Here is a 41,928-nt window from a genome sequence, read left to right on the forward strand (position 1 = left end):
GCCGTGAGCCTGCGGGTCACCCGGCTGCGCGACGTCAACGGCACGGTCTGGTACGTCCGCAACGGCGAGATCCTGCGCGTCGGCAACCAGAGCCAGAACTGGGCACGGACGGTGCTCGACGTGACGGTCTCGTACGACGCCGACCTCGACCAGGTGCAGCGCATCCTGCAGGACGTCGCCACCACGACGTACGAGAACGAGCAGTTCCACGACGTCATCATCGAGGCCCCCGAGGTGTGGGGCGTCGAGCGCTTCGACAAGGATGGTGTCGTCGTTCGGGTCGTCCTCAAGACCGCGCCGGCCCAGCAGTGGCTCGTCGCCCGGGCGATGCGTCAACGCATCAAGGCCGAGTTCGACCGGGCCGGCATCAAGATGCCGACGACCTTCCCCGTCGCCACGATCCACCAGGAGCAGGGATGACCGAGCAGCCGGCGGCCGAGCAGACCTTCTACGAGGCGATCGGCGGGCACGACACGATCAAGTTGATCGTCGACACGTTCTACGACGGCGTCGCGACCGACGAGCTGCTCCGGCCGATGTATCCCGAGGAGGACCTCGGCCCGGCCAACGAGCGGTTCCGGATGTTCCTCGAGCAGTACTGGGGCGGTCCGACGACGTACTCAGAGCAGCGCGGTCATCCCCGGCTGCGCATGCGGCACGCCCCGTTCGAGGTCACGGCGGAGGCCCGCGACCGCTGGCTCGCGCACTTCCGCGACGGCCTCGACCGCGCCGCCCTCACCCCCGAGCACGACGCCCAGTTCTGGGCCTACGCCCAGCACGCCGCCACCTTCATGGTGAACACGGCGTCCTGAGCGGAGCGAAGCCGTGTTCGGCCATGAAGCAACAGGCCAGCATGGTGAACACGGCGTCCTGAGCGGAGCGAAGCCGTGTTCGGCCATGAAGCAACAGGCCAGCATGGTGAACACGGCGTCCTGAGCGGTCAGCTCGGGACGAGCGCCTCGAGCTGGGCGCGCTCGGCCTCGCCGAGAGGCCTGGACGACTGGGTGTGCGGATCGAAGCCGACCATCGCCGTCGAGGAGTCGGCGAGCAGCGTGGCACCGTCCGAGATCTGGCAGTGCAGGTCGAACGATCCGCGACCGACCCGGCTCACCCAGACAGTCGCCTCGTACGGCTCGGCACGCCAGGTGATCGGACGCACGTGGGTGACGCTGGCCGTGCCGACGACGACGCTCCCGGCTGCGATGGTGTCGAGCCGTCTCGAGATGTTGAGCACCCGCACCTCCTGCAACAGCTCGAACAGCTTGGCGGGCCGCACGGCACCAGCCGCATCGAGGTCGCTGCGGCGGACGCGGACGGGGAGCACCGGCAGCTCGCCGCCCGGCACGACGCGGCTCGGCAGATCGGCGTCGACGTACTCGACCGTCACGACGGCGAAGACGGGCGCCACGCCGTCGGCGGTGATCTGCTGCGTCAGGACACCATCGGTCAGCTCCGAGCGCACGACGACGTCCCTGCTGCCCAGCAGCAGGGGCCTGACGAACCGGATCGAGACGGTCGAGATCGTGTCGTCAGCGGCGATCACCCCGTCGTCCACCAGGATCGCCCGCGCCTCGGCGGCGTAGTCGAGGTAGACGACGTTGTTGACGTGGTTGAGCGAGTCGAGGTCGGCCCAGCGCATCGGGAACGCATGTTCGTGCATCCCGCCGATGATGCCAGAGGCTCGGCAACACCCGGCTGCCGGCGGTGTCAGGCGCTGGCGGTCTCGTCGATCTCGATGACGGGGTCGCCCTCCTGGACGATCTGGCCGAGGGAGACGAGCACCTTGCTGACGTGTCCGCCCACCTGCGCGACCAGCGGGATCTCCATCTTCATCGACTCCAGGACGGCGAGGACGTCGCCGACCCCCACCTGGTCGCCCTCGCGGACGACGATCTTCCAGACGTTCGAGACGATCTCTGCGCGCGCGAGGTGCATCAGGACCCCTGTCCGTGGGTCAGCATGCGGAGCGCGGCGATCATGCGGTCGCGGGTCTCCTCGGGCAGGATCACGTCGTCGACGATGCCAGCCTCGGCGGCGAGGTACGGCCGGGCGACCTCCTCGCGGTAGACAGCCGCGAGCTCGTCGCGCAGGACCGTCGGCTCCTCGGCCTCCTTGAGCGCGCGACGGTGCAGCAGCGCGACGGCGCCGCCGGGACCCATCACGGCGATCTCGGAGTTGGCCCACGCCCAGTTGGCGTGCGCACCGAGCGAGGCCGAGCCCATCGCGATGTAGGCACCGCCGTACGACTTGCGGACGACGACCGTGAGCTTGGGGCTCTTGGTGTCGACGTACGCCTTGAGGAGCTTGGCGCCATGCGTGATGACGCCTCGCCCCTCCTCGACGGTCCCGGGCAGGAAGCCGGGCACGTCGACGAACGTGAGGACGGGCAGGTCGAACCGCCCGCAGAACTCGACGAAGCGGGCGGCCTTGACCGATGCCTTCGAGTCGAGGATGCCGCCGCGTGCGTTGGGCTGGTTGGCCAGGACGCCGACGGCGTGGCCGTCGATGCGGGCGAAGAGGGTCAGGATGCTGGGGGCGTGCTCGGGCATCAGCTCGAGACGTGCGCCGTTGTCGAGCACGCCGTCCAGCAGCTTGTTCATGTCGAACACGATGCTCGACTTCTCGGGGACGAGGCCCGGCAGCGCCGCGACCGAGTGCGGGTTGGCCGGCACCGCGTCGTGGCGCTTCTGCGTGCCACCCTTGTGCGTCGGCAGGAACGACAGCAGCAAGCGGGTCGCGTGGAACGCCTCCTCCTCGCTGTCGACCTCGAGGTGCGCGACGCCGCTGACCTTGGTGTGCAGCGCCGAGCCACCGATGTCCTCGGCGGAGGCGTCCTCGCCGGTCGCGGCCTTGACGATGTCGGGGCCGGTCAGGAACATCTGTCCCTGCTCCTTGACCATGATCGTCCAGTCGGTGAGCGCCGGCGAGTACGCGGCGGCACCGGCGCAGGGGCCGAGGATCAGCGAGATCTGCGGGATACGGCTCTGCGCCTCGATGTTGAGCGCGAAGATGCCGCCGCAGCCGTGCAGCGCGAAGATGCCGTCGTGGATGCGGGCACCGCCCGAGTCGTTGATGTAGACGATCGGGTAGCCCTTGTCGATCGCGAAGCGCTGGGCCTTCTGGATGGCCTCGGCCATCACGGCACCGATGGCACCGGAGGCGACGGCCGCGTCGTGCGACACGACCACGACCGAGTGACCGTCGGTCGTCCCCCAGCCGGAGACGACGCCGCTGCCCGCGCCGGGCGACGCCGAGCGCATCGGCGTCATCTCGACGAACGAGCCCTCGTCGACCAGCATCTCGGCACGTTCACGAGCGGTGTAGACGCGCTTGCCCTTGGGCTCGACACGGGCGAATCGGCTGGTGCGGCGCTCGGCCAGCACGACGCGCTGGTCGGGCGGTCCCGCCTGGTCGGCCGACGTGGCATCTGCGACCACCGAACGATCGAGCTCTGACACATCGACTCCTAAACATGAGGTTTCCCTCAACTATACACAAAGATGAGGAACCCCTCATCTTTCGATCCGTGTCGACATCGCCCTCTCGCGCAGCCGGCACCACGTGCGCTACCGTGCTGGAGTCGTGACTAAGCAAGCGCTTAGCACCCTGGCCCCTGAGGAGAACACCGTGACCGAAATCCGCACCGCGATCGTCACCGGAGCAGCCCGTGGCATCGGCTCGGCCGTCGCCCAGCGCCTCGCCGCCGACGGCTTCCAGGTCGCCGTCGTCGACCTCGACGAGTCCGCCTGCGCCACGACCGTCGACGCCATCACCACTGCCGGCGGCAAGGCCCTCGCGGTCGGCGCCGACGTCAGCAACGAGGAGCAGGTCAAGGCCGCGATCGACCGCATCGCCGCCGAGCTCGGCGCACCCACCGTGCTGGTCAACAACGCCGGCGTCCTGCGCGACAACCTGCTGTTCAAGATGACCTCCGACGACTGGGACATCGTCATGAACGTGCACCTGCGCGGCTCGTTCCTCATGACGAAGTACAGCCAGAAGCACATGACCGAGGCCGGCTACGGACGCATCGTCAACCTCTCCAGCACGTCCGCCCTGGGCAACCGCGGGCAGGCCAACTACTCCGCCGCCAAGGCCGGCCTGCAGGGCTTCACCAAGACCCTCGCGATCGAGCTCGGCAAGTTCGGCGTCACCGCCAACGCGATCGCGCCGGGCTTCATCCAGACCGACATGACGGCAGCGACCGCCGAGCGCATGAAGGTGCCCTTCGACGACTTCATCAAGTACAGCGCCGAGCAGATCCCCGTGCAGCGCGTCGGCCAGCCCGAGGACATCGCCCACACGGCGTCGTTCCTCGTGAGCGAGGGCGCAGGCTTCGTCTCCGGCCAGGTCATCTACGTCGCCGGCGGACCGAAGGACTGACCTGTCATGAGCACTGACCCCCAGGGGCTGGACACCGCCGCCGTCGCCGGCTGGCTCGCCGAGCAGGTTCCGGGCAGCGTCGCCGGTCCGTTCGAGGCCTCGCTCATCACGGGCGGCAAGTCGAACCTCACGTACCTCGTCACCGACGGGGTGCACGAGTACGTCGTGCGACGTCCTCCCCTGGGTCACGTGCTCGCGACGGCGCACGACATGGCGCGCGAGCACCGCGTCATGGCGGCGCTGACCTCCACGACCGTGCCCGTGCCTCGCATGGTCGCCCTGTGCGAGGACGTCGACGTCATCGGCGCCCCGTTCTACGTCATGGACAAGGTCGAGGGGACGGCTTACAGCCGGGCGTCCCAGCTCGCCCCGCTCGGGGCCGGGCGGACGCGACTCATCAGCGAGCGCCTCGTCGACGCCCTCGTCGACCTCCATGCCGTCGACTACCGCGCCGTCGGGCTGGGCGAGTTCGGTCGCCCCGACGGCTACCTGGCACGCCAGGTCTCGCGGTGGAAGAAGCAGCTCGTCGCGTCCACCAGCCGCGACCTGCCGGGCATGGACGAGCTGGTCCGCCGGCTCGACTCCGCGATCCCCGAGGGCGGCGAGGGGACGATCGTCCACGGCGACTACCGCCTCGACAACGCGTTGGTGCAGGACGACCGCATCACGGCGGTCCTCGACTGGGAGATGAGCACGCTCGGCGACCCCCTGACCGATGTCGCGCTGATGCTCGCCTACCAGGCGCTCGCCGACATCACGCCCTCGTCGGGCGCCCTCGTCACGGATGCCTCGAACGCGCCGGGATACCTCGACCGCCAGGCCGTCCTCGATCGATACGCCGCCGGCTCGGGCCGCGACGTCAGCGACATCGGCTGGCACGTGTCGCTCGCGTTCTTCAAGCTCGCGGTGATCCTCGAGGGCATCCATTTCAGGCACTCGCAGGGCCAGACCGTCGGAGCCGGCTTCGACGGCATCGGCGACGCGATCGGTCCGCTGATCGAGGCAGGTCTCGCCGCTTCACGCTAGGGTGGCGCGCGTGACGGCCGAGATCCTCGAACCCCGGCGCCGCCCGACGCAGGAGCGGAGCCACAAGAAGTTCGACCACCTGCTGCTGGTGTCCCGCCAGCTGCTGCTCGACGTCGGCTTCGAGTCGTTCACGTGCGAAGAGGTCGCCAGCCGTGCCGGGCTGCCGATCGGGACGCTCTACCAGTTCTTCCAGAACAAGTACGTCATCGTGTGCGAGCTCGATCGCGTCGACGCCGTCGCCGTCCGCCTCGAGCTGCGGTCGTTCGCCGACGCCATCCCGACGCTCGACTGGCTCAAGTTCCTCGACCGCCTCGTCGACCACATGGCTGCCCTCTGGGCCGGCGATCCGTCGCGGCGCGCCGTGTGGCTCGCGGTGCAGTCGACGCCCGCGACCCGGGCCACGGCCGCCGTGACCGAGCGCGAGCTCGCCGCCGAGGTCGCCCGGGCGCTGGCCCCCCTGACCCCCGGCACGCCCCGCGAGCGCCGCACCATCATGGCCGAGGTGCTCGTGCACGTCGTCTACTCGATGCTCAACTTCTCGATCCGCGACAGCCAGGAGCACAGCGAGTCGATCATCGAGCTCAAGCGACTGCTGGCGTCGTACCTGCTCAGTGCGGAGCACGGCTGAGGGTGGGCCTCGGTGCTGCGGGGATGCCTTGCTGGAGCTGCGGGGATCCCTTGCTGGAGCTGCGGGGATCCCTTGCGGGACGACGGCCGGTGGCGGCTTCGCCGCGGGGGGCCGTCGTGTTGACGGGGCCCGACTCAATTCACGGAGCCTTCGATGAATGAGGAATGCCCCGTTCCGACCCAAGAACGGGGTCGGTACGGGGCATTCCTCATTCGTGGAGCTTGCGGAAACCTATTCGAAGCAGGCACACCTAACTTCCGCCTGGGCGAAGGTCCTTGCGTACGAGCTACCCACCGAGCCCCGGCAGTCGGGGCGCGCCAGACCGCGCAACCTGGCGCGACGCATGTCCCCCGGCCAGATACGAGCGATCATCGAGGGATACCAGGCGGGCCAGGACTCCCGCCAACTTGCGGCCCAGTTCGACATCTCGGCACCCAGTATTCTCCGGCTACTACACCAAGGTGGCGTCCAGGTTCGAGGGCACTAGCTCAAAGAGCACATGTTCGGACCAACTCCGCTAGTCCTGAGTTCAGCCAATCCGAACAATCTTCCGGCGCTCGGCTCCCCCGCCCGCCGGGATCCCAGCAAAGCGAAACCTCGGGCCGGTCGGCGGCGAATCACCGAGAAGGACCGACGGAGGATCGTCGAGCTGTACGAACGTGGGGTGAGCAGCCGCGCAGTGGCATCAGAGGTCGGACTATCCAAAGCGACCGTGCTGAACGTCCTCAAGTCGGAGCATGTGGTGCGCAGGCCACCCGGACAGTCCTGTTGTGCCAACTGACGATGCGACAGGTCTCGGACGATGCACGCGCCTACTTCGCCTTTCGACGCAAGGTTTGTGCGCAAACTCCAACAAGTTCTGTGAGCGGTCCAGTCAGCGACCACCTATCACGAGCACGGTGAGCGACCTCTCCGACTAGGCCTGATGCGCGCGAGACATCGCCCGCGTCAATCAACCGACGAGCCTTTGATACGACGTCAACCGCCCATCTCAAGTCATCATCGCCAGCTTCGGAACTGCGCGACTGTGCGGGCTGCGCAAGCTCCGCTCGAAGTTCCGCCTCTAGCGCGTCAAGCGATGCATCTCGTGTCACTGTCGGCTCAAATCTGCGAGGTTTGGCACGAAGTACTGTGTTCCCCCACCTGGCTGGCCGAAGTTTGGTCCCACCCGTCCTGAGAAGTACGTCGCGCCTTCCTGGATCCGGAATTGAGCAATTGAACCCATTGAATTGCCTGGCGGTAGTGCCAGTGAACTACGTCCGGCCGGAAATGTCGGAGTTAGATATCGACCCACTGCTCCTGAGCCGTCCCCAAAGTATCTCAACCCGTAGGTGTCGGTGCCTGCCTTCTGCACGCTGATGGTTCCGCGTTCGAACGAATCGACAACCTCTTTTCGGACGCTTCGCGGGACACCTGCATCGCGCATGTACTGCGACGCTTCTCGCACTCCAGCAAAGCTATCCGGCCTCGACACCTCTGCCACAGGCTTCGTCACGCGGGCCTTGGACCCGCTACTGCCTGCGGTCTCCACAGACTTCAGCGGGCGCGACGACCCAGACGTCACCCTTCGTCCGATTGACGCGGCAGTCTCGGCAGAGTCCCGCGCAGCACTCCCGTACCGCCCAAACTTCAATGTCGACAACGACCTCAAACCCAGGCTTGAACCCTCGGCTGGCGCAGTGAGAAGCCCTCCCAGGAGCGAAACTGCCTCGCCCCTCTGGTAGTTCAGCGTGCCGCGCTCCGCCCCCGTTGCCCAGTCAGTGAAGTCCTGAACCAGTGTGGACGATGTCCGGTCCAACCCGACCTGACGTGCCAAGAAACGCTGAGGTGACAGCATCGAGAGAGCGTCGACCGTCCCTGAAATCGAGGAAAGGAATCCGCCCAGCGCGTCTCGAGCACGACCAGTCTTGACTAGGTCGGACCGGCGCACCCCGTAGACCTTCCCCTGGCCAGTAACCTTCGTCGTTGTGTAGTACCTGTTGAAACCATCGGTCGCGTAGTAGCCGCTGGGAGACGACTGTCCATCGTCAGAAGCCGTTGCGAAGTGACCGGTCGGGTCGAACGCATTGACGGGATTGCCATTGACGTAGGTGTAGGTGTTTTGAGTCAGTGGGTCGACACCAACGCTCAGGTCCGTACCGGCGTCGGAGACCCGGTAGTTATCCGGTCCGGTGAAGGAAGCCAGGGCCGGGCTGTAGGTGCGGGCACCGAGCTGGTAGTTGCCGGTGCCGCCGTCGCGAGTCTGGTCGCGATACCAAGCCGCGTTGCCTGTAGTGGCGGCCTGGCTGCCGCCTGCGGCACACATCTTCTTCGATGTCGCGGTTGGGTAACCGGGGTTGCCGAACGGGTCATACGACGCCTCACATGCGGTGTTGCCGCCGGTGGTGATCTGGGTCGAGATGTTTCCCTGGCCGTCATCGATCAAGTACGACGTTGCTGCGTCGCTGACCGTTTGTTTCATCGCAACGTGCGAGCCGTCAGGCCCAAGCTGATAGAGCACATTCGGCGAGGTCGTTCCGTTGGTGGCCGCATTTATCTGGCCGACCATGGTGTTGCTCAAGCCATCAAATACCGTCTTGGTCGCCGAGTTCGATACCTCGGTCGAACCGTCAACATTGGCCGTGCGTTGACGGTCCAATCCATCGTAGGTGTAGTCGGTGGTGAACGAGTCCCCCCCGCAATCAGTGCTTCCTGACGTTGCCACATGCGAGCTGCGGTCGAAATCGTCGTAGGTGAACGTGTTGCAGCCGTCACTGGTCAGCAGGCCGGCGTTGCTGTAGTTGAAATCTCGGGTTGACCGGCTCGTCGTTACCTGCCTAGCGATTGAGTTATCGACCCGATAGGTCCATGTGCTCGTCGACGCCGGAGCAGGGCCTTGCGCGTCAGTTGCCGCCGTCAACCTGTTGGCGTTGCGGTCCCACGTGTACGCCACGTGTGCCGGGCTGGTGCCCGAACGCGTGTAGTCGGTGATGTTGTTGGCCGGGTTGTATGAGTAGGTGTTGGCGTAGTTCGGGACGCTGCCGGTGACAGCCTGGTTCTTGATGTTGCCGTTGTTGTCGTACTTATATTCGAACTTGGCGACTGTGCTGCCCGAGACTTTCGTTTCGGTCGCGCCGAGAGTGTTGTCCGGCTGGGGATCGTACGTGGTGGTTTGACCACTCCCCCCGTTGTCGGTCTTCTGCAGCAGACGTCCGGCCGAGTCGTACGACATGGACGTGGTGTTGCCGGAGTTGACGCCGCTGGTCATCTTCGTGGGAAGCCCTGCGTCGTTATAGCCGTAGGAGGTTCGTTGAACCGCGCCACCGGTAACCCCATTCGAGGGCGTTTCGTCGGATCGAGCGCTGACTTGGCCTCGAGCATCGTAGGCGTAGGTATTCGAGTTCTTGTTGTCGCCAACGGTCCGCAGCAGTCCGTCGAGGTAGTAGTTCGCACTGATCGTGATGTCTGACGTTGGGTCGGTGATCTTCTTGACTCTGCCGGCCTGGTCGTACTCCTTCGTGATCGATTTGTTGTCCTTGCCGATCTGATCGACGTTCAGACCGTTCGGCGCATACGTATAGCGTGTTGTGCCCCCGGAGTGCCATGCAGCGTTCGACGGCGTGCAGTCACTGAGGTTGGCGCTGTCGCACCTAGCGATCTCGGCGGAAGACTTCTGACCCGAAGGGGTGTAGCTGTAACGGGTTGTCCTGTACGAGCCTGTGCCAGAGCCAAATTCGATCGGGTTGGCGGTAGTGGCAATCATGTTGTCCCACGTGAACGTGTTGACAGCCGCTTTTCCTGATGTCCCCGCAGCGACCTGCTCCGGCGACTTGACGGTTAGCGGGTTCCCTACAAGGTCGTAGGTGTAGTTGGTCGTGTTGAACGATCCAGCGGATGTCCCAGGTGCACTAACCGCGGCGGTCAGCCCATCGGATGAGTAGGTGGTGGTCGTGGTGAAATTGGCTGGCGACGTCGAGCCGTTCGGGGCGATGCTCGTCGTCTGCTGACCGTTGGCGTCGTAGCCCATCTGTGTCAGATGGGTGACCGTCGTGCTGCCGATGGTGTAGCCCTGGGCATTGGTCGACGAAACAAGACCGTCTGCGGTGTAGGTCGTGACGGTTGAGTGGTCCTGTGCGTCAGTGGTCTTGATCGGCCGGCCCACACCGTCGTACAAGGTTTTGGAGATTGTGACGCGGCCAGAGCCGGAGGGGTCAGGACCGGTGACCGACAAGGGGAGGTTGTCGTCGCTGTAGGTGTACTCGGTCCGCCTGTTGTCGTCGCCACTGCTGGTCGGCATGTACGCCACGGCGACATTGCCGTTCGCGTCAAAGACTGTGCGGGTGACGCAGACTCCTACGTCGCTGGCATAGCTTCCCAGGCCTTCTACCGTCTGGGGCTTGGCACCTGTTGGGCACTGAACGGCCTGTTGGTTCACCCCGGTGCCGCCGTCGTTGCCGGTCCCCTTGTCATCGACGGTGGAGTTGTACCTCGGGTCGTACGTTGCAACGGCTCGGCCGTTGAGGTCGAAGTCAGTTCGTCCCGCTGTGTCGGTCTTTGGGTTGTTGAGCGAAGCCGCGTCGGTGAACGCTTGTGGTGGGAGCACCGAGACGACACGCCCGTCGGGGTCGTAGACGTTGCGGGTTCGCGTGTTGAACAGTCCCTGAGCGTCTGGGACGGCGCGCGAGCTGGCGTCCACCGTTGGGTCGGCGCTAAGGGTCTGAGCGCCCAACAACGTGTCAACGACTCGGTTGTTTGCGTCGTAGGAGTACGACGTGATGTTGGCTGCGCGGGTGCGGTTCGCTCCGGCTGGTGGGTTGCTGACCGTGTCGGCGTCGATGCGAACATACCCGCTGGCACCGCTACCACCATTGAGATTGTTAGTGGTCGTACCGCCTGCGCCACCGGACACGTTCAGCACATTGGGCGACCCCAGGGTGATCTCGGGTGCAGCCAGCCAGATGCCTCCGCCTGCGCCACCGCCGCCTGCTCCACTGTTGCCAGAACTGGTGATACCGGCTTTTCCGCTGGCATCGATCTGTCCAGCGACCGTCACAGTACTGGCAGTGATCCGGACGTATCCGCCGCCGTTTCCGCCAGAGCCTCCGGCCGGGGCCAGGAGCGCCTGACCTCCTCCACCGCCACCACCACCTGACCCGACCAGGTAGTCGGTGCCGACGTCGGAGAAGTCTTCTGTTCCCGAGGCGAGGCCAGCTGCGCCACCGGGGGTCGGAGGGGTCGGAAGGCCCGCAGTTCCTGCTGTCTTGTGTCCGCCGCCGCCACCACCGCCGGCGCTCAGGGTCTGGTTATAGCCGAAGTGGCCGCCGTTGCCGTTGTTGCCGTCGGAGTTCGGGTTTTGCGCGTTGAGTCCGTTGGCGCTGCCGAGGCCGCCGTTGTTCCCGCCCGCACCGCCCTTGTAACCGGTTCCGGACTGATCCACGCCGCACGTGGCACAGATGGTGACATCCTCGGTCGCGCTGAACATCAGACCGACGGGCGAGGCAGACTTGATCCAGCCACCGCCAGTCAGTCGCACCGATCGATACTGTGCACCGTCTGGGATCAAGAACGGATTGGCCCGATTGTGAACGATGCCGTCGGACGAGTTGGCTGCAGTCGTGCCGTCGACAGTGATCCGACCGTCTCGACCCGATCCGATGTTCAACGAGCCGGGTGCCTGGATGGACGTGACGTTTCCCGCCGCGTCGTAATTCCACTTAGTGGAGTATCGCTTCGTATCTGATCGCGGGGCGGATTGTGTGAGCCGCCGGCCGAGCAGGTCGTAGGTGAAGGTGGTGTCGTGTCCGTTGGCGTCGACCGAAATGATGGGGTTGCCGTCGGCATCGAAGGTTGTCGAGGAGATCAGCGCTGTCGCAGTAGTCGCACTCGTGACTCGGTAGGACGTCTGCGTGGCGGCGCGACCCGCCCTGTCGTAGCTCGTGTGGCTGGAGTAGGCACCAGTACTGGTGCACCCGGTTGTGGTGTTGGCTTCGTGTGCCGAGTCGAATTGTCGGGGCGGGCAAACATCGGTGACATTGCCGTCGCGGTCGTAGTTCCAGATCGTCGACAGGTTTGTGTACGCCCCGGAGTTGCGTGGCGATGTCTGACGGACCTTCCGGCCAACCCCGTCGTATGTGGTCTTCGAAGTCTGAGAATTCTGGTCAGTCGTAGTGATCGTGTGATCAGCGCCATCGTAGGTGGAGGAGAGGACGCAAACCTTGTGGCCGACCTGCGCGGAAGCCCACGGGTCGCTTGCCGAGGCATTAGCTACGCACACAGAGGCAGGCGAATTGGCAGCATCAGCCCGAGTGGTGCGGATTGCGTTGGCTCGGTTGACGATGTCGTAGCTTGTCAGGGTCGCATTACCACGAGGATCGGTGCTGCGGGTAGCGTTGCCAAAGGGGTCGAAAGTTGTGGTGGACCTCTTGGTGCCTTCTCGTTCCATCGGCGTCATCGCAGAGACGCGGTTGCCATTGGCATCAAACGTCGCTGTTACGTCGAAGGCGCTGGTGGTGATCGCGTTGCCGCGCGCAGGTCGGGTGACACGCTGTTCGCCTGAGCTATTGGTGACCTGAGTGGCCAGGTTTCCTACGGGATCGCGGGAGGCGCGCGAGTACTTCCACGGGACGTCGTAGGGCGAAATCGTGTGTCCAGTCACGCTGGGGGCCGAGGTCGCCGGGCTGGTCCCGTCACCGCGCTGATTCGAGCCTGTGTCTCCCCAGATGGTGGTCGCACCAGCTCGGTTCGCGGTGAGGTAGGTGGCCCAACCGCCAGAGATTGCCGCTTGGTCGGACACGCCCGGAATAAGTACGGGAGAGGCCGCGCTAGCGTCAGTGGTCGCGCCACCAAGCTGCCCGCCGTTGTTGAGACCCCACGCGCGAACCCGTCCATCGGTCATGAGCGCAGCTGCGCCATACGCCGTTCCCGCGATTTCGCGTACGAGTCCCGCAGCCGTCCCCTCCCCGAGCGAGGTGATTCGCTTGGGAGTCGAGGAGGATGCATCGGTCGAGCCAATTCCGAGCGCTCCGGAGGTGTTGTCGCCGAATGACCATACTGATCCGTCCCGCTTGATGACGTAGGAGCTTGCGACTCCCCCGCTGATGGCCGCGGCACGGCTGAACGACGGGATCTTCGTCGGACTGTTGTGAGTGCTTGTGTCACCGGTGCCGAGCTGGCCGTAGTTGTTGGCTCCCCAAGTCCAAACGGAACCGTCTGTCTTCACCGCAAGGCTGTGGATCGTTCCCGATCCGATGGATGCCACTCCGGACAGCACCTGGACGGGCGTGGACACTGACCCGCCTGCGGATCCGTTGCCGATCTGACCTGCGCTGTTGGATCCCCATCCCCACACGTTGCCGTCGCCATCTAGTGCGAGGAGACCGCAACCGCCGGGCGCGATCGAGCTGATATCGCTCAGGCCGGCGATCCTAGTTGGCGTGCTTGTTCCCGCTCCCATGGTGAACACTTCGCCTGCACCCGTGAGCGCGAAGGTGATCTTGCAGCCGGAGAACGCGCCGTTGCCGGTTTGGCCGACCTGCACGACGTTGCTCAAGACCTTCGCCGCGACGGGCGTGCTTTGGCTTGCCGTAGATCCTGTCCCAAGTTCGCCCGTAGCGTTGGTGCCGGAGCCAGACACCGTGCCATCTGGTCGCACGACGACTGTTCCCGAGTACGACGCCGACAACGCTGCGGAGGTGACTGGCGTTGCGAAGTTCTTCTCCGCGTACTTCATCGATGGCGGATTGGCAGCATTTGTCCAGTCGGCATCCAGCGACTTGCCGTTGGTGGCGTTGCGATCCCATGTGCGGGCCACGTTGCCTGCCCGGTCGTAGGCGTAGACGACCGATTTGCCGTTCGGGTCTGTGACAGCTTTGAGCCACCCGCCTGCAGAGATTGACCTGGTGAGATCACAGCTGCGAGCCTTCGGCGCTTCTCCACTGGTGTCGCAGGTGGGGACGTCCTTGTAGTACGTGTAGGTGGTCTTGTCGCTCGAGCCCGTCTCATGGGCCTTGGGCGACCTCATTGCGGTGCGTTGGCCCTGCTCGTCGTAGGTGTACGTCGTGCACGTGTAGCTGTATCCGCTGCTGACGGGTGCCGTCGGGCTGCCGGGCGCTAGATTCGAGCTCGGTGACGTGCAATCACCGGAGCTGACCCCTGCAGATGCAGGGGTGCTCGTCTCACACACGAGGCCGGTGTTGCCCGTAGGCGAACTTCCACATACTGAGCTTCCGCTGGTCTTGTTCGCGCTCGCGAGCTCTCCGTCGGCCGGGACATCGAGGCGCATCGTGGTCAGGTAGTCGCCCCATGAAGCGCCCGGCGCGTTTCCCCGAGGAGGGAGGATCTGGGTTTGGTCGGTCACGCCGTAGAGGGTTCCGGCCTGGATGCGAGTGGTGCCGTACGCGGCACGTCGGTGGGCGTTGATCCTGGCGGGCGAAAGGACCTTCGAGTACAGGGCGACCTCGTCCAGGTACGACAGGTCAGTGCCGTGATAGCCCAATGACAGCGGTGATCCAGCTGCTGCGAACGCGCCATCGAGGGTGTCGTTGTAGATCGTTGTGCCGCTGGCCTGGCCGTCGACGTACATCTTGACGCCACTGGCTTGACCGGAGCCGTCGTAGCTGATGACGACGTGGTGCCACTGCCCGTCGGTTACCGGCGTGGTGCCGACGACGTTGATGAGCTTGCCGTTAGCCGCGTCAGACTGCATGTAGACCCACGGGAGTCCACCGGAGTAGCGGCCTGTCACGAGTTGCTGGTTGCCCGAAAGGCCGTAGCTCACTTGATAGTCCGTCGCAGTGCTTGTCGACTTCACCCATGACTCGACCGTGAAGTCCGAGTCAGCTGCACTGGTACCTGATGCGAACCCGGCGAGAGAGCTCACGCCACCTGTCCACGCGTTGGGTGCCAGCCCGACTGCCGTGTTCCCCGGAACTGCCCCCGGCTGGCCGAGCTGTGTGGTCGTCGCGTATACACCGGAGTTGCCGCCTGCACTGGCATCGGCCATCGTGGTGCCGGTCTTCTCGCCCAACCTGTAGTACGCGATCGGGCTGTCCGTCTTCACCGATGGTGCGTAGTTCGCTGAGCCTGCGGTGGACTGGACATTGCCTGAACCGGTGACGCTGTTGTCGAAGGACCGCTGTCGGCCGTCAGCATCGAAGTATTGGTCATGTGTGCCGTAAGTGGTGATGTTGGCATTGGTGTTGCTCCAGCCACCAGCGGGGTTCGCGATTTCAACCTTGCGCAGCAGCTGCCCCATGTCGCCGTACTGGAACCCAACCCCCTGATCGGCGACGCTGACTCCGTCGATTGTTCCCGTCTGCACGTCGTTCAGAACGAATGGTGCCGAGCGTGGGACAGCTCGAGTGATGACCTGGCACAAGTTGTTGTCGACGAGATTGTCTGGTTGGCGGCAAGTTCCTGGCGCGCCGCCGGTGCCCCAGGGGTTCCCGTCCCAGAAGTAGCCGGCTTGTTTCACGTATTGGTCGTTGGCGCTGCCCCGATCGATCTCACCGATGCGGCCACGCTCATCGATGCTGCGGTAGCGATTGCGCTGGCAAGCAGCATTCGCGTTGCAACCCGTGGCCGGGACGCTGTCCCCGAAGGTCACAGGCGCGGCCATGTCGGCCGTCACATAATCCTCGACAGCCGTGCTGGTGGAGAACGTGTAGCCGTACTGGGTGCGAAGACCCTTGGTCGAGCCGCCTGTGTCGTTGCCCCGACGGTCGGTGACCGAGAGGACGCGGTCTGCGCCGATAGGCGCACCGTCGATGAATGAAGGCGTGTAAGTGAAGGTTGTCTTCTTGCCCTTGGCATCAGTGACCGAGCACATCGCGCCGATCGTCGTAGTGTTCGGGGCCGAGCCTTGGCAGTTCTGGGTCGGCGTCTTATAGGTGTAGCTAGCTGACGGGCGCGTTCCAGCATCTGTGGAGATGGGGTTGCCCGGGTCCCACACCTGGAGAAGCTGCGGAATCGGATCCTTGGTCACGACGTACGAGGTGACACGTCCGGCCGGGTCAGTGACCTTGACGTGGCGATTGTCGCCAGCGGCTGCTCCTCCGGCGTCGTAGTTGATGGTGTAGCGGGGGCAGGCAGCGCCGTCCTGGGGCGTGCACTTCCTGGCGTAGATCTGCGTGGGTCCGTACTGGATCGAGGCCTCGTAGACCATCACATTTCCGGCCGCGTCCGTAACGCGGATCAGCTTGCCCGCCACGTTGAAGTCGTAGCGGACCCGGTCTGGCCTGACGAGCGACCAGCCGATGTTCAGCGCTTGAGGATCGGCTGCGTTGCTGCAACCAGACGATCCGACACCCACATATCGGAAGAGGTACATGTCGGTGCCGGCCGCCGCTTGATACGCCTGGTCGATGCACAGACCCGAGTAGGGGAGGTTATCCTCTTCCTTCGGCTTGGCGTTGAAAGGGAGCGTTGCCGGATTCAAGAGGTTGAGGATCGACTCCCCAATCGAGCCTGCACCACCGCTCAGATCAATCGGCAAAGAGACGTCACCCACGGTCGCGGCCAATGATCTCAGAGCGAACACGTGTCGCGTGCCGTCGCGGTCGACGTAGGTCATCGACAGCGGCTGCGAAACAGTCTGAAGGCTAGGCACCTTGAGACCTGCGATTCCGAATCCTGAACCGGCGCTTTCGCCTGTCTCCCCGATGTCGAACTGCCAACCGGCACCGAGCGGGCCTCCACCGTTCATGTTCTCCTGGGAGTTGTAGACCCGACCGAGGGAGAACGCGAGGTCGCCGTGATTCTGGATGGGCGTCGAGTCAGCTTGCTTGACGACCAAGTTGCCATTGGCGACGTTCACACTGGCTGATCCGCCGTTGCCGATGTCGGTGGAGTCATACGTCCACCAATCCTCAGTACCAAGTCCGCCACCGCAGACCGTCATTGGCTTGGTGACTGTCGCTGACGCACCCAAGATCGAGGAGGCCGTCGCTGGGACGTTGACGATCGAGCACCCACGGGTCGAGCCAAGTACCGTAGCGACGTAGTTGCCCACGCTGGTGTTGGTGACCCCGGCTGGGATGGTGATGTTGGCGACCGAAACTGCCAGCGATTCGACAAGACCACATAGGGAAGTTCCGCCCGGAGCACATGCGCTTAGCTGATTTCCGGCCCATGTCAGCAAAGAACCGCCGGCGAGCAACGTCCCGTCGAGCGCTGACACGACGCTGGCACGACTGTTGCCGTCGATCGGGTTGACGCCGGTGTTGGTTGCCGTGATCTTCACCGTTGCGGCGTCCCCAGTATAGAAAACTGGGGCGGCTGTCGTGCCCCCGGACGCACCCGTCAAGTCGATGCTGAGGACTGGCAGGTTGGTGTCGTATGTCCAGGTCTGACCGGTCGTCGTTCCGAACCGCCCGTACATGACGACTTGCCCGTTGTCAGTTGCCGCCATGGCTGCACCATTTGTCGACGGCGGCGACGCAATGCCGGTCGCCTTCAACCAGTCGACGCCGTTCCATGCCCAGGTGTCGTTGTAGATCGTGGCCGTTGTCGCGTCGGAGATGAACCCGCCATAGAGCACCGGACCGCCGATGCCGGGGTCGTAGGCGATTGCCGCGTCAGCACGGGCAGACGGTGTGTGAGCTGGTGTCTGTTGCGTCCACGCCCCGTTGTCATAGACCCACGTATCGCCGCGATATGCGCAGCCAACGTTGGGGCATAGTCCATTGGAGCTGGTGCCGGCGAGCCCGCCGAACAGCACGATATGGCCGTTGGCCTCGGAGTACGACATTGCAGCCGTACTCCGTACCGGCGGCGCACCCGCAGCACCGTTGGCGACCAGCTGCGACCAGACGTTGTTCTTCAGCAGCCACATGTCGTTGCGGAGCACAAGGAATCTTTGGCCACCGAACATGACGAGACCTTGAAGATCCTGGCTCCAAACCATTGAAGCCGCGGCACGCTCGGGTGGCAACGTTCCGGTAGGAGTCAATTGGACCCAGTCAGTGCCGGTCCACTTCCAGGTGTCGTTGAAGATTGTGCTGGTGCCGTTGAGCCATCGCTGGCCACCTGTCATCACAACGGCGTTGTGCTCAGGGCTCCAAGCCATTGCTTGGTGGAAGCGCGCCGGTGGTTTGGTCGCCGGGTTGAGCTTCGTCCAAGTGCCTGATGCCCAGATCCAAGTGTCGCCGTTCGTATTGTCTTGGATGTTGGAGGGCGCGCCACCGAAAAGCACGATCTGTTGACGCGCTTTGTCATACGCAGATGCAGCCTTGTACGGCGTCGAAGGCGACGTGGGAGTGGTCGCTTGGACCCAGTTCGGCGAGAAGTACTCACCGGAGGCACCCGACTGCGGCGCCTGGACGAAATTGGCTTGTGTTATCGCGCCGCTGCTGTCCCCCCGAGACGACGACGGTACCGAAGCTCCGTCACGCGGCGCGTCTGTCGTGGCCGTACCCGTAGGTGCGGGAGCGGTTGGAGTTGCCTCCGAGGTCTGAGGCTCCGAGGGTGTGGGATCCGACGGCGTCGGCTCGGCTTCTTCGGGCTCGGCTGGGACCTCACTCGGCGGCACCGTCGGGGTCGGTGCGACGGGTGCCGGCGTCTCAGCCGGCTCCTCGGGCTCCGGCAACGGATTGGCCTTGGATCCCGCGGCTGGCTCGAACAAGGGGGCATCCCCAGGCACCGCTGTTTGAGCTACCTCCGAGTATGTGCAAATCTTCTCGAGACTGTCGGTGGGGAAGAACGTGTTCTCTTCCGTTGGTTCAGAGCACGTCTTGACAGACTTCTTCGGCACATCAGGCGACAGCGAAGTACCGTCTGGCTGTGTTGGCGCTGCCAGCGACTTACCCGCATCCCCGCCCGGCAGGAGACGCTTCAAAGTGGTTGCCAAAGCCGCATCAGGTGCTGCGAGTTCAACCGCTTGAGACTTCGGCCGGTCGCCCGGCTTCATCATGGGTACATCCATCGATACCGGCGTCGCGCCGTTATCGCTACCCAATCTCGGAAGATCCGCGCCGGTCATCAAGGTCGCAATCATCGCGAGCGCGACGACTGGAGCAAGCAGCCAACCCAGCGAAACACGGCGCTTTGACCGTCGACGCCCTCCGGCCGTCGCGCGCTTCGTCCGAGAATCCGAACCTGAACGGCGGTGTTGGGTTTGCATGCTGCCCCCTGCGTGCAATTGATGTCGTGCCGGATTGGTACAGCACCACCACTGTCGTGACTCAACAGGTTGCAGGCGACACCGAGATATTGGCAGAGTCGGCGACTACTTGTCTGCATCTTTCTGAGAATTTCCTTAACCGAGTCCCGACAGGCACAACGCTGTTACCTTCTGAAGGTCACGACGTCGTGGTGCGCCCAGTTCGGCGCGCTCAATCAGGGGGCGACATGAAAATTCGGCTTTGCGCCGCCGGGCTCGCTCTCCTGGGCTCGGTCGGAGCCTGTAGCGGCGGAGTCAGCCCCGACCGCCCAACCCAGGCCGAAGTATCGAGGGCCATGAGCGGCAACAGCAGCTCGTTCGGAGCCGCCATCCCAGATGCCGCTATCCCGTGCATAGCCAAAGTCCTCGTTGAGTCCGACGTCTCAGACAAGACCCTGAAAGCAATCGTCAAAGGCAAAAATGCCTTCAGTGGCAATGAAGATGACCAGATGGCATTGCAAGAACTAACGCCAGACTTTAGTGAATGCGTGACCGATAGCGACTAGACGAGTCGAGCACAGCTGATTTGCTGTCGGCAGGAGCAAACCCGCCACCCTGCGGGGCAGCAATCTAACTCGCGTATTTCACCCGTGGGCATCAAATGCCTCATGCACACTGTGGCATGCCCCTCTTCTTTCCCAGTTCTCGAACGTTCCAAGCGCAACTGACTCGGCTCTACGACTTCGTCAACCCGACAGCTGCTGCGATGTGGAACTTGCGCTGGCAGGTCGCTGGGTATGTCTCGGAGCGACCAGGAGCGCGCAATGACGAGCTCGAGCGACGATTCGTTGCCGGCAGTGACATCGGCAGCGCCAACCTCCGCCGCCACTGCCTGGATACGACGTGGCAAAGCCAATTGAATGAGCTGGGTGTGCTCACTCTCTTCCAGGCAATCGGGCTGTACGAGGGGTGGGTCGCCGGATTCGAGATCGGAAACAAGACACAGCGCGAACGGCTGATGTTCCCGTCCCAGAGCTGGACCGGCAAGAAAGAAGGCGGGCCAGACTTCCTCGCGTCCTTGTCACCATCTGACGGCCTCACCCGCGCGTACTCGCTGCCGCTGTCAGAATCGTCTCGGTGCTTACCGGCTCGTCTAGACGATCTACTTGTGACGTTTCGGAGCTTCAAGGAAGTCCGCAACTCGTGCGCTCATGGGGGTCGTCTCGCAAGTGACCTAGCAGTCAGCACGACCGCGGAAGCCAAGGATTGCTCGGCCGGTTTTGGGCTTCGCGACCTGCCTCTGCGGCTCGCAGACGTCAGGCTGAACGAGCCGATCGAGTTTGGACTACTTGAAGCGAAAGCGGCATGCGCCTTGCTGCTCAAACTCGTCACCACGCTGGATCACGGATTCGCATGCACCGACGACGCTGAACGTATCTTCGCCGCCGAATGGAAGACCAAGATCGGGACTCAAATGCTGTCGGCAAACGCTCAGAAACGCGAAGCTCGCCTCAGCCTACTCAGCAAGAGGGCAGGCTTCCCGGTCCCCGATGACGCGACTGGCGTGTACGACGTCCTCCGTCAGCGGTACTTGGTCATCTAGCTCGAACCTACGCCAGTCGCCGGCGACGCCGACTAGTGTCGTCTGGTGCCTGAGCCTTTCGCATCAATCGAACTTCCAGAGTGGGTATGGGACGGCGACCCCGCAGGGCTGCTCCGTGCGGCACGACTACATAGCCAGCAGACCGGCCCGAACGCTTGGCGGATCGCGGCTGACGAGCGGCACCCTCTACGTAAGCATGCCAACCTGTTCGATCTACTCACCATTAGCCGTCCCGACCTTCCCAACCTACGCGACCGATGGAACCGCCTGTCGGAGATACAAGAAATCGTCCCGATAGCCCTGAACTCTGAGGCGACGGCAGCGCTCGCAAACCTCGGGCAAAAACTCGAGGGTTCATCGCAACTGATCGACATGGTCAACCATGCGCGCGCGGTAGCTTCTGTCGTTCAAGCCGAACACCTAGGCGATCAGACCAGGCTGATTGCCGAGGGGCTGCGTCGAGTCGATGGCCCAGACGGATGGCCCGAGGTGTTCGCGAATGCGAGCGTACATCTGGTCCTTCGACAGCCTGAGTTGCTGACCAGACTCACTCTGCCCTCGCTAATATTGGGCGTGGAGGCGGGCATTACACGCCGAGAGCTAGCGGCGGCTGTGAGCGCCGATTCTGGCATCATCTTCGCGGCCGGGCACGGGCTCAAGACGGGCCTCTACACCTCCGAAGCGTATGTGCGGCCGCTGCTCGGGTCACTGAGCCCGGCTGTTTGGGGGTTCGCTGCAACGCGCAGCAAGGGGGTGATTATTTTTGGGCTCGGCCGGGCCATCAACGGAGCGCCGGGCGACTCATCGGAACTCCTTCAACTACTCACGTCCACCGAGCAACAGCGCCGCCCCTCCCTTCCGCAGATCGATGCTGCTGCGATCGCTGAAGCACTCAAGTGGTGGGTGGACCGGCTCGACCAACTGATGTCGTACGTGTCCGACCCAGCCGTGCACGTCGATGGGACTGGCAAGTACTCGGCCATCCGGCAGCTCGAAGCGACCCTGACCGTCGAACAGTTGTTTATTTCGATGGCTTCGCTTCAGGGTGCCTACCGCGACGCGAATGCCGCGCGCACCTTGGCGTTTACAGTGCTTGACAGTCTCTACCCATTCCTGGGCCGTTCTATGGAGCAAATGACAGACGCACGAAACGCGAGGGCGGTACTAGAGCGCGTACGGGGCACGATGAATAGGGATGCCGCCAAGCTCCTTCTACCAAACGCCGAGCGAGGTGTCGCTGCTTTAGACGATGTGGCCAGCGGTTTCTACGTCCGCCGGCGGACGGGTACCCCCGAAGTGGAATTGAGTTCGCCCGGCTACCGAGAGAGCATCTCGCCGGGCACTGCCGCAGCCCACTACGTGAAGGCAATCCGCAATTCCACCATGCACGGGCACCTAGGCAGGTCCGGCAAGAATAGGAGTCGAATCCAAGCCCTGCTCAGCCATCACGACGGGACGATCCCGGCCGATCTGGCACACATCGCCTGGCTGCACTTCCTCGACTTCATCGCGGATCCTGACCAAGTGCGGCTTCGCCTACTCAACAGCGGACGATTCTTCAAAAGCTGACTGCCCATGTCACGTTCGCTCTGCTGCGCCATAGATTTCGCGAAGTTCGGCCGTGTCGACGCTAGCTCCCGTGCGGAGGATTGACCGCCATACCTTGGCGAGTTCCTGGCGACGAATCACCCTCGGGCTGTAGGGCGCGTGGCCTGTGCCCTGGTGCAATCGAACGAAGCTGGCACAGGCAAGCCACTCCATTGACCGGTGAACTGCATCAAAGCGGGCCCGATCAATTGGTCGGGCCCGCTTTTCAAACCGCTCTACGCAGGGAACGGCGACTCCACGAGTACGGCTTCCTCAGGCTCACCGGCGTCCTTGGGCTCCGCCGGGGGCATCGTGTCCTCCAACTTCTTCAGCCGTCCGCTGAAGCGGCTCGACCAGTGAACCCTTGCTCCCTAGTAGCTCTCCTTCAGATCCTCGGAGCCGCTGATCTCAGCGTCTCCGAGGATGAACAGGAACACCTGCCACTGCGCACGTGACAAATCGCCCGCGGTTCGAATACGGCAGCTTGCGAGGGAGCCGCGGGGATCCCTTGCTGGCGGCACCGGCAGGCGGCTTCGCCGCGGAACGGTGCCGCGGACGAGGGGCCCACTCGATTCACTCTGCTGGTTGAACTGAATGACAGAGCCCCGCTCGCCCAAAACCGGGGCGAGCGGGGCTCTGTCATTCAGTGGAGCTGCGGGGAATCGAACCCCGGTCCTACGGCGCTGAGTCAGGGCTTCTCCGGGTGCAGTCTGTCTGGACGATTTTCTCGGCCCCGGCGCTCGAACAGACGCGTCGCCGACAGGCCCAGTCACAGAAAAGTCCCGATCACACGCTGTGACGCCGTGTGACCAGCAAGCCTCCTAGATGAGACTGGCGATCCGGAGCGGAGACGCCCCCGGGCCAGCCCTTCACTTATCGCTTAAGCAGCGAGAGCGAAGTCAGTGCGCTTGGAATCGGCACTTGTTGGTTTCCAGAGATCGTTAAAGAGATAACCCTGGATCCTCTACCCGCTTCACCTGAATCGAACGACCTTAGTCGAAACCGATCAGCCCCTCTTGAGTTGTCAATCACGACCCCACCATCGGGCCGTCACATCATCCTACTCCTTCTCAACCACGCATCCGAGTGGCGCATTCCCGGGCGCGAGTGGCGCGGTCTCGCGGGACACACCGTCCCAGAATCACAGTTCTGCGCCAGTCGCGGTGCCACTCGCGGGGGTGGGGGCGACCTTGTGGCCGTGGATGAGGCCGGCGGCGCACGCCGCGGCGAGCACCAGCATGCCGACGCAGATCAGCGTCCCGGTGCGGAAGCCCGGGCCGAACACCGCCGGATCGGCGAAGTCCTTGCCCGCGATGCCGGCGATCGGCGGGATCGCCGCGACCGCCAGCAGCGACGCCGTGCGGGCGACCGCGTTGTTGATGCCCGAGGCGATGCCGGTCTGCTGCATCGGCGCGGCGGCCAGCACGGCTGTCGTGAGGGGTGCCACCAGCACCGTGATGCCGATGCCGAAGACGATCGAGGCCGGCAGCACGTCGGTCCAGAAGCTGGCACCCTCGCCGATGCGCAGCATCAGCAGCAGACCCACCGCAGCGATGAGGGGCCCGAACGTCATGGGCCAGCGCGGACCGATGCGCGAACCCAACGCCCCGGCGCGCGACGAGAACAGCAGCATGATGATCGTCATCGGCACACTGGCCAGACCGGCCAGCAGCGGCGAGAAGCCCGACACGTACTGCAGCTGCTGCACCAGCATGAACCCTGAGGCCGCGAGCGCCCCGTAGATCGCGAACGTGCAGATGTTGGCCGCCGTGAAGATGCGATCGGCGAACAGACCGAGCGGCACGAGGGCGTGCGGTGTCACCTTCTGGTGCACGACGAACACCACCAGGAGCCCGACGCCGCCCGATCCCCACAGCCACGACTCGTCGACCAGGCCGTACGTCAACGTGGCGAGCGCGGCTGCCGCGATGGCCGCGCCGCCGTAGTCGATCGGACCCGGCTCGCCCTTCGTCTCGGGCACGTGGCGCACGGCCAGCCAGACGACCAGGACGGCGAGCGGGACGTTGATCCAGAAGATGCCGCGCCACCCCGTGGTGTCGACGAGCCATCCACCGACGAGCGGGGCGATCGCGGAGGTGACGCCCGAGAGGCCCGACCAGAGGCCGATTGCGGGTCCGCGGTCCTCGGGGGCGAACGACGCCGAGATGATCGCGAGGCTCCCGGGGGTGAGCAGCGCCGCCCCGACGCCCTGCATGCCCCTGGCGGCGACCAGCACCTCGATCGTGGGGGCGAGCGCACAGGCCACCGACGAGGCGGCGAACAGCACGACGCCCGCGACGAAGACGCGACGACGTCCGAGCCGGTCTCCCAGCGACCCGCCCACGAGGATCAGCGCGGCGAGCGTCAGCGTGTAGGCGTTGACGATCCACTGCACGCCGGCGGCACCCGCGTCGAGGTCGGAGCTCATCGACGGCAGGGCGAGACCCACGATCGAGCCGTCGAGGAACGCCATGCCGGAGCCGAGGATCATCGCCGCCAGCAGCCAGCGCCCCTGCGCCGTCGCGAGCCGGATCGCACCGGCCTCGGTGCTCACGGCGTGACGCTGAACAGCTCGGCCCCGTTGCCCCACAGCACGCTGCGCATCCAGTCGTCGCCGAGCTCGAGCCGTTGCAGCACCTCGACCTGGTGGGCGTACGCGTAGGGGATGTTCGGGAAGTCGGTGCCGAACAGCACCCGGTCCTGCAGCTGGGCCAGGCGGGCCGGGACGCCGTCGGGCACGGGCAGGTCCCAGAAGTCGACGAAGGCCATCGTGGTGTCGAGCCGGACGTTGGGGTACCGCTCGGCGAGGTCGAGGAACTCGTCGATCTCGGGCATGCCGAGATGGGCGATGACCAGAGCCAGGTCGGGATGCCGCGAGAGCACGTCGGCGACGCCGGCCGGTCCGGTGTGGTGCCCCGGCGCGGGCCCGGAGCCGGCGTGCAGGACGATCGGCGTGCCGCTCTCGGCCAACGTGCCCCACACCGGCTCGAGCAGCGGGTCGTTGGGGGCGAAGTCGCCCACCTGCACGTGCACCTTGAACACGTCCACGCCATCCTCGACGAGCTGCGGCACGTAGGTCGCAGCGTCCGGCTCGGGGTAGAACGTGGCCGACCGCAGGGCGTCCGGGGTGCGATCGGCGAACGCCAGCGTCCAGTCGTTCATGAACCCGGCCACGCCGGGACGGTGCGCGTACGACAGCGCCGAGAACGCCCGCACCCCCATCGCGCGGAGGTGGTCGACGCGCTCCTCGTCGCTCCACCGGTACGTGATGGGCCACGGCCGTCCGAGCATCGGACCGGCGGCGTCGAAGTAGGCCCAGACCTTCTCGAGGATCTGCGGCGCCATGAAGTGCGTGTGCACGTCGACGATGCCGGGGATGCCGAGCGCGGCGACCAGCTCAGGCAGATCGGTGTCGCGCAACGACACCGGGCCGGAACCCACTAGTGGATGCCCTTGAGCCGCCGACCGAGATCGCGCTCGGCCTCGCGGGTCGCGGTGCGCTCGGCGATCGCGTGCCGCTTGTCGTACGTCTTCTTGCCGCGGGCCAGGGCGATCTCGACCTTCGCGCGACCGTCCTTGAAGTACAGCGACAGCGGGACGATCGTCAGGCCCTTCTCGGTGATGCGACGCTCGATGCGGTCGATCTCCGAGCGGTTGAGCAGCATCTTGCGGCGACGACGCGTCTCGTGGTTGGTCCAGGTGCCCTGCGTGTACTCGGGGATGTGGACGCCGAGCAGCCAGGCCTCGCCGCGCTCGATCTCGCCGAATCCGTCCACGAGGGATGCGCGACCCGCACGCAACGACTTCACCTCGGTGCCGGTCAAGACCATGCCGGCCTCGAACGTGTCCTCGATGTGATAGTCGTGGCGCGCCTTCTTGTTCTGCGCTACGAGCTTGCGCCCGGTCTCCTTGGCCACCGACCTAGTGTGCCATGCGTGGCCAGTGTCAGGCGTCGCCGGCGGTGACGGCGGCCACGACCACGGGATCGGCGCACCCTCGGGCGAACCCCGCGATGCGCCGGTCGATGTCACGCCGCAGGACGATCGCGCCGATGCGCTCGGCGAGCGGCGCCAGCCATGCTGGGCGGCACCGGAAGCTGTAGCGCCACGTGGCCCGGCAACCGCCGCCGGGCTCCGGAGCGAAGCGCCAGCCGCCGGCGAACGAGGCGAAGAACCACGGGCCCTCGACCATCGTCATGCCGACGTTGGTCGGCGGGTTGAACGAGACGTACTCGCTGACCATCCGCAGGCGCGACCGGTGACGGGTCTCGGTACGGACGCCCTTGGCCGGGGTCGTCGCGCCGTCCAGGAAGTGCTGCTCGTGGATGAACGGGTCCCACCGCAGCCGCGTCTCCCCCGTGGTCTGCGACACCGCGAACGCCGCGGCGGGATCGAGGTCGACGACGACGCTCGACTCGATGCGGGTCACAGCCAGCCCGCGGGGTTCACCGTCTTGCCGTTCGTCAGCACCATGAAGTGCAGGTGGCACCCCGTCGAGTAGCCCGTCGACCCGGAGTAGCCGATGACCTGGCCGCGCTCGACCGTGGCACCGGCCTTGAGCGCGAACCGGGTCAGGTGGTTGTAGGTCGTGACGACGTTGACGCCGCGCTTGACGCCGTTGTTGAGGATGATGCGGTTGCCGTAGGCGCCGTTGAAGTACTGCTGGATGATCGTCCCGCTCGCAGCGGCCTTGACCGGCGTGCCGCACGGGACGCCGAAGTCCATGCCGTCGTGCAGCTTGTAGACGCCCGTGATGGGGTGCACGCGCATGCCGTACGGCGAGGTGATCGGGCCGGAGACCGGACGGGTCAGCGTGCCACCGGTGTCGCCCGTGGGCGGTTCGGGATCAGGGCTCGTGTCGCCCCGCGCCTTGCGCGCTGCCTCGCGCGCCGCGCGCTCGCGGGCCTTGCGCAGCTCCTCTTCCGCGAGCTTCTTGAGCTCGGCCTCGACCCGCGCCGCCTCCGCGAGCTGCTCCTGGTAGCGCCGATCGTCCTCGGCCCGCGCCGTGGCCGCCGTGGCCTCGGCGTCCGCACTGACCGTCACGAGATCGGCGACCTGCGCGGTCTGCGTCTCGGCAGCCGACTCGAGCCGCTGCTTCTCGACGAGGTTGGCCGCGGCCTCGGCCCGCTGCGCCTTGACCTTGTCGCGCAGCTTCTGCACCTTCTGGCGGTTGAGCTTGAGGATGACGCGAGTCGCCTCCAACCGCTGCATCGTGGCGACCTGCTGATCGCTGACTGATCCGTTGAGGCTGATCTGCTCCCCGTACGTCGACGGGTCCTCGCCCTGCAGCAGACCGCTGAGGGCGCGCAGGCCACGGTCTCCCTCGAGGTAGTCCTGCACCGCGAAGTCCTCGACCGACCTGGCCGACCGCACGACGCGCTTCTCCCCCTTGTCGAGCTCGCTGCGGGCCGCCTCGAGCTCAGCCTGGCTCTGCTCGAGCTTGGTCTGCATCTGGGCGTCGAACGCGGTGGCGACGACGACCTTGCCGCGGGTCGAGGCGAGCTCGGCCTGCGCGGCACCCAGCTTGGCCTGCGCGGCCTGCAGGGCCGCAGCGGCCTCGGCGAACTCCTTGGTGGAGGCGTCGAGGTCCTTCTTGGCGTCCTGCGCGGCCCCGCTCGCCTCCTTCTTCTGGCGTTCGAGGTCGTCCTTGGTGTCGGCGAACGACGGTGCCGTCAGTCCGGCGATGATCGCCGCCACGACGAGAGCAGACGTGACCGCAGTGCGGGTGTGGGAGAACATGACCTCGACCTCGGGGGAAGGATCCCGGACCAGGTCCGGGACGTGTCGATGGGTGTGGGTGTGGGTGTGGGTGTGGGTGTGGGTGTGGGTGAAACTATCAAGCCCGACTTTAGGCTACGAACCTCACACGTCGAGGTATTTGCGCGTCATGGGCGCGTGAGCGCTGTCCGGAACGGGCGAATACTCTTGAGCGCCGGAGGCTTCACGCCAACGCTGTACTGCAAAACATTCTTGACTAGAGAACCGTCATCGTTCGTCCGAAGGAGTCACCCGTGGCAGAGCCTACGACCATCTGGGCCGCCGTCGCGGCGATCGCCACGGTCGTCGGAGCGGTCGGTGCACTGTGGACACTCATCGAGCTCAAGCGTGACAGTCGCGACCGCACCCGCCCGATGATGACAGCTGAACTCGTGCCGGCCGTGCTGACCGATGATGCGGACCTGCAGATCAACAACAGAGGTCCTTCGCCAGCCGTCAACGTCCGGGTGACATTCGATCCGCCCTTGCCCGTGTTGGAGGGCGCAGATGCCGAAGGGCTGGGTACGCCGTTCCTGCAGCGCCGCTACGCAAGCCCGATCCCGACGATCACTCCCGGGATGCTCATGACGAACTACTGGAACTCAGCTGTCGACGACCGCGAACCGGTTCCCAATGACTTCACGGTCCGGTTCGACTATGCGGATGTTCGGGGACGGTATTACAGCGACACCTATCACCTGTCTCTCACCACACTCCGAAATCAGAGTGGCTCATACCCAGCCAACACGGATCCGGCCGGACTCGAGAAGCGCCGAATCAAGGCACTTGAAGCGATTGCTCGAGGAGTCGGACGCCCCTGACAGCTGTGGACTCTAGGCCCCGGCAATTGAGGAGACCATCAGGATGGCTGATCCTACGTAGACGAGGAATTCGAGGTGGGGGCCGTCCGCGCCTGTGCGCCTGCCCCCCGGCCCCATGTCACCCATGTCTGCCGCGAGCCCGACGTCGAGAGTCTTTCCCTGATCCGTGTGAGGCCCTCATGTCGTGCCCCCGGCACCGGTCAGCGAGTTATAGCTCCCAGGTGTCCGGTGAAACCGCAACCGTGTGCACGGTGCGTGAGCGCCACATCTCTGTAGTTCCACAATGCGCCGAAAGAACTGGCGTGTCGGATGGCGTTGCCGCGAACTGACCAAGGTGTTTCTAGAAACGACAACCGGCCTGCCTCGTAGCGAGGCAGGCCGGTCCTTGGTGCGGTGGAGTTAGGCGTCTACGAGATCACCGGCGTGCTTATCTTCGATCTCGACCTGCTCGCGCGAGGGCTGGACTGAGACGTAGGTAAGCATTTCGGACAGGGATGGCCATCCCGGAGTTGCCGCCTCACAAGCGTGGAACGCGGCGCGAACCGTCCCCATGCCACGGCCAAGGACGGTCTCGATGCTCTCACCGGGATGCGATGGAACGATCAAGGACAACGCGAACTGTCCGTCGCTCTGGTCGTCGCCGAGATCCGCCACGAGACTTACATCACGGGCGTCAAGATCGAGGAGGTGGTCGACGATCTGATCGAGCGTCGCGTCCATGGTGTATGAGTCACTCTCATACGCCACGTAAGCAAAAGTGGCTTCTAGTGTGTAGAACTTCGGGGTCTTCATTCGCTCTCCTCCCAACACGTTATGCGAGACATTCGCTGCCGGGTTTGTTCAAAGTATGACTCGGACTCTGGATTTGGCACAATCCAAGACTGGTGTGTCTTACCTCCCTCAGGGCACGGGCACCAGATGCGGTACCCGCGACGAGGATGGCGCTGACTCATACGCCAACCTGCGTCGGCGACATCCTGCATGAGCCTTGCAGCCTCTGGGTGAACGTCGTCAGGCAAATCGGCGACGACAATGGGCTTTGCCGATGCGAAGTTCTCTGGAACGTTGTGCACGGTCGGCCCCCTTCGGCAGTAGTTGGCTGAAGCCTACAGATAGGTGGGTCATCACACTGCGGAACGTCCACGGCTTGTGCTCGGATCACACAAGAGCGATTGGATTGCAGCCGCGTGTTTGTTCTGTCAGGCGTGCATGGCCGACACGAGCGCTTGGGTGAACTCCTCCAGCTGCTTCTGGACAAGAGGGTGATACGCGATCTCTCCCTTAGGAATTCTGTACTCCTCCCATGGCATCCGAAGGAGGTAGGACGTGATCCACTTGCCACCGCTGTCGTGGTCCCGGGTCTGCGACTTGGTGGCTGCGACACCAAGCGAGTTGATCGTCGACACGGGGACCAACCACGAGTCCAGTTCATGCTCGACATCTGCGGTGCTCGACGTCCAGTCCTCGAGGGCTGCCGCGGCGTCCACGATGATGATCCGTTCGCCGGCGAGGGCGAACAGCTGCCACCGCACTTCCATCTCATCCTGAAACTTTTGGGCGAATCCGTGCTGGATTGAATCTGTCCCTGAAGGAAGAAGCGAGTACAGAGCTCGCAGCACAGCGACCGGCGGGGTGCTGCCACCGACGTGGTCTCTGAACTGCCCGTAGAGCTCGAATTGATCGGTCTCGGGGAACTGCATGGAGTCTCCTTCTTATGGCGGAGCCCCGACGCTACTCGTCGTCTGTGACAGCCTCCTTCCAGAACGGAGCGCCAGCGAGCAGAAGCAACCCCTCGCGGCGCTGGCCCCCGCTGCCGTGAAGGTATCGCTCGGTCGTGGCATGCTCGCGTGCCTCATGAACTGCTGCAGCACACGCAAACCGACGCCAGCACGGATCAGCTCCGTGGCGTACCAGGTAGCTCTGCCATCCCGGCGATTTAGTAGCCCGTGCGACTCCCTCACACGTCGAGGTATTTGCGCGTCAGGAAGAGTGTCGGGATCAGGGCGAGCAGCAGCGCCAGCACCGTCGTCATCCCGGCGACCTGCACCGCATCGCCCCAGCCGACCCACGTCGTGATCTTGCCGAGGGTGTCGCGCAGGTAGCCGTAGACGACGAAGTGGACGAACGCGGCGAGCCCGGCCGCGGCCAGCGCCGCCGAGATGAGCGCAGCCAGCATCGACTCCAGGATGAACGGCAGCTGGATGTGCCAGCTCGACGCCCCGACGAGCCGCATGATGCCGATCTCGCGTCGACGGGCGTACGCCGTCATGCGGATCGTGTTGGAGACCTGCAGCACCGCGGCGAAGATCAGCAGGGCCGAGATGGCCAGCGATCCGTTGCGCAGCTTGTCGAGCGCCGAGAACAGCGGACCGAGCAGCTCCTTCAGCGAGCTGACGTTGCCGACACCGTCCATGCCCGACACCTGGCTGACGACGGCGTCGTACTTCTGCGGGTCCTTGAGCGTCACGAAGTACGAGACCGGGAACGAGTCGGGACTCAGGGTCTCGAGCTGCTTGCGTCCGGTCTCGGACTGCCCGAACAGGACGCGTGCCTGGTCGTAGTTCTCCTGCGGCGTGCGGATGTCGAACGACTTGACCTGCGAGTTGCCGCGCAGCGCGTCCTGCACGGCGTTCTGCTGGTCCTCGGTCGCGACGCCGCCGATGCAGGTCGGTGCCAACGAGTTCTTGGTGCACAGGTTGACCTGCAGCTGCAGCTTGTCGCCGAAGTACTTCTCGGTGCGCTGCGACTGGGCGAGGATCAGCAGGCCCAGGGCGGCCAGCAGCAGGGACACCGTCATCGTGACGACGAGGGAGATGGTCATGGACTTGTTGCGGGACAGGCTCTGGCCCAGCTCGCTGAGGGTGCTACGCATGTGGTGCTCCTAGTCGGGTCAGTCTCGCCCGGTCAGTTCTGGTAGCCGTAGATGCCGCGGGCCTCGTCGCGGACGATGAGCCCGCTCTCGAGCTCGATGACCCGCTTGCGCATCTGGTCGACGATCGTCGAGTCGTGCGTGGCCATGACGACGGTGGTGTCGGTGCGGTTGATGCGGTCGAGCAGCTTCATGATGCCGACGCTCGTCGCGGGGTCGAGGTTTCCGGTGGGCTCATCGGCGATCAGGATCATGGGTCGGTTGACGTAGGCCCGAGCCACCGCCACACGCTGCTGCTCGCCACCCGACAGCTCGTCGGGCATGCGGTGCCCCTTGCCCTCGAGACCGACCATCTCGAGGGTCTCGGGCACGAGGGTGTTGATCTCGGCGCGCGACTTGCCGATGACCTGCAGAGCGAAGGCGACGTTCTCGGTGACGTTCTTGTTGGGCAGCAGTCGGAAGTCCTGGAACACCGTGCCGACCTGGCGGCGCAGCTTGGGCACCTTCCAGCTCGAGAGCTTGTTGATCTCCTTGCCCGCGACGTAGACCCGGCCGCTCGTGGGCCGCGCCTCGCGCAGGATCAGGCGCAGGAACGTGGACTTGCCCGAGCCCGAGGCACCGACGAGGAAGACGAACTCGCCCTTCTCGATCTCGAGGTCGACGGCGTCGAGCGCAGCGCGCTTCTGGCCGGGATAGGTCTTGGTGACCTTGTCGAATCGAATCACTGAGCCACTGTAGGCACCCGAGCCCCACTGTCGTGGGACGTCGGGGCTCAGGCGGTGCGCTGCGCCACGAACTCGTCGACGGCTCCCGGCGCGAGAACCGCGTCGATGACCATGGCGCTCGCCCCGATGATGCCGCCCTGCGTGCCGGCCGAGGTGCTGACGATGCGCAGGTCGTGCGTGGCGAGCGGCAGCGACCGCTGGTAGACGACCTCGCGGACCCCCGCCAGCAGGTACTCCCCCGCCTCGGAGAGCTTGCCGCCGATGACGATGACCGAGGGGTTGAGCAGGTTGACGCACGTCGCCAGGACGGTGCCGAGGTCGCGACCCGCCTCGCGGACGGCCTGCAGGGCAGCGATCTCGCCGGCGGCGACGGCGTCGACGATGCCCTGCGAGCCCTCGACGTCGAGTCCTCCGCGGCGCAGCTTGGCGGCGATCGCCGGCCCCGCGGCGACGGCCTCGAGGCAGCCGATGTTGCCGCACCGGCACACGACGTCGGCGGGAGCTCCGGCCACCTGGACGTGCCCGAGGTCGCCGGCCGAGCCGAGCGCCCCGCGCAGCAGGCGGCCGTCGGACACGATGCCGGCACCGATGCCGGTGGCGACCTTGACGAGCAGCAGGTGCTGCGACGACTGCCACGACGTGACGAACTCGCCCAGCGCCATGAGGTTGACGTCGTTGTCGACCAGCACGGGGCCGTCGAAGTGCTGGTTGAGGCGGGCCGGGATGTCGACGTCGTGCCAGCCCGGCATGATCGGCGGGTTGGCCGGTCGGCCCGTCGCGTGCTCGACCGGACCCGGCACGCCGATGCCGACACCCGCGACATCGGCCCTCGAGCGGTCGATCTCGGCCAGCAGCGCCCGGCCGATCTCGGCGACGCAGTCGAGCACGACGACGGGTCCGTCGGCGATGTCGCAGTCGATCGTGCGCTGCACCAGCACCGCCCCGGACAGGTCGCTGACGGCGACCGTCGCGTGCGACGCGCCGAGGTCGATCGCCAGGACGACGCGGCCGTGGCGGTTGAGCGCGAACCGGGTGGGCGGCCTGCCTCCCGTGGACGCGGCCTCGCCCACGGGCTCGAGTAGACCGCACGACAGCAGGGCGTCGACACGGGCCGTGATGGTCGAGCGCGCCAGCGACGAGAGGGACGACAGCTCGCCCCGGGTGCGGGGTCTGCCGTCACGCAGCAGCTGGAAGAGGTCTCCCGTGCCGACCAGCGTCGGCGGCAGCCCGACGGACGCAGTCATGGAAAGAGTTAACCAGACCACCTTCCGTCTCGACAACGGGTCAAGTGTGTCGGTCATGTTTCGACTTTTGCTTGACGACCGACAAAACGTGTGACTAGTGTCACGGCCATGAGACATCCCGTCACCCCGCTGCTCGAGATGCGCGGCATCGTCAAGGAGTTCCCCGGCGTCCGCGCCCTCGATGGCGTCGACCTCGTGGTGCGTGCCGGCGAGGTCCACTGCCTGCTGGGGCAGAACGGTGCCGGCAAGTCGACGCTCATCAAGGTGCTGGCCGGTGCCCACGGCGTCGACGAGGGCACGATCCTGTGGGACGGCCAGCCGATCACGTTCGCCGGCCCGCAGGCGGCGCTGTCGACCGGGATCGCCACGATCTACCAGGAGCTCGACCTCGTCGACGGCCTCAGCGTCGCCGACAACATCTTCCTCGGCCACGAGAACGCCCGCGGCGGTTTCACCCGCGACGCCGACATGAACCGCGCCGCCCGCGAGCTGCTCGCGACGCTCGGCCACTCCGAGATCCGGCCGGGCCGCGAGGTCGGCAGCCTCTCGGCCGCCGGCAAGCAGATCGTCTCGATGGCCCGAGCCCTGTCGCGCGACGCCCGCGTCATCGTGATGGACGAGCCCTCCGCGGTCCTCGACCCCGACGAGGTCGACGGCCTGTTCCGGGTCGTCGAGGACCTGCGCTCGTCGGGCAAGGCCGTCATCTACATCTCGCACCGCCTCGAGGAGATCCGCCGCATCGGCGACCGGCTCACGGTGCTCAAGGACGGCGCCACGGTCGCCGGCGACCTGTCGGCCAAGGACACCCCGACGTCCGAGCTGATCACGCTGATGACGGGCCGCACCCTGACCTCGGTCTACCCCCGCCGCACCGCCCCGCTGACCGACGGCGCTCCCCTGCTGTCCGTGCAGGGCCTCACCCGCGCCGGAGAGTTCGCCGACGTCACGTTCGACGTGCGACCCGGCGAGATCGTCGGCCTCGCGGGTCTGGTCGGTGCGGGTCGCAGCGAGATCGTCGAGACGATCTACGGTGCCCGCCGGGCCAGCTCCGGCTCCGTGACGGTCGACGGCAGGTCGCTGCGCAACGGATCGGTCGACTCCGCGGTGCGGGCCGGGCTCGGCCTGTGCCCCGAGGAGCGCAAGTCGCAGGGGCTGATCCTCGACGACGCGGTCTTCCGCAACGTCTCGCTGGCCAGCATCAGCCGCTTCTCGCGGTTCGGCATCTCGAGGGACGCAGCCGAGAAGAGCGCGGCGAGCGAGGCCGCCCGGTCGGTCGACATCCGTCCCGACGCCCCCGAACGGATCATCCGCACCCTCTCGGGCGGCAACCAGCAAAAAGCCGTCCTGGCCCGCTGGCTGCTGCGGTCGTGCACGGTGCTCCTGCTCGACGAGCCGACCCGCGGCGTCGACGTCGGCGCCCGGGCGGAGATCTACGCCCTGATCCGCCAGCTCGCCGACTCCGGCGTCGCGCTGCTGGTCGTCTCGAGCGACATCGACGAGGTGCTGGGGCTCTCCGACCGCATCCTCGTCATCGCCGAGGGCTCCGTGGTCCACGACGGCCCCAGCGAGGCCATCGACGCCGCCGGAGTCCTCGACCGCATCATCGCCTCCCACGAGCACACCACCGCCACCTCCATCGACCAGAAGGGTGAAGTCGCGTGAGCGCCTCCCTGCAGGATCCGTCACTGACCGTCCCCACCCCCGCTCCCCCGAAGCGCGAACGTCGCGGATCGGTCGGCGTGGCCCGCAACCTCGGGCTCGTCATCGCCCTCGTGATCCTGTGCATCGTCGGCGTCGTCACCGCAGGCGACCGCTTCGCCAGCTCCGACAACGTGCTGACGATCCTGCGGCTCGCCGCCGTCATCGGTGTGGTGTCGATCGGCATGACGTTCGTCATCACCGGCGGCGGCATCGACCTGTCGGTCGGCGCGATCGTCGCCCTCGCGTCCGTGTGGGCCACGACGACCGGCACGCAGGCCATGGCCGGCGACGTGCACTGGATCGTCATGGTCTTCAGCGCGATCCTCGTCGGGACGGCCTGCGGCGCCATCAACGGGCTGCTGGTCGCGTACGGGCGGATCGTGCCGTTCATCGCGACCCTCGCGATGCTGGCCTCGGCCCGCGGCCTGGCCGAGATCATCTCGGATCGCAAGAACCAGATCATCCGTGAACAGGGCTTCTTCGACTTCTTCGGTGCCGAGCCGCTCGGCATCCCGATGATCGTCATCATCTTCGCCCTCGTCACCGTCGCCGGCTGGTTCCTGCTCAACCGCACGACCTTCGGCCGTCGCACCTTCGCGGTCGGCGGCAACCCCGAGGCCGCCCGCCTGGCCGGCATCAAGGTGCAGCGCCACACGGTCTACCTCTACGCCCTGCTCGGCACGACGTGCGGCATCGCCGCCGTCATGTTGATGTCGCGCACCACGATCGGCTCGTCGACGCACGGCTCGCTGTACGAGCTCGACGCGATCGCCGCCGTGGTGATCGGCGGCACCCTGCTCAGCGGCGGTCGCGGGACGGTCGTCGGCACGCTCTTCGGCGTCCTGATCTTCACGACGCTGACCAATGTCTTCACGCTCAACAACCTCTCGACGTCGGTCCAGGCCGTCGCCAAGGGCGTGATCATCGTGATCGCTGTCCTGCTGCAGCAGCGCATCGCCAACCGCAAGCCATGACGGCAGGCCGTCCCGGCAACCAGCAGCACGCACCACCGGCAAGCGCTCGACCCAGCACCCCACCCCCACCAGGAGTACACATGTCCACCATCTCGTCCCGCCGTCGTCGGTTCGCCGTCGTGGGAGCCTTCGCGGCCGCCACGCTCGTGCTCGGCGCCTGCACCAACAGCTCGAGCGACGACGACAGCGACACCAGCGCCGCCGTCGGTAAGAGCAACACCGACAACGACAAGCCCGGCGACAAGGTCGTCATCGGCTTCTCGGCCCCGGCCGCCGATCACGGCTGGATGGGATCGATCACCAAGTCGGCCGTCGCCCAGGCCGACAAGTACGACGACGTCGAGCTGAAGGTCGCCGAGGGCACCAACGACGTCAACCTGCAGATCTCGCAGGTCGAGACCTTCATCAACGACAAGGTCGACGCGATCGTGCTGCTGCCGTTCGACGGTGCCGCCATGACCCCGGTCGCCCGCAAGGCGATGGACGCCGGCATCGTCGTGATCAACGTCGACCGCGAGTTCGACTCGCCGTTCGCCGCCCGCACCACGGTGCTCGGCGACAACTACGGCATGGGCGTCTCGGCCGGCACCTTCGTGTGCGAGGACGCCAAGGGCTCCAAGGACAAGATCGTCACCGAGATCGCCGGCATCGACTCGCTGCCGCTGACGCAGGAGCGCTCGAAGGGCTTCAAGGACGCGCTCAAGTCGTGCGGACTCGACGTCGACAACCGCGTCGCCGCCGAGTTCACGGTGGAGTCGGGCGAGGAGGCCGCATCGAACCTGCTGCAGGCCGCTCCGAAGATCGACTACCTGTGGAACCACGACGACGACCAGGGCGTCGGCGTGCTGGCGGCCATCAAGAACGCCAACCGTGACGAGTTCACGATGATCGGCGGTGCCGGCTCGGCCGACGTCATGGAGGCCATCAAGGCCGGCAACTCGGTGCTCAAGGCGACCGTCGTCTACCCGTCGACGCAGGCCGCTGACGGCGTCAAGCTGGCCCGCCTGCTGGTGCAGGGCAAGGCGCTGTCGGACCTCGCCGAGATCGAGGTGCCGCGCCAGCTCAAGCTGTCCGCGCCCGTCGTGACCGCTGACAACGTCGACACGTACCTGCCGTCCGCGTTCCGCTCCTGATCGACCCGCATCATCATCTGGGGGCCTGCGGCGGCATCCGCAGCCGCAGGCCCCCACCCCACTCCCGTTCTTCCCCGCACCCGACCCCGTCCGCCCGACCCCGTCACGAGGACCTCCGCATGAGCGACACACGCCCCGATCTCGGCATCGGGATGGTCGGCTACGCCTTCATGGGCGCCGCCCACTCGCAGGCCTGGCGCACCGCGCCCGCCTTCTTCGACCTCCCCGCCGTCCCCCGCCTCCGCGCCGTCTGCGGCCGCAACGAGGACGCCGCGGGCGACGTCGCCCGCCGGTTCGGCTGGGAGTCCGTCGAGACCGACTGGCATGCGCTGCTCACCCGCGACGACATCGACGTCATCGACATCTGCACCCCGGGCAACACGCACGCCGAGATCGCGATCGCGGCCCTCGAGGCCGGCAAGCACGTCCTGTGCGAGAAGCCCCTGGCCAACACCGTCGAGGAGGCCGAGGCCATGGCCGCGGCCGCCACCGCTGCCGCCAAGCGCGGAGTGCGCGCCATGGTCGGCTTCACGTACCGCCGCACCCCGGCCGTCGCCTTCGCCCGCCAGCTCGTCGCGTCCGGCCGGCTCGGCACGATCCGCCACGTCCGCGGGCAGTATCTGCAGGACTGGCTCAGCGACGAGAACGCGCCGCTGAGCTGGCGGCTCGACAAGTCGCTCGCCGGCTCCGGCGCGCTCGGGGACATCGGCGCCCACATCATCGACATGGCCCAGTTCGTGACCGGCGACTCGATCGCCTCGGTCAGCGGTCTGCTCGAGACCTTCGTCGAGACCCGCCCCCTCGGGGGGCAGCACGCCACGCTCGGGGGGCACGCCTCGCAGGATGCCGAGCGCGGACCGGTGACCGTCGACGACGCGGCCGCCTTCACCGCCCGCTTCGTCGGCGGCGCCATCGGCGTCTTCGAGGCCACCCGGTTCGCCACGGGCCGCAAGAACGCCCTGCGGCTCGAGATCAACGGCACCGCCGGCTCGCTGGCCTTCAACTTCGAGGACATGAACGTCCTCGAGTTCTTCGACGCCACCGAGGACCCGTCGATCGCCGGCTTCCGCCGCATCCTCGTGACCGAGGCGACCCACCCGTACGTCGCCGCCTGGTGGCCCCCGGGTCACGGCCTCGGATACGAGCACGGCTTCACGCACCAGGTCGTCGATCTCGTGACCGACATCGCCAAGGGCGCGGACCCCGCTCCCTCGTTCGCCGACGGCCTCGCGGTGCAGCGCGTCCTCGCCGCCGTCGAGGCGAGTGCGGCCGACGGCACCACCCACACGACAGGAGCCACCTCATGACCCGTCCGATCACCCTGTTCACCGGCCAGTGGGCCGACCTGCCCTTCGAGGAGGTCGCGAAGCTCGCGTCCGGCTGGGGCTACGACGGCCTCGAGATCGCGTGCTGGGGCGACCACCTCGACCCGTGGGCCGCGGTCGAGGACCCGTCCTACATCCAGACCCGTCTCGACATCCTCGACAAGTACGACCTCGAGGTTCACGCGATCTCCAACCACCTCAAGGGCCAGGCGGTGTGCGACGACCCGATCGACGGGCGGCACCAGGACATCCTGTCGGAGCGGGTCTGGGGCGACGGCGATCCCGAGGGCGTCCGCCAGCGCGCGGCCGAGGAGATGAAGCACACCGCTCGCGCGGCCCGCATGCTCGGCGTCGACACCGTCATCGGCTTCACCGGCTCGTCGATCTGGAAGTACGTCGCGATGTTCCCGCCGGCGTCCGAGGCCATGATCGCCGCTGGCTACCAGGACTTCGCCGACCGCTGGAACCCCATCCTCGACGTGTTCGACGAGCAGGGCGTGCGCTTCGCCCACGAGGTGCACCCCAGCGAGATCGCCTACGACTACTGGACGACCCACGCGGCGCTCGAGGCCATCGGCCACCGCGAGGCGTTCGGCCTCAACTGGGACCCCTCGCACTTCGTGTGGCAGGACCTCGACCCGCTGGGCTTCCTGTGGGACTTCAAGGACCGGATCTACCACGTCGACTGCAAGGACGCGAAGAAGCAGGTCGGCAACGGGCGTAACGGCATCCTCGGATCTCACCTGCCGTGGGCCGATCCGCGACGCGGCTGGGACTTCGTGTCGACCGGACGCGGCGACGTCCCGTGGGAGGCGTGCTTCCGCATGCTCAACACGATCGGCTACGACGGACCCGTCTCGATCGAGTGGGAGGACGCCGGCATGGACCGCCTGCTCGGGGCGCCCGAGGCCCTGGCCTTCGTCAAGGCCAATCTGTTCGACGCCCCCACGGCGGCCTTCGACGCAGCCTTCAGCACCCCGTCCTGACCCGGGAGCGGTGACCCGGTCGCCCTTCGCGGGCGGTGGCGAGCAGCCTCAGGCGACCACGGATACCGTGGACGGATGCGCTTGCCCCTGCCCGATCCCCGCGACGCCGTGACGCTCATCGGGCAGGCTCGACAGCTCGTCGAGGACGTCGCCGGCGCGCTCCCCCGGGCCCTGGCGCTGCTGGGCCAGGCCGAGGCGCTCATGGCGCGGGTCGACGCGCTGATCGACCGCATCGAACAGACCCGGCAGTCGGCCGATCAGGTCGTGGCGCGGGTCGGTGAGACGGTCGACCAGGCCGATGAGTCGGTGAGCCGCATCGACCGGACGATCACGAGCGCTGACAAGATCGTGCTGCGCGCGGCCGGGCTCGTGGGCAGCATCGAGCCGACCGTGCACCGGGCACAGCACCTGCTCGACAGCTTCGGGCCGTCGCTCGAGCTGCTGCAGCCGACCCTCGACCGGCTGGCCAAGAGCACGAGCCCCGCCGAGGTCGAGGCCGTGGTGCGGCTCATCGACCTGCTGCCCGAGCTGGTCGACCGGACGGTGAGCGACATCCTGCCGATCATGGAGACGATGCAGAACGTCGGGCCCGACATCCACGACATGCTCGACACGATGCACGAGCTCAACGAGATGATCGCCAAGATCCCCGGCATGGGCCGCATCCGGCAGCGGGTCGAGGACAAGCAGGCCGCCGAGGCCGAACAGGCCGCGGACTAGGCGGAGGGCTGGTTGCGCCGCCAGCGGATGCCGGCCTCGATGAAGTCGTCGATCTCGCCGTCGAGCACGGCCTGCGTGTTGCCGCTCTCGTGCTCGGTGCGCAGGTCCTTGACCATCTGGTACGGGTTGAGCACGTAGTTGCGCATCTGGTCGCCCCACGACGCCTGCACGTCGCCGCGCAGCTCGTCGAGGTGGGCGCGCTCCTCGGCCTTCTTGAGCGCGAGCAGCTTGGCCTTGAGGATCACCATGGCACTGGCCTTGTTCTGCAGCTGGCTCTTCTCGTTCTGGCAGCTGACGACCGTGCCGGTGGGGATGTGCGTGAGGCGGACGGCGGAGTCGGTCGTGTTGACGCTCTGACCGCCGGGACCGGACGACCGGTAGACGTCGACGCGGATCTCCTCGTCGGGCACGTCGATCTCGTCGGTCTGCTCGAGCACCGGGACGACCTCGATGGCCGCGAACGACGTCTGGCGGCGTCCCTGGTTGTCGAACGGCGAGATGCGCACGAGGCGGTGCGTGCCGGCCTCGACCGACAGCGTGCCGTAGGCGTACGGGGCCTTGACCGCGAACGTCGTCGACTTGAGCCCGGCCTCCTCGGCGTACGACACGTCGTAGATCTCGACGGTGTAGCCGTGGCGCTCGGCCCAGCGGATGTACATGCGCTGCAGCATCAGGGCGAAGTCGGCCGCGTCGACGCCGCCGGCACCCGAGCGGATCGAGACGAGGGCGTCGCGCTCGTCGTACTCGCCTGACAGCAGCGTGCGCACCTCGAGGCTGTCGATCGTCTTCTTGATGCGGACGAGCTCGCGCTCGACCTCGGCGGACGTCTCGGCGTCGTCCTCCTCGAGGGCCATCTCGTGCATGATGTCGAGGTCGTCGAGGCGCGTGCGAAGGCTCGTGACGCGCTCGACCTGCGCCTGCAGCGTCGACAGCCGGCTCGTGACGCGCTGGGCGTTGGCCTGGTCGTCCCACAGCTCGGGGTCGCCGACCTCGACCTGCAGCTCGTCGATCTCCTTGCGCACGGCGTCGAGGTCGAGCACCTTCTCGATCGACGTCAGGGTCGCGTCGAGGGCCTTGGTCTGCTCTGCGAAGTCTGGTGCTGCCACCACACGAGGTTACCGCGTCAGGTCACACGCTCTTGCGGCGGAACTCCGGCGAGGTCGTGGGCCCGGTGGCACCGTGCGACTTCTCGCTGCCGTCGTGCTCGGCACCCTCGGCGGTCGCGTGGCTCTGGTTCTTCTTCTTGTCGAGCGCCTCGCGGAACTTGGCCTTCATGTCGGCCTTCGGATCGTTGCCTGCTCCTGCGTTGTCAGCCATGACCCCACCCTAGTCCTCCCTGTGACGACGTCGAAGCCCCTCGATGCCCGGTGCC

General features: G+C 65.9%; 32 protein-coding genes and 1 other RNA gene (1 of these 33 only partly in view). 16 read left to right on the forward strand and 17 right to left on the reverse strand.

Annotated elements, in window-relative coordinates:
- Positions 1 to 420, forward strand: partial view of a mechanosensitive ion channel family protein gene (locus JOF40_RS19315; RefSeq protein WP_129182875.1) — the final stretch only. It extends 504 nt beyond the left edge of the window; only the last 420 of its 924 coding nucleotides appear in the window; the start codon falls outside the window, past its left edge; its stop codon occupies positions 418 to 420.
- Positions 417 to 812, forward strand: a complete 396-nt coding sequence (locus JOF40_RS19320; RefSeq protein ID WP_129182877.1) for a globin — start codon at positions 417 to 419, stop codon at positions 810 to 812. Before JOF40_RS19315 ends, JOF40_RS19320 begins: the two co-directional genes overlap by 4 nt.
- A gap of 128 nt (positions 813 to 940) precedes the next feature.
- Here JOF40_RS19320 and JOF40_RS19825 read toward each other — a convergent pair whose 3' ends face one another.
- The 3 genes from JOF40_RS19825 to JOF40_RS19335 are packed head-to-tail and all read right to left on the reverse strand — an operon-like array spanning position 941 to position 3,458.
- Entirely contained in the window at positions 941 to 1,660 is a 720-nt protein-coding gene (locus tag JOF40_RS19825) for a thioesterase family protein (RefSeq protein WP_129182879.1), read from the reverse strand.
- A gap of 47 nt (positions 1,661 to 1,707) precedes the next feature.
- Positions 1,708 to 1,935 carry a biotin/lipoyl-binding carrier protein gene (locus JOF40_RS19330; protein ID WP_129182881.1) on the reverse strand — a complete coding sequence of 76 codons (228 nt, stop codon included), beginning with the start codon at positions 1,933 to 1,935 and terminating at the stop codon, positions 1,708 to 1,710.
- Positions 1,935 to 3,458: an acyl-CoA carboxylase subunit beta gene (locus JOF40_RS19335; protein WP_246152821.1), complete on the reverse strand. Its 1,524-nt coding sequence runs from the start codon at positions 3,456 to 3,458 to the stop codon at positions 1,935 to 1,937. Before JOF40_RS19335 ends, JOF40_RS19330 begins: the two co-directional genes overlap by 1 nt.
- 169 nt (positions 3,459 to 3,627) lie before the next feature.
- On the opposite strand from JOF40_RS19335, the gene fabG reads away from it, so the two are divergent.
- From fabG to JOF40_RS20420, 4 genes are all read left to right on the forward strand, one after another.
- Entirely contained in the window at positions 3,628 to 4,383 is a 756-nt protein-coding gene (gene fabG, locus JOF40_RS19340; protein ID WP_129182882.1) for a 3-oxoacyl-ACP reductase FabG, read from the forward strand.
- Between the two features lie 6 nt (positions 4,384 to 4,389).
- Positions 4,390 to 5,409: a phosphotransferase family protein gene (locus tag JOF40_RS19345; RefSeq protein ID WP_129182884.1), complete on the forward strand. Its 1,020-nt coding sequence runs from the start codon at positions 4,390 to 4,392 to the stop codon at positions 5,407 to 5,409.
- Between the two features lie 10 nt (positions 5,410 to 5,419).
- A complete protein-coding gene (locus tag JOF40_RS19350) occupies positions 5,420 to 6,037 on the forward strand; it encodes a TetR family transcriptional regulator (protein ID WP_246152820.1) in 618 nt (205 codons plus the stop codon).
- A 499-nt stretch (positions 6,038 to 6,536) separates the two neighbouring features.
- Entirely contained in the window at positions 6,537 to 6,818 is a 282-nt protein-coding gene (locus tag JOF40_RS20420) for a helix-turn-helix domain-containing protein (RefSeq protein ID WP_129182888.1), read from the forward strand.
- Positions 6,819 to 7,127: 309 nt separating this feature from the next.
- Here the strand turns inward: JOF40_RS20420 and JOF40_RS19360 are convergent, their stop codons facing one another.
- Positions 7,128 to 19,133, reverse strand: coding sequence for a Kelch repeat-containing protein (locus JOF40_RS19360; RefSeq protein WP_129182890.1), 12,006 nt, complete (start codon positions 19,131 to 19,133; stop codon positions 7,128 to 7,130).
- A gap of 335 nt (positions 19,134 to 19,468) precedes the next feature.
- Here JOF40_RS19360 and JOF40_RS19370 point away from each other — a divergent pair, with 335 nt between their 5' ends.
- The 3 genes from JOF40_RS19370 (at position 19,469) to JOF40_RS19380 (ending at position 22,284) form a co-directional block, all read left to right on the forward strand.
- Entirely contained in the window at positions 19,469 to 19,678 is a 210-nt protein-coding gene (locus tag JOF40_RS19370) for a hypothetical protein (protein ID WP_129182892.1), read from the forward strand.
- Between the two features lie 116 nt (positions 19,679 to 19,794).
- On the forward strand, positions 19,795 to 20,715 hold the full coding sequence (locus JOF40_RS19375) for a hypothetical protein (protein ID WP_129182894.1): 921 nt from the start codon (positions 19,795 to 19,797) through the stop codon (positions 20,713 to 20,715).
- Between the two features lie 45 nt (positions 20,716 to 20,760).
- Positions 20,761 to 22,284 (forward strand): hypothetical protein, encoded by a 1,524-nt coding sequence (locus tag JOF40_RS19380; protein WP_129182896.1) that lies wholly within the window; start codon positions 20,761 to 20,763, stop codon positions 22,282 to 22,284.
- 662 nt (positions 22,285 to 22,946) lie between these two features.
- Here JOF40_RS19380 and ssrA read toward each other — a convergent pair.
- The 6 genes from ssrA to JOF40_RS19410 form a co-directional block, all read right to left on the reverse strand.
- Positions 22,947 to 23,316: a transfer-messenger RNA gene (gene ssrA, locus JOF40_RS19385) on the reverse strand.
- A 127-nt stretch (positions 23,317 to 23,443) separates the two neighbouring features.
- The gene (locus tag JOF40_RS19390) at positions 23,444 to 24,856 is read right to left on the reverse strand and encodes an MFS transporter (protein WP_209674724.1); all 1,413 of its coding nucleotides are present in this window, start codon (positions 24,854 to 24,856) and stop codon (positions 23,444 to 23,446) included.
- Positions 24,853 to 25,743 carry an amidohydrolase family protein gene (locus JOF40_RS19395; protein ID WP_246152819.1) on the reverse strand — a complete coding sequence of 297 codons (891 nt, stop codon included), beginning with the start codon at positions 25,741 to 25,743 and terminating at the stop codon, positions 24,853 to 24,855. The genes JOF40_RS19390 and JOF40_RS19395 overlap by 4 nt, the downstream gene beginning before the upstream one ends.
- On the reverse strand, positions 25,743 to 26,219 hold the full coding sequence (smpB, locus tag JOF40_RS19400) for an SsrA-binding protein SmpB (RefSeq protein WP_129182898.1): 477 nt from the start codon (positions 26,217 to 26,219) through the stop codon (positions 25,743 to 25,745). Before smpB ends, JOF40_RS19395 begins: the two co-directional genes overlap by 1 nt.
- 28 nt (positions 26,220 to 26,247) lie before the next feature.
- On the reverse strand, positions 26,248 to 26,730 hold the full coding sequence (locus tag JOF40_RS19405; RefSeq protein WP_129182900.1) for a type II toxin-antitoxin system RatA family toxin: 483 nt from the start codon (positions 26,728 to 26,730) through the stop codon (positions 26,248 to 26,250).
- Positions 26,727 to 28,040 carry a M23 family metallopeptidase gene (locus JOF40_RS19410; protein ID WP_129182902.1) on the reverse strand — a complete coding sequence of 438 codons (1,314 nt, stop codon included), beginning with the start codon at positions 28,038 to 28,040 and terminating at the stop codon, positions 26,727 to 26,729. Before JOF40_RS19410 ends, JOF40_RS19405 begins: the two co-directional genes overlap by 4 nt.
- A gap of 272 nt (positions 28,041 to 28,312) precedes the next feature.
- Between JOF40_RS19410 and JOF40_RS19415 the strand changes: the two genes are divergently transcribed.
- The gene (locus JOF40_RS19415; protein WP_129182904.1) at positions 28,313 to 28,879 is read left to right on the forward strand and encodes a DUF8453 domain-containing protein; all 567 of its coding nucleotides are present in this window, start codon (positions 28,313 to 28,315) and stop codon (positions 28,877 to 28,879) included.
- 399 nt (positions 28,880 to 29,278) lie between these two features.
- Here the strand turns inward: JOF40_RS19415 and JOF40_RS19420 are convergent, their stop codons facing one another.
- The 5 genes from JOF40_RS19420 to JOF40_RS19440 all read right to left on the reverse strand — a co-directional run bounded on the left by JOF40_RS19420 (position 29,279) and on the right by JOF40_RS19440 (position 33,717).
- Complete coding sequence (locus JOF40_RS19420; RefSeq protein WP_129182907.1) at positions 29,279 to 29,671, reverse strand: hypothetical protein; 393 nt, start codon at positions 29,669 to 29,671, stop codon at positions 29,279 to 29,281.
- 407 nt (positions 29,672 to 30,078) lie between these two features.
- Positions 30,079 to 30,579, reverse strand: a complete 501-nt coding sequence (locus JOF40_RS19425) for a hypothetical protein (RefSeq protein WP_129182909.1) — start codon at positions 30,577 to 30,579, stop codon at positions 30,079 to 30,081.
- Positions 30,580 to 30,836: 257 nt separating this feature from the next.
- Positions 30,837 to 31,751, reverse strand: coding sequence for a permease-like cell division protein FtsX (gene ftsX / locus JOF40_RS19430; protein ID WP_129182911.1), 915 nt, complete (start codon positions 31,749 to 31,751; stop codon positions 30,837 to 30,839).
- Positions 31,752 to 31,783: 32 nt separating this feature from the next.
- Entirely contained in the window at positions 31,784 to 32,473 is a 690-nt protein-coding gene (gene ftsE / locus JOF40_RS19435) for a cell division ATP-binding protein FtsE (protein ID WP_129182913.1), read from the reverse strand.
- A gap of 47 nt (positions 32,474 to 32,520) precedes the next feature.
- A complete protein-coding gene (locus JOF40_RS19440) occupies positions 32,521 to 33,717 on the reverse strand; it encodes an ROK family protein (RefSeq protein WP_209674726.1) in 1,197 nt (398 codons plus the stop codon).
- 108 nt (positions 33,718 to 33,825) lie between these two features.
- Here JOF40_RS19440 and JOF40_RS19445 point away from each other — a divergent pair, with 108 nt between their 5' ends.
- The 6 genes from JOF40_RS19445 to JOF40_RS19470 all read left to right on the forward strand — a co-directional run bounded on the left by JOF40_RS19445 (position 33,826) and on the right by JOF40_RS19470 (position 40,556).
- On the forward strand, positions 33,826 to 35,379 hold the full coding sequence (locus JOF40_RS19445) for a sugar ABC transporter ATP-binding protein (RefSeq protein WP_209674728.1): 1,554 nt from the start codon (positions 33,826 to 33,828) through the stop codon (positions 35,377 to 35,379).
- Positions 35,376 to 36,392, forward strand: a complete 1,017-nt coding sequence (locus JOF40_RS19450; protein ID WP_188111759.1) for an ABC transporter permease — start codon at positions 35,376 to 35,378, stop codon at positions 36,390 to 36,392. Before JOF40_RS19445 ends, JOF40_RS19450 begins: the two co-directional genes overlap by 4 nt.
- Before the next feature lie 80 nt (positions 36,393 to 36,472).
- Complete coding sequence (locus JOF40_RS19455) at positions 36,473 to 37,525, forward strand: substrate-binding domain-containing protein (protein WP_129182917.1); 1,053 nt, start codon at positions 36,473 to 36,475, stop codon at positions 37,523 to 37,525.
- 119 nt (positions 37,526 to 37,644) lie between these two features.
- Complete coding sequence (locus JOF40_RS19460) at positions 37,645 to 38,832, forward strand: Gfo/Idh/MocA family protein (RefSeq protein ID WP_129182919.1); 1,188 nt, start codon at positions 37,645 to 37,647, stop codon at positions 38,830 to 38,832.
- Complete coding sequence (locus JOF40_RS19465) at positions 38,829 to 39,836, forward strand: sugar phosphate isomerase/epimerase family protein (protein ID WP_129182922.1); 1,008 nt, start codon at positions 38,829 to 38,831, stop codon at positions 39,834 to 39,836. Before JOF40_RS19460 ends, JOF40_RS19465 begins: the two co-directional genes overlap by 4 nt.
- A 75-nt stretch (positions 39,837 to 39,911) precedes the next feature.
- The gene (locus tag JOF40_RS19470; RefSeq protein ID WP_129182924.1) at positions 39,912 to 40,556 is read left to right on the forward strand and encodes a hypothetical protein; all 645 of its coding nucleotides are present in this window, start codon (positions 39,912 to 39,914) and stop codon (positions 40,554 to 40,556) included.
- Here the strand turns inward: JOF40_RS19470 and prfB are convergent.
- Both prfB and JOF40_RS19480 read right to left on the reverse strand, forming a co-directional pair.
- A complete protein-coding gene (gene prfB, locus JOF40_RS19475; protein ID WP_129182926.1) occupies positions 40,553 to 41,662 on the reverse strand; it encodes a peptide chain release factor 2 in 1,110 nt (369 codons plus the stop codon). The genes JOF40_RS19470 and prfB overlap by 4 nt on opposite strands.
- 22 nt (positions 41,663 to 41,684) lie before the next feature.
- The gene (locus JOF40_RS19480; protein ID WP_129182928.1) at positions 41,685 to 41,873 is read right to left on the reverse strand and encodes a DUF5302 domain-containing protein; all 189 of its coding nucleotides are present in this window, start codon (positions 41,871 to 41,873) and stop codon (positions 41,685 to 41,687) included.
- Positions 41,874 to 41,928: the final 55 nt, after the last annotated feature.

The sequence above is a fragment of the Aeromicrobium fastidiosum genome (genome assembly GCF_017876595.1).
Taxonomy (GTDB): domain Bacteria; phylum Actinomycetota; class Actinomycetes; order Propionibacteriales; family Nocardioidaceae; genus Aeromicrobium; species Aeromicrobium fastidiosum.

Bases quoted from the DNA above. Each gene is read 5' to 3' on its own strand.
- JOF40_RS19425 (WP_129182909.1), bottom strand. From the start codon at position 30,579: ATGCAGTTCCCCGAGACCGATCAATTCGAGCTCTACGGGCAGTTCAGA.
- JOF40_RS20420 (WP_129182888.1), top strand. From the start codon at position 6,537: ATGTTCGGACCAACTCCGCTAGTCCTGAGTTCAGCCAATCCGAACAAT.
- JOF40_RS19455 (WP_129182917.1), top strand. From the start codon at position 36,473: ATGTCCACCATCTCGTCCCGCCGTCGTCGGTTCGCCGTCGTGGGAGCC.
- JOF40_RS19360 (WP_129182890.1), bottom strand. From the start codon at position 19,133: ATGCAAACCCAACACCGCCGTTCAGGTTCGGATTCTCGGACGAAGCGC.
- JOF40_RS19320 (WP_129182877.1), top strand. From the start codon at position 417: ATGACCGAGCAGCCGGCGGCCGAGCAGACCTTCTACGAGGCGATCGGC.
- JOF40_RS19420 (WP_129182907.1), bottom strand. From the start codon at position 29,671: ATGAAGACCCCGAAGTTCTACACACTAGAAGCCACTTTTGCTTACGTG.
- JOF40_RS19330 (WP_129182881.1), bottom strand. From the start codon at position 1,935: ATGCACCTCGCGCGCGCAGAGATCGTCTCGAACGTCTGGAAGATCGTC.
- JOF40_RS19345 (WP_129182884.1), top strand. From the start codon at position 4,390: ATGAGCACTGACCCCCAGGGGCTGGACACCGCCGCCGTCGCCGGCTGG.
- ftsX (WP_129182911.1), bottom strand. From the start codon at position 31,751: ATGCGTAGCACCCTCAGCGAGCTGGGCCAGAGCCTGTCCCGCAACAAG.
- JOF40_RS19465 (WP_129182922.1), top strand. From the start codon at position 38,829: ATGACCCGTCCGATCACCCTGTTCACCGGCCAGTGGGCCGACCTGCCC.
- JOF40_RS19370 (WP_129182892.1), top strand. From the start codon at position 19,469: ATGAGCGGCAACAGCAGCTCGTTCGGAGCCGCCATCCCAGATGCCGCT.
- JOF40_RS19470 (WP_129182924.1), top strand. From the start codon at position 39,912: ATGCGCTTGCCCCTGCCCGATCCCCGCGACGCCGTGACGCTCATCGGG.
- JOF40_RS19410 (WP_129182902.1), bottom strand. From the start codon at position 28,040: ATGTTCTCCCACACCCGCACTGCGGTCACGTCTGCTCTCGTCGTGGCG.
- JOF40_RS19825 (WP_129182879.1), bottom strand. From the start codon at position 1,660: ATGCACGAACATGCGTTCCCGATGCGCTGGGCCGACCTCGACTCGCTC.
- JOF40_RS19440 (WP_209674726.1), bottom strand. From the start codon at position 33,717: ATGACTGCGTCCGTCGGGCTGCCGCCGACGCTGGTCGGCACGGGAGAC.
- JOF40_RS19445 (WP_209674728.1), top strand. From the start codon at position 33,826: ATGAGACATCCCGTCACCCCGCTGCTCGAGATGCGCGGCATCGTCAAG.
- JOF40_RS19480 (WP_129182928.1), bottom strand. From the start codon at position 41,873: ATGGCTGACAACGCAGGAGCAGGCAACGATCCGAAGGCCGACATGAAG.
- JOF40_RS19460 (WP_129182919.1), top strand. From the start codon at position 37,645: ATGAGCGACACACGCCCCGATCTCGGCATCGGGATGGTCGGCTACGCC.
- JOF40_RS19375 (WP_129182894.1), top strand. From the start codon at position 19,795: ATGCCCCTCTTCTTTCCCAGTTCTCGAACGTTCCAAGCGCAACTGACT.